This is a genomic window from Blautia massiliensis (ex Liu et al. 2021), from assembly GCF_052064225.1.
In the GTDB taxonomy this organism is placed as follows: Bacteria; Bacillota; Clostridia; order Lachnospirales; family Lachnospiraceae; genus Blautia_A; species Blautia_A fusiformis.
Genome location: NZ_JBQHWA010000026.1, coordinates 1 through 46,182, shown reverse-complemented (window position 1 = coordinate 46,182; position 46,182 = coordinate 1). Strand labels below are relative to the sequence as shown.

The 46,182-nt window shown below is 46.4% G+C and carries 40 protein-coding genes and 5 pseudogenes; 33 read left to right on the top strand and 12 right to left on the bottom strand.

All coding sequences use genetic code 11. The features are described from left to right. Window positions 1-126: 126 nt before the first annotated feature. The 6 genes and pseudogenes from ACTNDQ_RS11310 to ACTNDQ_RS11285 form a co-directional block, all read left to right on the top strand. A pseudogene (locus ACTNDQ_RS11310) lies at window positions 127-312 on the top strand (protein CapI); the annotation flags it as partial. Between the two features lie 55 nt (window positions 313-367). Further along, window positions 368-523 (top strand): annotated as a pseudogene (locus ACTNDQ_RS11305) (HK97 gp10 family phage protein); the annotation flags it as partial. Between the two features lie 10 nt (window positions 524-533). Next, window positions 534-851: a hypothetical protein gene (locus tag ACTNDQ_RS11300; protein ID WP_441064634.1), complete on the top strand. Its 318-nt coding sequence runs from the start codon at window positions 534-536 to the stop codon at window positions 849-851. A gap of 34 nt (window positions 852-885) precedes the next feature. Then, entirely contained in the window at window positions 886-1,500 is a 615-nt protein-coding gene (locus ACTNDQ_RS11295) for a major tail protein (RefSeq protein ID WP_118524258.1), read from the top strand. A 67-nt stretch (window positions 1,501-1,567) separates the two neighbouring features. Then, on the top strand, window positions 1,568-1,948 hold the full coding sequence (locus ACTNDQ_RS11290) for a hypothetical protein (RefSeq protein WP_441064633.1): 381 nt from the start codon (window positions 1,568-1,570) through the stop codon (window positions 1,946-1,948). Beyond that, a complete protein-coding gene (locus ACTNDQ_RS11285) occupies window positions 1,945-2,109 on the top strand; it encodes a hypothetical protein (protein ID WP_173702803.1) in 165 nt (54 codons plus the stop codon). Before ACTNDQ_RS11290 ends, ACTNDQ_RS11285 begins: the two co-directional genes overlap by 4 nt. A gap of 74 nt (window positions 2,110-2,183) precedes the next feature. Here the strand turns inward: ACTNDQ_RS11285 and ACTNDQ_RS11280 are convergent, their stop codons facing one another. The 4 genes from ACTNDQ_RS11280 to ACTNDQ_RS11265 are packed head-to-tail and all read right to left on the bottom strand — an operon-like array spanning window position 2,184 to window position 3,587. Further along, entirely contained in the window at window positions 2,184-2,519 is a 336-nt protein-coding gene (locus tag ACTNDQ_RS11280) for a hypothetical protein (protein WP_441064632.1), read from the bottom strand. 27 nt (window positions 2,520-2,546) lie between these two features. Beyond that, entirely contained in the window at window positions 2,547-2,807 is a 261-nt protein-coding gene (locus ACTNDQ_RS11275) for a hypothetical protein (RefSeq protein WP_441064631.1), read from the bottom strand. Beyond that, window positions 2,788-3,369 carry a DUF3990 domain-containing protein gene (locus tag ACTNDQ_RS11270; protein WP_107000210.1) on the bottom strand — a complete coding sequence of 194 codons (582 nt, stop codon included), beginning with the start codon at window positions 3,367-3,369 and terminating at the stop codon, window positions 2,788-2,790. Before ACTNDQ_RS11270 ends, ACTNDQ_RS11275 begins: the two co-directional genes overlap by 20 nt. Then, the gene (locus ACTNDQ_RS11265) at window positions 3,366-3,587 is read right to left on the bottom strand and encodes a DUF3791 domain-containing protein (protein ID WP_107000209.1); all 222 of its coding nucleotides are present in this window, start codon (window positions 3,585-3,587) and stop codon (window positions 3,366-3,368) included. Before ACTNDQ_RS11265 ends, ACTNDQ_RS11270 begins: the two co-directional genes overlap by 4 nt. 115 nt (window positions 3,588-3,702) lie before the next feature. Here ACTNDQ_RS11265 and ACTNDQ_RS11260 point away from each other — a divergent pair. Next, a pseudogene (locus ACTNDQ_RS11260) lies at window positions 3,703-4,884 on the top strand (phage tail tape measure protein); the annotation flags it as partial. An 18-nt stretch (window positions 4,885-4,902) separates the two neighbouring features. On the opposite strand, the pseudogene ACTNDQ_RS11255 reads toward ACTNDQ_RS11260, so the two are convergent. Continuing rightward, a pseudogene (locus ACTNDQ_RS11255) lies at window positions 4,903-5,181 on the bottom strand (nucleotidyltransferase); the annotation flags it as partial. Between the two features lie 264 nt (window positions 5,182-5,445). On the opposite strand from ACTNDQ_RS11255, the gene gloA2 reads away from it, so the two are divergent. Both gloA2 and ACTNDQ_RS11245 read left to right on the top strand, forming a co-directional pair. Next, a complete protein-coding gene (gene gloA2, locus ACTNDQ_RS11250; protein ID WP_441064630.1) occupies window positions 5,446-5,829 on the top strand; it encodes an SMU1112c/YaeR family gloxylase I-like metalloprotein in 384 nt (127 codons plus the stop codon). 94 nt (window positions 5,830-5,923) lie between these two features. Further along, window positions 5,924-6,604, top strand: a complete 681-nt coding sequence (locus ACTNDQ_RS11245; RefSeq protein ID WP_441064629.1) for a hypothetical protein — start codon at window positions 5,924-5,926, stop codon at window positions 6,602-6,604. A gap of 373 nt (window positions 6,605-6,977) precedes the next feature. Here the strand turns inward: ACTNDQ_RS11245 and ACTNDQ_RS11240 are convergent. The 3 genes and pseudogenes from ACTNDQ_RS11240 to ACTNDQ_RS11230 all read right to left on the bottom strand — a co-directional run bounded on the left by ACTNDQ_RS11240 (window position 6,978) and on the right by ACTNDQ_RS11230 (window position 9,699). Further along, a pseudogene (locus ACTNDQ_RS11240) lies at window positions 6,978-8,370 on the bottom strand (transposase). 266 nt (window positions 8,371-8,636) lie between these two features. Further along, on the bottom strand, window positions 8,637-9,341 hold the full coding sequence (locus ACTNDQ_RS11235) for an Rpn family recombination-promoting nuclease/putative transposase (RefSeq protein ID WP_279199406.1): 705 nt from the start codon (window positions 9,339-9,341) through the stop codon (window positions 8,637-8,639). After that, window positions 9,331-9,699, bottom strand: a complete 369-nt coding sequence (locus tag ACTNDQ_RS11230) for a hypothetical protein (protein WP_441064628.1) — start codon at window positions 9,697-9,699, stop codon at window positions 9,331-9,333. Before ACTNDQ_RS11230 ends, ACTNDQ_RS11235 begins: the two co-directional genes overlap by 11 nt. 332 nt (window positions 9,700-10,031) lie before the next feature. On the opposite strand from ACTNDQ_RS11230, the gene ACTNDQ_RS11225 reads away from it, so the two are divergent. From ACTNDQ_RS11225 to ACTNDQ_RS11205, 5 genes are all read left to right on the top strand, one after another. Beyond that, window positions 10,032-10,724 (top strand): N-acetylmannosamine-6-phosphate 2-epimerase, encoded by a 693-nt coding sequence (locus ACTNDQ_RS11225; RefSeq protein ID WP_441064627.1) that lies wholly within the window; start codon window positions 10,032-10,034, stop codon window positions 10,722-10,724. A 29-nt stretch (window positions 10,725-10,753) separates the two neighbouring features. After that, entirely contained in the window at window positions 10,754-11,650 is an 897-nt protein-coding gene (locus ACTNDQ_RS11220; protein ID WP_441064626.1) for an ROK family protein, read from the top strand. A gap of 109 nt (window positions 11,651-11,759) precedes the next feature. Continuing rightward, window positions 11,760-12,875, top strand: coding sequence for a UDP-galactopyranose mutase (glf, locus tag ACTNDQ_RS11215; RefSeq protein WP_059086081.1), 1,116 nt, complete (start codon window positions 11,760-11,762; stop codon window positions 12,873-12,875). 122 nt (window positions 12,876-12,997) lie between these two features. Next, window positions 12,998-13,810 (top strand): hypothetical protein, encoded by an 813-nt coding sequence (locus tag ACTNDQ_RS11210; protein WP_441064625.1) that lies wholly within the window; start codon window positions 12,998-13,000, stop codon window positions 13,808-13,810. A gap of 39 nt (window positions 13,811-13,849) precedes the next feature. Then, window positions 13,850-16,816 carry a C1 family peptidase gene (locus tag ACTNDQ_RS11205; protein WP_441064624.1) on the top strand — a complete coding sequence of 989 codons (2,967 nt, stop codon included), beginning with the start codon at window positions 13,850-13,852 and terminating at the stop codon, window positions 16,814-16,816. Between the two features lie 116 nt (window positions 16,817-16,932). Here ACTNDQ_RS11205 and ACTNDQ_RS11200 read toward each other — a convergent pair whose 3' ends face one another. After that, window positions 16,933-17,379, bottom strand: a complete 447-nt coding sequence (locus ACTNDQ_RS11200) for an RbsD/FucU family protein (protein WP_015527311.1) — start codon at window positions 17,377-17,379, stop codon at window positions 16,933-16,935. A 347-nt stretch (window positions 17,380-17,726) separates the two neighbouring features. Here ACTNDQ_RS11200 and ACTNDQ_RS11195 point away from each other — a divergent pair, with 347 nt between their 5' ends. The 15 genes from ACTNDQ_RS11195 to ACTNDQ_RS11125 all read left to right on the top strand — a co-directional run bounded on the left by ACTNDQ_RS11195 (window position 17,727) and on the right by ACTNDQ_RS11125 (window position 36,930). After that, window positions 17,727-18,578, top strand: a complete 852-nt coding sequence (locus ACTNDQ_RS11195) for a class II fructose-bisphosphate aldolase (RefSeq protein WP_441064623.1) — start codon at window positions 17,727-17,729, stop codon at window positions 18,576-18,578. A 34-nt stretch (window positions 18,579-18,612) separates the two neighbouring features. Beyond that, complete coding sequence (locus ACTNDQ_RS11190) at window positions 18,613-19,638, top strand: LacI family DNA-binding transcriptional regulator (RefSeq protein ID WP_441064622.1); 1,026 nt, start codon at window positions 18,613-18,615, stop codon at window positions 19,636-19,638. Beyond that, window positions 19,638-21,155 (top strand): xylulokinase, encoded by a 1,518-nt coding sequence (gene xylB / locus ACTNDQ_RS11185; RefSeq protein ID WP_278795720.1) that lies wholly within the window; start codon window positions 19,638-19,640, stop codon window positions 21,153-21,155. Before ACTNDQ_RS11190 ends, xylB begins: the two co-directional genes overlap by 1 nt. 2 nt (window positions 21,156-21,157) lie before the next feature. Then, window positions 21,158-22,210, top strand: coding sequence for a galactitol-1-phosphate 5-dehydrogenase (locus ACTNDQ_RS11180; RefSeq protein WP_237971851.1), 1,053 nt, complete (start codon window positions 21,158-21,160; stop codon window positions 22,208-22,210). Window position 22,211: 1 nt separating this feature from the next. After that, complete coding sequence (gene pfkB / locus ACTNDQ_RS11175; RefSeq protein ID WP_288245274.1) at window positions 22,212-23,141, top strand: 1-phosphofructokinase; 930 nt, start codon at window positions 22,212-22,214, stop codon at window positions 23,139-23,141. 46 nt (window positions 23,142-23,187) lie between these two features. Then, window positions 23,188-24,189: an aldo/keto reductase gene (locus ACTNDQ_RS11170; RefSeq protein ID WP_015527305.1), complete on the top strand. Its 1,002-nt coding sequence runs from the start codon at window positions 23,188-23,190 to the stop codon at window positions 24,187-24,189. 248 nt (window positions 24,190-24,437) lie between these two features. After that, window positions 24,438-26,054: a response regulator gene (locus ACTNDQ_RS11165; RefSeq protein ID WP_278795618.1), complete on the top strand. Its 1,617-nt coding sequence runs from the start codon at window positions 24,438-24,440 to the stop codon at window positions 26,052-26,054. Beyond that, a complete protein-coding gene (locus tag ACTNDQ_RS11160; RefSeq protein ID WP_278795619.1) occupies window positions 26,051-27,838 on the top strand; it encodes a cache domain-containing sensor histidine kinase in 1,788 nt (595 codons plus the stop codon). The genes ACTNDQ_RS11165 and ACTNDQ_RS11160 overlap by 4 nt, the downstream gene beginning before the upstream one ends. Beyond that, window positions 27,835-28,842 carry a substrate-binding domain-containing protein gene (locus tag ACTNDQ_RS11155; protein WP_278795620.1) on the top strand — a complete coding sequence of 336 codons (1,008 nt, stop codon included), beginning with the start codon at window positions 27,835-27,837 and terminating at the stop codon, window positions 28,840-28,842. The genes ACTNDQ_RS11160 and ACTNDQ_RS11155 overlap by 4 nt, the downstream gene beginning before the upstream one ends. Window positions 28,843-28,999: 157 nt before the next feature. Further along, entirely contained in the window at window positions 29,000-29,974 is a 975-nt protein-coding gene (locus ACTNDQ_RS11150) for an ABC transporter permease (RefSeq protein WP_278795621.1), read from the top strand. A gap of 21 nt (window positions 29,975-29,995) precedes the next feature. Continuing rightward, complete coding sequence (locus tag ACTNDQ_RS11145; RefSeq protein ID WP_059086071.1) at window positions 29,996-31,507, top strand: sugar ABC transporter ATP-binding protein; 1,512 nt, start codon at window positions 29,996-29,998, stop codon at window positions 31,505-31,507. Between the two features lie 11 nt (window positions 31,508-31,518). Continuing rightward, a complete protein-coding gene (locus ACTNDQ_RS11140; protein WP_278795622.1) occupies window positions 31,519-32,496 on the top strand; it encodes an ABC transporter permease in 978 nt (325 codons plus the stop codon). A gap of 146 nt (window positions 32,497-32,642) precedes the next feature. Continuing rightward, entirely contained in the window at window positions 32,643-33,812 is a 1,170-nt protein-coding gene (locus ACTNDQ_RS11135; protein WP_441064621.1) for a substrate-binding domain-containing protein, read from the top strand. Between the two features lie 271 nt (window positions 33,813-34,083). After that, window positions 34,084-35,487 carry a rhamnulokinase gene (rhaB, locus tag ACTNDQ_RS11130; protein WP_015527297.1) on the top strand — a complete coding sequence of 468 codons (1,404 nt, stop codon included), beginning with the start codon at window positions 34,084-34,086 and terminating at the stop codon, window positions 35,485-35,487. 24 nt (window positions 35,488-35,511) lie between these two features. Beyond that, entirely contained in the window at window positions 35,512-36,930 is a 1,419-nt protein-coding gene (locus ACTNDQ_RS11125) for an arabinose isomerase (protein WP_279199559.1), read from the top strand. A gap of 141 nt (window positions 36,931-37,071) precedes the next feature. On the opposite strand, the gene ACTNDQ_RS11120 is transcribed toward ACTNDQ_RS11125, so the two are convergent. From ACTNDQ_RS11120 to ACTNDQ_RS11110, 3 genes are read right to left on the bottom strand one after another with little or no spacing between them, the layout of a single operon-like run. After that, window positions 37,072-37,455 carry a DUF3783 domain-containing protein gene (locus ACTNDQ_RS11120; RefSeq protein ID WP_278795624.1) on the bottom strand — a complete coding sequence of 128 codons (384 nt, stop codon included), beginning with the start codon at window positions 37,453-37,455 and terminating at the stop codon, window positions 37,072-37,074. A 47-nt stretch (window positions 37,456-37,502) separates the two neighbouring features. Then, window positions 37,503-39,326, bottom strand: a complete 1,824-nt coding sequence (locus ACTNDQ_RS11115; RefSeq protein WP_320810995.1) for a sensor histidine kinase — start codon at window positions 39,324-39,326, stop codon at window positions 37,503-37,505. Continuing rightward, entirely contained in the window at window positions 39,323-40,888 is a 1,566-nt protein-coding gene (locus tag ACTNDQ_RS11110) for a response regulator transcription factor (protein ID WP_441064620.1), read from the bottom strand. Before ACTNDQ_RS11110 ends, ACTNDQ_RS11115 begins: the two co-directional genes overlap by 4 nt. 265 nt (window positions 40,889-41,153) lie before the next feature. On the opposite strand from ACTNDQ_RS11110, the gene ACTNDQ_RS11105 reads away from it, so the two are divergent. The 4 genes from ACTNDQ_RS11105 (at window position 41,154) to ACTNDQ_RS11090 (ending at window position 45,893) form a co-directional block, all read left to right on the top strand. Next, the gene (locus ACTNDQ_RS11105) at window positions 41,154-42,659 is read left to right on the top strand and encodes a sugar ABC transporter ATP-binding protein (RefSeq protein ID WP_279200739.1); all 1,506 of its coding nucleotides are present in this window, start codon (window positions 41,154-41,156) and stop codon (window positions 42,657-42,659) included. Next, window positions 42,659-43,651: an ABC transporter permease gene (locus ACTNDQ_RS11100; RefSeq protein ID WP_279200741.1), complete on the top strand. Its 993-nt coding sequence runs from the start codon at window positions 42,659-42,661 to the stop codon at window positions 43,649-43,651. Before ACTNDQ_RS11105 ends, ACTNDQ_RS11100 begins: the two co-directional genes overlap by 1 nt. Window positions 43,652-43,654: 3 nt before the next feature. After that, window positions 43,655-44,662 carry an ABC transporter permease gene (locus ACTNDQ_RS11095; protein WP_441064619.1) on the top strand — a complete coding sequence of 336 codons (1,008 nt, stop codon included), beginning with the start codon at window positions 43,655-43,657 and terminating at the stop codon, window positions 44,660-44,662. 166 nt (window positions 44,663-44,828) lie between these two features. Further along, the gene (locus ACTNDQ_RS11090) at window positions 44,829-45,893 is read left to right on the top strand and encodes a substrate-binding domain-containing protein (RefSeq protein ID WP_441064618.1); all 1,065 of its coding nucleotides are present in this window, start codon (window positions 44,829-44,831) and stop codon (window positions 45,891-45,893) included. The last annotated feature ends 289 nt before the right edge of the window (window positions 45,894-46,182 follow it).

Genomic DNA, 46,182 nt, shown 5'->3' with positions numbered 1-46,182 from the left:
AGCAGTATTGGTGTCATGGACGCACCCTGAAAAAAGGCGGTATCCCGCCAGATTTCAGATGCTCTGGTAACTAAGTTGCCGAGTAGTTCACTCACAGGTGCAGCCGGCTTCATCGGTTCTAACCTTGTGAAACGAATCTATCAGGAGGCTCCTTCTGCTACGGTAATCGGCATCGACAATATGAATGCCTACTACGATGTTGCACTGAAAGAGTTCCGTCTGAATGAGCTGACCAAGTATCCCACATTCACTTTTGTAAAAGGTAACATCGCTGATAAGGCACTGATCACGGAGCTGTTCGAGAAGTACAAGCCGTTTGTGGTCGTCAACCTTGCTGCACAGGCTGGTGTGCGTTACTCCATCACCAGTGCATTCCAAGAACCGCTATCAGCTGGCACATCTGCTGGAAAAGGGTCATGCCAAGCGCGGCGGCGGTCGTGTGGCAGGAAGACCCCATATTGCTCCGGCAGAACAGGCCGGTATCGAGCAGCTCCAGTCCCTTATCGAAAAGGCACTGAAGTGAGGAGAAACCAATGACCCACGAAGAAGTAAAAGCTCTGGTGGAGGAAATGGGGCTTCCTTATGCGTATGACCATTTCGCAGAAGGGGAGAGTCCTGATCCACCGTTTATCTGCTTACTGTATCCGAAAGCCGAGAATTTCGGCGCAGATAACCTTGTGTACCACCATTTCAACCGGCTGGACATCGAGGTGTACACCGATTACAAAGACCCGGATATGGAAGCAACTATTGAAGAAGTCCTGACCGCACACGAACTCTACTATGAGAAAAGCGAGGTCTGGATCGAAACCGAAAAAATGTATGAAGTCCTGTATGAGCTGACCGTGTGATGCTCATGCGGGATATTTTTATGGGAGGAACACTATGTCGAAGAAAAGCAATAAGGTCAAATTTGGCCTGAAAAACTGCCATTATGCAAAGGCGACCTTTGACGAAGATGGCAGTGTCACCTATGCGAAGCCGGTCCGCATCCCCGGTGCAGTCAGTCTTTCTATGGATGCCAATGGCGAGATTGAACCGTTCTATGCGGACAATATCGCCTACTATGTCGTGAATAACAACTCCGGCTACGAGGGTGATCTGGAAATCGCACTGATCCCGGAGAGCTTCCTCACGGACATCATGCACGAGGAGCTGGATGGCAACGGCGTGCTTGCTGAGAACGCTAATGTGGAACTGGAGCATTTCGCCTTCCTGTTCGAGTTCGATGGCGACCAGCGCCACATCCGTCATGTGCTGTACAACTGTGTGGCAAGCCGTCCGTCCATCGAGGGTGAGACCAATGAGGACAGTAAGGAAGTCAAGACGGACACCCTGAACCTGCAGGCAACCCCTCTGGCAAACGGTTATGTTAAGGCAAAGACCGGCACCAACACCACCGATGATGTCTATAACAAGTGGTACGATGCGGTCTACGAGCCGCAGGCAGAAGCTGTGGACACCGAAGACACCAGTCACACCGAGGAGCCGCAGGGCTAAGTGACCGACATACACCGCAGGGCTTCGGCTCTGCCAATTTTACATGAAATTTTGGAGGATTACGATTATGGCAGTTACAAAGAAAATCGAGATCGATGGCAAGGAAGTCACCTTTAAGGCAAGTGCCGCTGTACCCCGCCTGTACCGCATCAAGTTCGGTCGTGACATTTACAAAGACCTGCGCCAGCTGGAAAAGAGCGTGGGTGAAAATGATGAGGATAATTCCAAACTCGACCTGTTCAGTCTGGAGATGTTCGAGGACCTGGCATGGCTGATGGCCCGTCATGCTGATCCGGCAAAGGTGCCGGACAGCCCGGAGGAGTTCCTGGACCAGTTCAACACCTTCTCCATCTACCAGATCTTGCCCCAGCTGATCGAACTGTGGGGCCTGAATGTGCAGACGGAAGTGGAATCCAGAAAAAACCTCGAAAAAGTGAGCGGGAAATGACCACCCCGCTCTTTCTGCTGCGTTGTGTACAGCTCGGTATCAGTATCGCCGACCTCGACCTGCTGACCATCGGGTTGGTCAATGATATGTTCACGGAGCGGCAGAACGACGACTATCCGTACAAAGAGCTGGCATCTCAACACGACATGGATGTCTTCTAGCGATAGATTCTGAAAGAAAAACAGACGACCGTGCTTATATTACGAATGAAATAAGCACAATCGTCTGGCAATTTTTAGTCAGGTATTTCAATCAAATCATGAACAGTTCCATGACCAGCTTTTAGTTCCTGAACGGATTTCTTGATGCGAGCGATGTCTTCTTTAGAAAAGTTGAAATCTGATGCAGGATTAACGACATCTTCGAAAACCTCTCGAAGATAGTCTGGACCTTCCATCCAGAGTCCGGTGGAATAGTCAAATAGCATTTTGTATGCGGGAGAGGTTACAAAGCGAAAAAATACGTCGTTGAAGGAAACACCGGTATCATCACAGTAGTCTGTGAGCATAGTGCGCATAACGAGTACGGCGCACATTTCGCGTTGTGAATCATCGATGACAACCTCGTTCATAAAACCACCTCCTAGTGTACTTATCTTTTAAGCAGTCCTTTTGGAAGTGCAGTAGTCATAAAGACTCAGCAGATAATCAGAGCCTTCTTTCCAAATCTCTGTGTCAAAATCAAAGAGGGCTTCATATGCACGAGAACTTGTGAAACGAAGAAGAGCTTCCTCGTAAGATATCTTTTCTCGTGTAGCAAGAGTTTCTACAGCTTCGCGCATCGCAATTACTGCGCAGCATTCCTTTTGAGAATCTGTAGATTTATAGTTTATAGCATTATCACAATTTGATGTCGCCATAGCGGTCACTCCTTACAAATTCAAGATGTTCGACGGCATCCTGAGTTCTGAAACAAAATTGATCCTTGAGACGGTTTGGTAAAAGTTTTTCAATCGTTTCTTTGTCTGCTTTTGGAGTTCCAGGCTCACCAGCACCTTCACCGCTGATATAAATCTGAAGGGTACGGGCTGTCTGATCGTCGGCAATCTTTCCACCGATGATATCAATTACGCTGTATTTTTTCAGAAGCTGAGGAAAGAGGTCTTTCTTTCGATTGGCCGCTACAAAATGCAGCCATTCGATACTGGGTTCTTGAAAAAAGTAAGCGAGAATGTTTGGGTCATAGTGAAATTTGTAGACGGATATTTGTCCATCAGCTGGATCAAAGTTTTTTGGAACAGCACCGATGTGTTTTGCCTTGCGAACAGAAAGCTGGACATAGTTATATGCTTGTTCATAAGATGAGGTTAAGTAGAAACCACGACCAAAATCGAGACCACCCATACAGCGGTTTAAGTCGATGTCAGGAATACTGACATAACTTCCGTGGTAGAGCAACATTCCATCTTCAAGTCCTATCATACGGTAACACCTCGATTCTTGAGCAGGGTTTCAACATCATGCAAAGCACATTCGTAGCTATTCAAATGAAGAATGTCATAGCAGTCAGCGATAAATCCGAGAATGTCGTATTTCTTAAACAATTCTGCGCAGTCGCTGGGAGACATTTTCCATTTGGATTGAGCCATCCGAAAGACCCAGCACTGCATATCGGCAATGTCAATATTATATCCACTCATAGAGCATACCTCCTTTGAGTATAATTCCTCAATTTAAGTATAGCTCTTTTTCTGTCGCTTAGCAACGACAGAATTGTAAATTTCAGATTATTTTCTGCCTGTCTGCCCTGTGCAGATGGGCTTTTTTCATGCCTGCGAGGAGGTGGTTACGCAAATGGCATCCAGAATCCAGGGCATCACCGTTGAGATCGGCGGCGATACCACAAAGCTCTCCAAAGCACTGGAAAGTGTAAACAAGTCAATCAAGGGGACGCAGTCCGGACTGAAGGATGTCAACAAACTCCTGAAACTGGATCCATCCAATACAGAACTGGTCGTCCAGAAGCAGAAGATGCTGAAGGATGCCATTGAAGATACCAAGGAAAAACTGGCAACTCTGAAGACTGCCGCACAGCAGGCCAATGAGCAGCTTGCCAACGGTGAGATCACCCAGCAGCAGTACGATGCCCTCCAGCGTGAGATCGTGGAGACCGAACAGAATCTGCGATCCTTACAGGACCAGGCGGCAACGACAAATGCGACTCTTGCTAAGATTGATGAAGCCGGAGAAAAGCTCCAGAACATTGGATCTTCTGTGGAGAATGTCGGTAAGAAGTTCCTGCCGGTGACCGCAGCAGTGACCGGTCTTGGTGCTGCCGCAGTGAAGACCGCAGCCGATTTCGATTCCGAGATGAGTAAGGTCTCTGCCATTTCCGGCGCAACAGGGGATGACTTTGACCAGCTTCGTGCAAAAGCCCGTGAGATGGGTGCGAAGACCAAATTCTCTGCATCTGAGGCAGCTTCGGCGATGGAATACATGGCCATGGCTGGATGGAAAACAGGGGATATGCTGAACGGCATCGAAGGTATCATGAACCTCGCGGCGGCTTCGGGTGAAGACCTCGCTACGACTTCGGATATCGTAACCGATGCTCTTACTGCTTTCGGCTTATCTGCTGCGGATTCCGGGCATTTTGCAGATATTCTTGCAGCCGTTTCCTCCAATGCGAACACCAATGTCTCCATGATGGGCGAGACGTTCAAGTACTGCGCACCTATCGCCGGTGCACTGGGGTTCTCGGCAGAGGATACCGCAGAAGCCATCGGTTTGATGGCAAACAGTGGTATCAAGGCTTCACAGGCTGGTACTTCCCTTCGTACCATCATGAACAACCTTTCCGGTGAATTGACCTTTGTGGGCAAGAACATCGGTGAGGTCACGATTGCGACCAGCAACGCAGATGGCAGCATGAGAAGCCTGAACGCCATCCTTGCGGACTGCCGTGTGGCATTCTCCGGGCTGTCGGAATCTGAGAAGGCCGCCAACGCAGAGGCACGGCTTTGTCCGGCCTGCCGGAAGTTCTCCCGGAATATCGTTGATATCCTGAAATGCGTAGTCCACAGTTACATTGTGAGCGGAGCAGATAGAAGCAATTCGGTCACCAATGACCTCTTTGAACTCCTTCTCGATATCCTTACGGATAATAAATACCACATGGTTGAAACCAGCTTCAATCGCATCATGGATTGAGTAGTCCATGATGCGATGTCCGGCATCATTCACTGGCTCCAACTGTTTAATTCCTGTTCCAAATCGGCTGCCATGATAAGTAATGTTGTTTTCATAATCTCTCCTTAATGTGCTCGCGCTGCTTTTATCGGCATACCTTAATGCACTGATAGCAAGTTGCTGGCAAGCGGGATGAGTGCGGACGAGATCCTCGAAAAACTGAAATAAACAAGAACTCCAAGACAAAAAATGAATGCCGTGTGGACAAACTGAACTCCAGGAGTTCACACGGTATTTTTTGAAGGTTGTCGTATAGTTTATAACGAAAATAAAAGAAGGACAAAATTTAAAGAAATGGAGCGTGAAAAAATGAACTTATCAAAAATACACCACATCGCAATCATCGTATCTGACTACGAAGCTGCAAAGAATTTTTATGTAAACAAACTGGGCTTCTCTGTCATCAGAGAAAACTACCGCCTGGAGTGCAAGGACTGGAAGCTGGATCTTCGTGTCAATGAATCCACAGAGCTGGAGATTTTCGCTGAGGAAAATCCTCCGAAGCGTGTAAACCGTCCAGAGGCCTGTGGCCTGCGTCACCTTGCGTTCTGCGTTGATAGCGTGGAGCAGACAGTGAATGAGTTGGCAGAGGTCGGGATTGAATGTGAGCCAATCCGCGTGGATGATTACACTGGCAAGAAGATGACTTTCTTCCACGATCCGGATGGACTGCCGCTGGAGTTGCATGAGTAAAATGAAGAAAACCAGAAAGCCCGGTGGTGGCCGGTAGAAGCTGAAGCCGGAGTACGATGCCGGGAAAAATCTGAAAGAGCAGATGGAAAGTGCTGTGGCGCTTTATGAGGAGGATTGCTCTCTCCAATCCATCGCCGATGCTCTAGCCCTTAATCCTATCAAGGTACGGAAGCTGCTCATCACGGCTGGTGTGTATGAATCTGAAGTGGCGGAAAAAGTAAAAAACACTTTTGAAGAATATCGAGAAACACAGGACTACAAAACATCTATACTCTCAACTGCAAATACTCTTCAACTCTCCAAAGCCTCCGTCACTTTGTACCTGCCTTATAAAAAAGGTGTGTACTTTCCAAGTACAGCAGAAAAAGAGAAGATCAGTGTCGGAGCAGAGCGGCAGCGGAGATACAAAGCGATGAAGCGGTGGAGGATTGATCCGATAGAAGAGAACTTCTGGGGAGTGGTTCTGGCCTATGCTGGAGTAAAATTCAAAACTTATTCTGGCTTACCCTTTACCTATGAAATACGAAAAGGCAGGAACGGCGAATACACAAAAGAACTCTGGATCGACCGCCGGGAGAACAGTAAAAGCCTGGCATGGAGTTTAGTACTGCTGGCACTGAAGAATGTTAAAGAGGATGTGGTTGATTGTTCTAAAGCTCTGGGCGATATCCGGGGAGTGACCTACATATACGGAATGTTCTATCGGTTCGGACTGATCGATGTGCCGGACAAGGTAAAGGAGAAGATGGGCCGTCCAAAAGACCGCAAAAAATAGGTTGCTATGTACAGAAGTGTGCGGTAATATGTGCCGTAACTGAGGATGTGAATCTCAGTTGGGAAGGATGATAGCATTATAGAAAAATTGAAAGAATAGGTAATTGCGAAACAGGTTCGTGATATGAGCCCAAATAGTGCTGAAACTTAGGGTTTTAGAATATCTGGGATTGAAAAGCACGGAAAAACAGGGTGGATAATGATATAAGTTGGAATAGAACAGGAAATGGGCGCACTTATAGAGGGAAATGAAAAATCCTGTTTAAAGAATAGTAAGTTCTATGCAATTAAGGGTTTAAGACTACGGATGTACTGATGCTGTTTGATCTTATCAGCGAGAATCACTCCGATAAGCTGTGTGATGCCAGCCAGGATCAGATCGGCATGAAGTGTTTTCTCATTTTGCGTTTTGCGGGCGGCAATCTCAAAGCTGTCTTTGAAGTGGTTAATGGAGCGTTCTACAGTGGTTCTGATCTTATATGTATCGTTCCATTCCTCAGTCCCGCGCACAGTGCCGGGATAAGTACGTAAGTCTTTTTCAGGGTAAAGGTATACCATTCTTCCACATGGTGAAGATGTGCAGGAAGAGTCACAGTGACAGACACGGTGATATTTTCCTGTGGAAGGATTCTTTTCCCATTTGACTTTTGGACAGATGAATTTATAGCGTACAATACCGTTCTTCCGTTTGCTGGTCCCTTCATGTTTCATAGGAAGGGAACGATCATTCGGACAACAGGGAATCCCATTTTCATTTACTGAATAGTCATTGTTTTCCAATCCGGAACGGGAATTTAATGGGATGTAGGCCTTTTGAAAGTGAAGGCCATTGCCGTCAGTATCTCTGCCAAAGGTGTCTCCTGAAAGAAGCTCTTTATAAAGTTTCGCGGAGTCAAAGGCGGCATCTCCTAAAAAAGTATTTGGGTTGATGAGGGGATGTGCAGCAAACAGATCCTGTAAAGTAGGGATGAGTAGCCTGGCATCATGGACCGATTTATCTTCATCTGGGGAATCGGACTTCTTTTCAAGAATAATCTCAGGATGCTTTTCAAAAAAATCCTTGTTATAGAAGTCAATATGCCGGACAATGCCCAAACCATTTGTGACAATGCCAAATTTGTAGGCATAACAAAAATGCCCATCAATGAAAAGCTGTTTGATATCGGGATTTGCGGCGGCATGGGAAGGCATGGAACCGTAAGCAGCTTTGTAAGGGTCATAGTTCTTATCAAAATGCATGGCTTTTGCGTATGATTTTAGCTGTCTGATGATGTGGTTGGCATATTTAGGATTGTTTTCTGTAACCCAGGCCTCTATGCCAGAGGAATCAAAGATGGCCATAGCAGCTCTGGAGGAATCGATTGCCTGACAGATTGGTTCCGTAAGATCAACAAGGTGGTTAAAAACAGCCTGTAGATCTTCGAGAAAATCCTGCTTGAAACGGGTGATTTTAGAGGCATCCGGAACCTTGTTGAAACCACAGAATTCACGGAGATGCCAGGAATACTGAAGGAAAACAAGGAGCAGGGAATCAGTAGGGATTGAAAAAATACGCTGAATGATAAGTGCCCATAAAAAAGCATTCAAAGGGTATTTACGGGTTCTTCCCGTTGATGCATAGAAGTGCTTCCGGAAGGAAGTGGGAACAATTTCATCAAGGTCAATGTGCTGTTGTAAGAGAGACAGAAACTGAGGTTTGTCGGATTCATAAATTTCCTGACAATCTGAAAAAATATCTGCCAAAGAAAGCTGATTGTATGGTATCATATAGGTACAACTCCTTTCAGGTGGATATGGTTGATTTTTGTTTGGTCACTTAAATTTTACCACAAACCTGTGAGGAGTTGTTCTGTTTTATCAAAGAAAAAAGCCCGATTTTATGCGGGCTGTGGCGTTTCGCAAACGCCTAAAAAATTGAAAGAAATGATGGAGGAGTATTTGAAGAAAACGGAACCAGAGTATTATCCGCCAGTATTGTAAAATAGCAAAATGCTCAGATCCCCCACAAAGGATCTGAGCATTTCCAATACAAGCTATTTCTTCTGTAATTTCAGCACGTCTTCAAGAGAAAGGCCTGAAAATCTGGAGATGTCTTCAGGGGAGAATCTTGAATCCTGAAGCATACGCTGTGCTGTCAGCATAGCTTGTTCCTGAAGGCCTTCTGTGCGGCCTTCTGTGCGGCCTTCTGTACGGCCTTCCGCAAGTCCGGCAGTACGGCCTTCGGCACGCGCATCATCGCACATTTCCTGAACAGCCTGACACATATTAACCCTCCCTTCTGTTTCTGTGAAACGTAAGTTGATACCAGTTATGGAGTCAATGACCCGGGCGGCTTTGAACTCGAGTGAGCGGAAGCCGGGGGTCTGTGATGTAAGCTCCTGAAGCTTCCGTTTATCTTTGGAATATTTGATGAAGAGCATGACTTCTTTGAGATTGCTCTGGAGTTTGTCAAGTTCTTCATCCTTTATCTCGGCAGGTGAGAAGAGATTGATCCGGTAATCCGGGACCATAGACAGGATCTCGGGGTCCTGGACAGAGTGCATTTCGTGGAGGCTCCTGGGAGCGTTCCAGGTATCGGAACCGAAGTATAAGACTACGGTTATGACAGGGATGAGCCGGTCATTTTTGTAGAAACCGGTGAGATATTCTCCGGATGTGGAAGGCCATTGCTTTGCTTCTCTGTGTGATCTGGCGGAATTTTCCACCTGCCCTGCGTATTCTAATGCATCATAGACCATGTTCTTGACCGGCGAAAAAGCGGACGTTCGCATTCCGCTTTGCTACATGCTCATGAACGCAATTGCTTTGCACTTGCGTTGCAAAGTGCTGTTTCGACTGGTTCTCAATCCCAAGGAGAAGATAAATTCTTGAGTCACCATGCATAACATTAAGAGATTTGAATTCGTCCCAGAATTTCCGGACAGGAACTTCTGAAGTGCCGGATCCGTAGGGGACAGCGAGAGCTGTGGTATCCAGTGGATGAAGAGTGTCAGGGTCTATGATGTTTTTTCCTTTGTACAGCATATGGTTGAACACATCCGCAAAAACGCGGTTGTCAGCCATGTAATCTTTGGTGATGGTATCCTTTGTACCCATAGGTTTCACCACCTTCGATCTGTTTATGTGATCAGAATAGTTTTATCATCTGATCCAGTTACAGGGTATCATACATCGGGGTGTTTGAGAAGTGGAGCTCTGATATTTTATAAAAAGATCATAAATGACAGATATGCTGATCGCATAAATTCGCGCGGTATGTCTCGGGTTTTCTGTGACCTTCGCTCACAAAAAACACCTAGCGGGACATTACCAGTGAACAGTAATAATTGCTGGTCTGGTGCTGTGGATTTATGTGGTTGCAAACTTTACGGAAAAACGGTTTCATGGTATCATTGTTTCATCAACAGAAACGTGGGGGAAGGACAAAAATGGATCAGAAGATAGCAAATCTGGAGGGGAAGCTGATCGTATCCTGTCAGGCGCTGCCGGAGGAGCCGCTGCATTCTTCATTTATTATGGGAAGAATGGCTTTGGCAGCAAAAATCGGCGGAGCATGCGGGATACGGGCAAATACCAAAGAGGATATCCGGGAGATACAGTCGCAGGTGGATCTTCCGGTCATCGGGATCGTGAAGAGGGATTATGCGGACAGTGAGGTTTACATTACGCCAACTATGAAAGAGATCGAGGAACTGATGGAGGTAAAGCCGGAGATCATAGCGATGGATGCAACGATCTCAAAAAGACCCGGAAATAAAACCCTGGAGGAATTTTTCCATGAGGTAAAGGAAAGATACCCGGATCAGCTGTGGATGGCGGACTGTTCTACAGTAGAAGAGGCACTTTATGCAGATGAGCTGGGATTTGATTTTATAGGAACGACGATGGTTGGTTATACGGAGCAGAGCAAGGGCTCTAAGATCGAAGCGGATGATTTTGCAATTTTAAGAGAAATCGTGGCGAAAGCAAAACATAAGGTGATCGCAGAGGGGAATATCAATACACCGGAAAAAGCGAAGCATGTGATCGAGCTGGGAGCTTACAGCGTTGTGGTGGGCTCGATCATCACAAGGCCACAGCTGATCACGAGATCATTTGTTGAAGAAATGGAACGAAAATGACGGATGAGAGTGTAAATGAGGATCACAGGATGAAAACGTATATCAGTCTTGATATTGGCGGTACAGCCATCAAGTATGGCCTGATCAGTGACAGCGCTGAGATCATTTTTAAGGGATCGACAAAAACGGAAGCAGAAAAGGGTGGACCGGAAATTCTTAAAAAGGTTATTGGAATAGTGGAAGATCTGCTCACACGGACACAGAATAAAGTTTCCGGCATCTGTATTTCGACAGCCGGTATGGTGGATACAAAAGAGGGCTCTATTTTTTATGCGTCGCCGTTGATACCTAACTATGCAGGAATCCAGTACAAAAAAATTCTGGAAGAAAGGTTTCACATTCCGTGTGAGGTAGAAAATGATGTAAACTGTGCGGGGCTTGCGGAATACAGCTCCGGTGCGGCAAAGGGAAGCCGCATTGCCCTGATCCTTACGGTGGGAACAGGGATCGGCGGCTGCATTGTGATCGACGGAAAGGTTTTTCGCGGGTTTGGGAACAGTGCATGTGAGGTTGGCTATATGCATATGGGAGACAGTGATTTCCAGACCCTGGGAGCGGCCAGTACGCTGACCAAAAAGGTCGCACAGTGGAAGGGTGAGCCGCAGGAAAAATGGGATGGCCGCCATGTCTTTGAGGAAGCCGGAAGGGGAGATAGGCTCTGTATTCGGGCAATTGATGAGATGACGGATGTTCTGGGCAGGGGGATCGCAAATATTTGCTATGTGATCGATCCGGAGGTCGTTGTGCTTGGCGGCGGGATCATGGCGCAGGAGGATTTTCTGAAGGGAAAAATAGAAAATGCCCTGAAAAAATATCTTGTTCCCGGTATGGCGGAGCATACAAGGATCGCATTTGCCCGACATCGGAATGATGCGGGCATGCTTGGAGCTTTTTATCATTTTTGCAGCTTGCGGAGAGCTGTTTGATAACATTCTTACATAAGATTTACCGGGATTTTACAGTGGCTTCTTGCCAGCTGCCCTTTTCCGGTGTTAAAATAACAGCATCAATGAAAGAACAGGGAGAATGAAATCAATGTACGATTATCTTATCGTAGGTGCCGGTCTTTACGGTGCGGTTTTTGCACAGGAGGCGAAGCGTGCCGGGAAGTCAGTGCTTGTGATCGACAAGCGTCCGCATATTGCGGGAAATGTATATACAGAGAAGGTGGAAGGAATCAACGTGCATAAATACGGTGCACATATTTTCCATACCAATAATAAGAAGGTCTGGGATTATATTACCCGGTTTGCCACCTTCAATCGTTTTACCAACAGTCCGGTTGCCAATTATCACGGGGAGCTGTACAGTCTTCCGTTTAATATGTATACCTTTAACCGGATGTGGGGCGTGGTGACTCCGGAGGAGGCTGCGGCAAAGATCGAGGAGCAGCGGCAGGCAGCAGGGATCACGGAACCCTCGAATCTGGAGGAACAGGCTATCAGCCTTGTAGGTACGGATATTTATGAGAAGCTGATCAAGGGATATACGGAGAAGCAGTGGGGACGTCCATGTACGGAGCTTCCAGCTTTTATCATCAAGAGGCTTCCGGTGCGTCTGACCTTTGACAATAACTATTTCAATGCGTTGTACCAGGGAATCCCGGTGGGTGGTTATACGAAGATGGTTGCCAATCTGCTGGACGGTATCGAGGTACGGCTGAATGAGGATTATCTGGAGAAAAAAGAGCAGTACGATGCAATGGCGGAGAAGGTGATCTACACAGGTGCCATCGACGCGTATTTTGACTATAAGCTGGGAACTCTGGAGTATCGTTCTGTGCGTTTTGAGAATGAAACACTGGATAAACCTAATTTCCAGGGAAATGCAGCAGTGAATTATACGGATGTGGAGACTCCATGGACCCGTATCATCGAGCATAAATGGTTTGAGTTCGGAAAGGATGAGGAGGGGAATGATCTTCCGAAAACGGTGATCAGCCGGGAATACAGTTCCGAGTGGAAGCCTGGAGATGAGCCGTATTATCCGGTCAATGATGAGAAGAACGGAGCGCTTTACGGACAGTATAAGGAGCTTGCAGAGAAGGAACCGAAGGTGATCTTCGGCGGCCGTCTTGGCGAATATAAATATTATGACATGGATGCGGTGATCGCTTCTGCGCTGGATATGTGTGAGCGGGAGCTTGCATAAAAAAGATACTGGATATAACAAATGATAAGATCCTCTTATATTTCGGAGCCAAGGCAAAAGAGAAATATAAGGGGATTTTATGCATAGAATGGCAGTGAGATTTTTGGAGGGAGGAAAGAGCAATGAAAAGGTGCAAAGGTGTGCTTCTGGCAGGAATGCTGGCGCTGAGTATGAGTGTTCCGGTGTATGCGGACAAGTCGGTTGTGGTGAAGGTGGAAGCTCCGGCGGATACCACAGATTATTATATGACGGTGGATTCCGGTGGAGTTGGTGTGGATATCTATCCGTCCACCGACGGAAAAGGTGAAAAGCTCAATGATAAGACGATAAGGGATGGTACTGTCCTGCATATCGAAGGGGAGACAGAGAAGAATGGTGAGACCTGGGGATATACAAAGTATAATGGCAGATACGGTTATGTGCCGCTGGAGGAGCTGCGGCCCTCAAAGGATGCGGAGCTGGCGAAGGCCGGAATCGCAGAGAGCACGGAGAAAGAGACTTCTGCAGTGAATCAGGGAGACGCATCCGATACGCAGAATTCCGCAGCCGGCGAAGGACAGGGAACGTCTGCAGGGACGGCCAGCACAGGCAGCTCTCAGGCTCAGAATGGCGAAGGACAGGGAACGTCTGCAGGGATGGCCAGCACAGATGAATCTCAGGCTCAGAGAGGCGAGGTTCAGGGGCCACCTGCAGCGTCGGCCAGCACAGGTAGCTCTCAGGCTCAGAGAGGCGAGGTCCAGGGACCGCCTGCAGCGGATGGAACAACAGAAGGTGGAGACTATGCGGAAGAAGCTGTCACCAAGCCGGTCAATGGCACAGCTGCGACATCCTTTAAAGAAGAAAATTCCTGGTATAAAAGTCCGTTTATCTGGATCGGGATCGCAACAGTACTTGCAGTAATCGGAATTCTGGGTTATCATTTGAAGAAACGTTAACAGATAAACCAGATCAATATAAGAAAAGTGGAGAATTTTGTGAAGAGATTACAGCTTGTCAGGAAGAAATTACTGCCGCTTCTTCTGTGTGTGGCAGTTGCGGGCAGCCAGGTTCCGGTCATGGCAGCCGATGTGGAAGGCTTCAGTGATTCTGCGGAAGGCTTCAATGAAGAATGGTCAGAAGATACACAGACGCAGTCGGCGGAAGCAGAGGATACGACGGAGACCGCAGAAGGGAATACCACAGAGAACACCGCAGAGAATACCGCAGAGAATACCACAGGGAATACCACAGGGAATACCACAGAGAACACCGGTATCCCGGATGAACAGACAGAGGATATTGCCTTGCAGAGTTCAGGGGAGGATACAGAAACTCCCGAAACATCAGAAGGATTGTCTTCTGATTCCCAGGAGAAGGATTCCCAGGAGGATACCTTTGGCGACGGTGAGGAGAGCTTCGGGGATGCCTCAGACAGTGGTGAGTCCGGCATCGAATATATCAAGGGCCGTCCGCTTACGGAGGAAGAGGAGCAGGAACAGCTGGCACCCTTTGATAATCTGACCTCTTATTCCACCGCCGTGGAGATCGGAAATGATGTGGATGAGGTACCGATGGGAAGAGCTGCGGCCTATCCGTCCTATTATAATGCAGCGGATCAGGGATATGTTACTTCCGTAAAGAATCAGGAGCCCTACGGTATGTGCTGGGCATTTGGAATGGCCTCTCTTCTGGAAACTTCGTTTCTGACCCAGGGCCTTGGAACTTATGATCTGTCGGAAGAGCATCTGGCGTATTTTTTTGCAAACAGAAAGAATGACCCGCTTGGAAATACCTACGGGGATGTCAATAAGCATATGGGGACAGATGATAAAGGAAACGCAGATTATCATGAGGGCGGAAATGATCTTCTGGCTTCCATGTTTCTGAGCACCTGGTCCGGAATGACAACAGAAGGGGATGTGCCTCTGGCTACAGATTCCACGCATACACAGAAAACCGGTGTGACTCCGGCGGCATCCAAGGCGTACAATGCAGCTGCTTATCTGAAAAATTCCTATTTTTCCGATTATTCCGTAAATGCCATGAAGAAGCTTCTGGTTGCAAATAATTCAGTTACTGTGATGTATAATGCACAGAATGCCTATTACAATGCAAGTACAGCGGCCTATTCCTATCCTACCAGCACCAAGAACGTGAATCATGTAGTTACAGTGGTGGGGTGGGATGACAATTATTCTGCGAAGAATTTCCGGGCATCTTCCAAGGTAAAGGGAGACGGAGCCTGGATCGTTAAGAACAGCTGGGGTACAGGCTGGGGAAAATCCGGATATTTTTATATGTCCTATGAGGATAAGTCTGTCAGTGAGCTGGTTGCGGCTACGGCTGTCAATACACCGAAATATAGCAACAATTATTTTTATGACGGAACGTCGGGCCTTGGTTCTATCCGCATGTATGCAGGGGAACAGCTGTCTACGGTTTTTCGTGCCAGTGCAGGAAACGGAAAAGCGGAATCGCTTGGCGAGGTGACTCTCAGCTCCATGTCTGCCAATAATTCCTATACTGTGCAGGTATACACAAATTTGAAGGATGCCAGTGACCCTACCAGTGGAACACCGGCATATTCCACACCGGTTTCCTGCAGTCAGCCGATGGCTGGGGTTATGACCTTTCAGATCCCGGAGGTTCTGCTCAGCCAGAACAGTCTGTATTCTATTGTGGTGACAAATGCAGGAAGCACATATATAAAATACTGTGTGGAGGCAGAGGTCAGTTATGGCTGGTGCAGCTTTTCTCCGTCTATCGTATCCGGTCAGAGCTTTCTGCGATATAATGCGGAGGATACCTGGATGGATGCAGTTGAATTTAATCCATCGGTAACTCCGAGGATCAAGGCGCATACCAGGACTCTGAGCAGCGCTGCCAGGATGCAGCTTTCTTCCTCTGAGATAGATCTGTATTCCGGAGATCAGAAAACACTGAATGCCTCGGCTACCAGATCCGAGATGGCTGCTTCCGGCATTGTCTGGGAAAGCTCAGATACCAGTGTGGCTGCTGTAAATGGAAGCGGCGTTGTTACTGCAAAAAATCCGGGAACAGCAACCATAACCTGCTACGGAAAAAATGCCAGGGGGATCCGGGCTACATGTAAGGTTACGGTGAAGCTTCGTCAGACGACAGGTGTAAAATTGGTTTCCGGCGCATTTAACAGGATTCGGATCTCCTGGAAAGCAGTTCCCGGCTGCAATCGTTATGCTATCTATCGCTGGGATGAAAGCGGAAATTCAAAAAAAATGGCAACCGTGGCAGCAGATGTAGTGACCTGGCAGGATACTGCAGTGAAAACAGGAAGCACTTATACGTATCGGATCCGGGCTTCTTATGTACGCTCCGGAAAAAAGACTGTTTATGGAGCCGCATCTTCGCCGTTCTCAGCAAAAGCGGAGCTGGGGAAGGTCCGTGCAGTGGCTGAAGCTGTCAGCGGACCATGTAACAGGGTATCCTGGAAGAAGGTTTCCGGAGCCAGTGGCTATCATATCTACCGGAAGCTCCAGGGGAAAAGCTGGGTTCGGATCGGAACCGTTAACAACAAAGGATTGTCCTGGCAGGATACGGAGATTGAAGGAATCACCTCCTACGCTTATGCTGTAAGGCCCTATAAGAATGTAGACGGGAAAAAAGTTTTAGGAGGATATCAGGCAAGCAGCTATATCCTGTCCTATCCGGAACTTCAGAAGATATCCAGTGTCAGGAAGACCTCCAGGGGTCTGAAGATCTGCTGGAAAGCGCAGAAGAAAGCAGATTGCTATCAGATCTACCGTAAGACCGGAAAGGGTTCATGGAAAAAGATCAGTACAGTTTCCGGAGGCAGCAGCTCCTCCTTTGAGGATAAGACCGCAAAAAAGGGAACAACGTATTACTATGCGGTGCGTGCAGGGATAAAAACCTCCGGTGGAAAAGTACTCTGCGGAGGATATGCCGCAAAAGCAGCAAAGAGATAAACGTGTCAAAATATAAAATGCCCGGATCTGGAATGTTTCAATCCAGATCCGGGCATTTTATATTTTGGTTGAATATGTGTATTATATATGATTATATCAGGCAGTTCAAAAAAAGATCAGTCGTTGTTGATCACAACGCCTTTCTGGAGCATGATGTTGGCATAAAGTGCTTTCTCACTTGTGGAGATGATGCAGTATGCAGTTTTTGCTTCGTCATAGAATGCGAAACGCTCGATGTTTCCGACGGCTTTTTCGCCACGCTCGTCATGCTTGGAAACGATTTCTTTATATGTATCCCAGATCGGTGTCTCCACATTATCGCCAGGCATTACTTCCATCAGGTTTACCGGATGCTCTACATAAGTATCCAGCGGGAAGAGCTTCAGGATGGCATCCAGGATCTCCGGAACGCCATGTCCGTCACAACGGATGGTGATGGCATTTTTTCCCATGGATTCTACAGGGAAGTTTCCGTCAGCGATAACAAGACGGTCACTGTGTCCCATCTCACATAAAACCTTCAGTAATTCTGGTGATAAGATTTCTGGAATTCCTTTTAACATAGTTTATATCCTCCTAAGATCATTGTGTACTTACAGCATTTCGGAAATTACAGCATCAGGCTCAGGTGATCAGAACAGGATACATGGATTTCCGAAACTGTTATGACGCCGGTAGTATCAGACAGACCTGCCCGGCCACAGGCTTTAGAACTCTTATTAATTAATCTAACGGTATTTGGTCTTCTTTTCAAGGGAATATTTTCCTGTAAATGATGAAAATTTTATGGTTGACAGAAAACGTATGGAGCGCTATGATGAACTCAAACAGAAACGTTTCGGTTTCTGAACCAAATGAGAAAATAATACAAAACAAACACAATGATTATGATTCCAAGGAGGAGAAGATTATGCCACTGGTTACATCGAAGGAAATGCTGTTAAAGGCACAGAAGGGCGGATATGCAGTAGGAGCATTCAACGCAGAGAATATGGAGATGGTGAAGGCAATCATCCAGGCAGCTGAGGAGCTGAAAGCACCGGTTATGATCCAGACAACACCTTCTACTGTTAAATATGGTACGGTTGAGACTTACGCTGCGATCGTAGCAGCAGAGGCAGCCAAGGCTTCCGTTCCGGTATGCCTTCATCTTGACCATGGCAGCAGCTTTGAGCTTGCGATGCAGGCAATGCATGCAGGCTATACCTCTGTGATGATCGATGGTTCCAAGCTGGATTTTGAGGATAATATCAGAGAGACCAGGAGAGTTGCGGATGTGGCAGCAGCCCTGGATATCCCATGTGAGGCTGAGCTCGGTAAGGTCGGTGGTAAAGAGGATGATCTTGAGGCTGAGGCAGACACTAACACCGACCCGCAGGAGGCGAAGGAATTCGTGGAGCGTACAGGTGTTACTTCTCTGGCAGTTGCCATCGGAACCGCACATGGTTTCTATGTGGGAACACCGGTTCTTGACAAGGAACGCTTAAGCGAGATCCGCGAAGTCGTAGATATCCCCCTTGTTCTTCACGGGGCATCCGGACTCAGTGATGAGGATGTCAGCGACTGTGTAAAACGTGGTATCTGCAAGGTTAACTTTGCAACAGAGCTTCGTGCTGCATATTCCAGGGCAGTGAAGGAGACCTTTACAGAGAATGAGAACACCATCGACCCGAAGGCCTACGGAAAGAAAGCGATCCAGGCAGTGAAGGAGCTGGTTGAGGCGCGTATGAAGGTTTGCGGCTGTGATGGAAAGGCAGAATGATCTTCTGTAAAAAAACAGAAACGGAGTGATCAGTATGGCAGCAACCATGAAAGATATTGCCAGGCGGACCGGACTTGGGCTCGCAACGATTTCTTCTTATTTTAACGGCGGAAACGTAAGAGAAAAAAACAGAATAAAGATCGAGGAGGCCATTCAGGAGCTGCATTATGAGGTCAATGAGGTGGCCAGAGGGCTTAAGACTAATGCTACCAAGACCATCGGCGTGGTGATCCCGGAGCTTAACAATACCTTTTGCGCGGAGATCATCACAGGAATGGAGGATGTCTTAAGGAGTCACGGATATGCGACTATTGTCTGTGACTGCCGTACCGATAAGAGACTGGAGCGGGATGCAGTGGAGTTTTTAAGCCGGAAGCGTGTGGACGGGATCATCAGCATGCCGGTGGATGCGGAAGGCAATCATCTGAAAAAATTCCAGAAAACCGGAAAGCCCATCGTACTCATTGACCGCAGGATCCGGGAGCTTTCCTGTGACAGTGTTCTTGTAGACAACGAGAAGGCGGCCGAGGACGCAATGAGAGTTTTTTTTCAGGCAGGACACCGTAAGATCGGGATCATTGGCGGACCGGAGGAAATTTCCACAGCTCAGGAACGTCTCCAGGGGTACCGCAATGCATACGAAAAAGAAAATATACCGGTACGGGAATCTCTGATCTATCACGGCGATTATACCATTCAGGGCGGTGTGCAGGGAATTGAGAAGCTTGTTGCGGACAATCCGGATATGACGGCTGTGTTTGTTACCAACTATGAGATGACCATGGGGGCGGTGATCGGGATGAATGAGCTGGGTTTTAAGATCCCGGAACAGCTGTCTATGATTGGTTTTGACAATCTGCAGTTTGCCAGAGCATGCAATCCCAAGCTTACCATTGTGGCACAGCCTACACCGGGGATTGCCGGAGAAGTGGCGGGAATCATGCTGAAACGGCTGGAAGGGGCTGCAAGTGAAGAAACAGAACCGATCACGGAGAAGCTTGGCGCAGAAATCATCATGGGAAAATCCGTCCGTGTGCTGGACGAGAAGGAGAATCTATAATGAAACCATATTTATTAGGTATTGATATCGGCACCAGTGCCTGTAAGGTTGCGGTTTTTGAAAAATCGGGAACGGTTGTGGCTGCGGCCAACGGCGATTATCCGGTTTACTATCCGAAGGAGGGCTGGGCAGAACAGGATCCGGAAGAATGGTGGAGTGCTGTCTGTCAGGCGGTAAAGAAGGCCATCCAAAAAGCGGGGATAGCACCTGAGGAGATCGCAGGCATCGGTATTGACGGCCAGAGCTGGTCAGCCATTGCCATGGATAAGGACGGAAATGTACTGACAAACACTCCGATCTGGATGGATACCAGAGCACAGTCTATCTGTGACAGACTGAATGAAGAGATCGGGGCAGAGCAGATTTTTGAAGTATCCGGTAATTCCCTTCAGCCGTCCTACACAACTGCAAAGATCCTCTGGTATAAAGAAAATCTCCCGGAGGTGTACCAAAGGATCCACAAGATCCTGCAATCTAACAGCTACATCGCATATAAGCTGACGGGTGTGATGAGCCAGGATGTTTCCCAGGGCTATGGCCTGCATTGCTTTGACATGAGAAAGGCAGCCTGGGATGAGGATATGTGCAGAAAGCTTGGGATTCCCATGGAATTTCTTCCTGAGATCTGTGCCTGTGATCATGTTGTGGGAACAGTTACAGAGAAGGCGGCGGAGGAATCCGGCCTTGCTGTGGGAACACCGGTTGTTGCCGGTGGTCTGGATGCGGCATGCGGAACACTGGGGGCCGGAGTGATCCATCCGGGTGAGACACAGGAGCAGGGAGGACAGGCCGGCGGAATGAGCATCTGCATGGATGAGTACAAGGCAGATCCCAGACTGATCCTTGGCTATCACGTAGTTCCGGGACAGTGGCTCCTTCAGGGAGGAACCACCGGAGGTGGTGGTGTCATGCGCTGGTTTGAACGTGAGTTTGCAGATTATGAGCGCTCTGTAGCAGGGGAAAAAGGCTCTTCTCTGAATCAGCTCAATGAGATCGCGGAAAGAGTCGCACCAGGCAGTGACGGAGTGGTATTTCTTCCATATATGTCCGGTGAGCGTTCCCCGATCTGGAATCCTAATGCGAAGGGCGTATTCTACGGACTGGATTTTGCCAAGACCAAGGGACATATGGTACGTGCCTGTATGGAAGGCGTAGCACTTTCTCTGAAACACAACCTTGAGGTGGCAAAGGAAGCAGGAGCAGATGTGGAAGTTCTCCGCGCAATGGGAGGCTCTGCAAATTCTCTTCTCTGGACACAGATCAAATCCGATATCACAGGAAAACCCATCGTAGTGCCGTCCTCTGATACGGCAACAACACTTGGTGCAGCGATTCTGGCAGGTGTTGGTGTTGGAATGTATCAGGATTATGATGAGGCCATCCGTCTTACGGTAAAGGAAACAAGAAGACATGAACCGAACCCGGAAAACCGGGACGTTTATGAGAAAACCTATAAAACCTATTTAAATCTCTATAAATCTCTTGAACCTATGATGAGAAATGAGGAGGAAAAGTGATCATGAAAGCAGCAGTAGTAGTAGCAAATGAGGATGTTCAATATCAGGAAGTGGAAGAACCTCAGGTAACACCGGGCCATGTGAAGATCAAGGTAAGATATTCCGGGATCTGCGGATCTGATATCCCGCGTGTATTAAATCACGGCGTACATTTTTATCCCATCGTGCTTGGACATGAATTTTCCGGCGATGTGGTGGAAGTGGGAGAAGGCGTTACCAAGGTGAAGGTCGGCGACCGTGTATCCGGTGCACCGCTTCTTCCCTGTATGAAATGTGACGACTGCCAGAAGGGTAATTTCTCTCTCTGCAAGCATTACAGCTTCATCGGTTCCAGAGAGCAGGGAGCAAACGCAGATTATGTAGTGGTTCCTGAGCAGAATGCAGTACCATTCGCAGACAATGTTCCATATGAGCAGGGAGCCATGTTTGAGCCTGCAACCGTAGCTATCCACGGTGTATTCCAGAACGATTACCACGGCGGTGAGTATGTGGCAATCCTTGGCGGCGGTACAGTTGGTATGTTCACCATGCAGTGGACAAAGATCTTCGGCTCCAAGAAGGTAGTGGTCTTTGATATCAGCGATGAGAGACTTGCTCTTGCAAAGCGTCTCGGCGCAGATGAGATCATCAACACAAAGGAAGAGGGATATATGGAAAAAGCCATGGCCATTACAGGTGGAAAGGGCTACGGCTTCGTATTTGAGACAGCAGGACAGGTTCCTACCATGCATATGGCATTTGAGCTTGCAGCAAACAAGGCACATGTATGCTTCATTGGTACTCCTCATGAAAACCTTACCTTTACACCGAAGGAGTGGGAGAACATGAACCGTAAGGAGTTCAAGCTTACCGGTTCCTGGATGTCCTACAGTGCCCCGTATCCGGGACGTGAGTGGGAGCTGACGGCGCATTATTTTGCAACCGGCCAGCTGAAGTTTGACCCGGGCTTCATCTATAAGAAAATCCCGATGAGCCAGGCACAGGACGCTTTCCAGCTGTTCAAGACACCGGGCCTTGTAAAAGGAAAGATCCTTCTTTCCAATGAGGAAGACTGATATGATCCTGACAGTAACCTTAAACGCTGCCATTGACAAGCGTTATGTAGTGGATGATTTTAAAGTGGGCGAAGTGAACCGTGTGCGTGAATGTACCTACGTTCCCGGCGGAAAGGGACTGAATGTTTCCAAGCCGGCGTCCATTTACGGTGCTGAAGTGGTTGCCACCGGCTTTGTAGGCGGCCACGCAGGCAATTATATAGAAGCTGCCCTGAAACCTTTTGGCATTAAGAGCGCTTTTTACCATGTGGATGCGGAGAGCCGCTCCTGTATCAACATCTGGGATGAGGTGAATCATGTACAGACCGAATTCCTGGAGCCGGGATTTACACTGACAGAGGCAGATTTTGAGGGCTTTGAGAAAAAATTCCGCCAGCTTGTAAAAGACGCTTCTGTTGTGGCGATGTCCGGCAGCGTGCCGAAGGGACTTGACGGAAGTGCCTACCAGCGCCTTGTGAAGATTGTGAAAGACGCCGGAAAACCGGTGATCCTGGATACCAGCGGCAAGCTTCTGGAAGAGGGAATCAAGGCAGCACCGACACTGATCAAGCCTAACATTGATGAGATCCGTATGCTGACAGGCAAGCATTGTGACGATATCAACGATGTCATTGAAGCAGCGAAAGCCATCCATGCCGGTGGTGTGGAGATCGTGGCGGTCTCGCTTGGAGCAGATGGTTCCCTGGCAGTCGGAGAGGAAGGGATTTTCCGTGCGGTGGTTCCGAAGATCGATGCGGTGAATACCGTAGGCTGCGGAGATTCCATGATCGCAGGCTTTGCCCTTGGATTAAGTGAGGGACTTTCCCTGGAAGAGACTCTGCAAAGAGCCAGTGCGATCTCAGCGGCGGCAGCCATGCGCGAGGAAACGGGCTTCTTTGTGATGGAGGATATGGAGGCTCTTCTTCCGAAGATCGAGATCAGGCGTTTATAAGATAAGCTTATAATAAGAAAATTTTTATAAAAAAGGAGATGTAAAGATGGCAGAAGTTATCAATCCGGCAATTGTGCCGAAAGTGACACTTCCTTCCGGCGAGCAGGTTCCGTGTGTCGGAATGGGAACATTCGGTTCCGACCGTGTATCCGCAGAGGATGTATCTGCAGCTGTTGCAGGCGCGATCCGCAGTGGCTACCGTATGTTTGACTGTGCCGCATGCTACGGAAACGAGCATGAGATCGGCCAGGTATTTAAGGACGCTTTTGACGAAGGTGTTGTAGAGCGTAAGGATCTTTTTATCATGACAAAGGTATGGAATGACATGCACAGAAGAGTAGAGGAAGCCTGTGACAAGAGCATTAAGGATCTTCAGTGCGATTATGTGGATATGTATTTCATCCACTGGCCGTTCCCGAACTATCATGCACCGGGATGTGATGTGGATTCCAGAAATCCGGATTCCAAACCCTTCAGTGTGGAGGAGTTTATGGATACATACCGCCAGTGTGAGGCGTTGGTAGAAAAAGGAAAGATCCGTTACATCGGTATTTCCAATATGACCATTCCGAAGCTTGAGGCAGTTCTTCCGCTTATGAAGATCAAACCTGCAACCTGTGAGCTTGAGCTTCATGTATGCTTCCAGCAGCAGGAGCTTTATGATTATCTGGTAGAGCATAACATCCAGCCGGTAGGCTATATGCCAATCGGTTCTCCACGCAGACCGGAGAGAGATATCTGCCCGGAGGATGTTGCGGATCTGGAGGTTCCGGAGATGCAGGCGATCGCAAAGGCACATGGTGTTCATCCGGCTCTGATCGCTCTGAAGTGGGCACATCAGAGAGGCGAGATCTCTATTCCGTTCTCTGTGCACAACTATGCAAGCAACCTGAAATGTGTCACAGAGGATCCCCTTACAGAGAAAGAAATGGCAACCATCGCAACTCTGGAAAAAGGCAACCGTCTTGTAAAAGGACAGGTATTTCTGTGGCATGGTGCCAGGGACTGGCATGACCTCTGGGACGAGGATGGCGTTATCGTAAAATAATAAAAATATGCAGGAAAATCCCGTGTTCCATATGTTGGATGCGGGATTTCTTTGTATTTAATTTGGACTAAGAAACTCCGTTGTAAATTTTAACCAAACATGTTAACATATAAAAAGAATTAACAGTTATTGTTCACAGAAAGGACAGTAATCTTACCAATGAAAATGACAGAGACGGGGGGAAGGATCTGTCAGGGGGATGTGCAATAAAAACAACAGAAACTGATCAGAGGGGGACGACAGAAATTATGTATCGTATTTTACTGGTAGATGATGAGATACTTGTTCGAGATGCGATCCGGGAGAATATTGACTGGAAAGCAATGGACTGTGAGCTGGTAGGAGACTGTGATAACGGGAAAGCAGCAGCGGAATTTGTACAGAACCATCCGGTGGATATCGTGCTTACAGATATCCTTATGCCATATATGGATGGTATGGAACTGAGCCGTTTTCTCCATGATAATTATCCGGACATCGTGATCGTGATCTTCAGCGGATTCGGAGAATTCGAGTATGCCAAGAAGGCGATCCAGTATGGTGTCAGTGAATATATGCTGAAGCCTGTGACAGCCATGGAACTCAGAAATGTTATCGGAAAAATGAAGGAGAAGGTGGACCAGCAAAGAAAAGAAAAAGAGAAGCTGGAACGTCTGACACAGACTTCCGAGAATTATCAGAAAAACGCCATTGTGATCCGTTCCAGAGCGCTGCAGGGCTTTGTGGATAATATCAAGACACGGCAGGAAAGTCTGGAAGAGCTTGCAGCACTGGGAATCGATCTTGAGGCAGCATGCTATCGTGTGGCTGTTTTTGATCTGGATCTGTATTCGGACGGCAGTCAGCTTACTGCGGAGAAACGCCAGGAGAGTGCACTGATGTCTTTTGTCCTTTTTAATATCAGTGATGAGATCATCAGCAAAGAAAAAGCAGGAGTGGCATATCAGGCCGGAAATAACAAGGTTGGTGCTCTTTTCATGGGAAACCGTACCAGAGAGTTTGAACAGAAGATCATGGAGATCTGCAGGACGATCCAGGATAAGCTGAAGGAACTGATGTCGCTGGATATTTCTATCGGTGTGGGAAGCTGGGCCAGAACTCAGCAGGAGCTTCGTGCATCCCATGAACTTGCAGAGAAAGCTATTGAATATCGTTATCTTCTTGGAGGAAGCCTTCTTATTGATATGGAAGAACAGCCGGAGGAAAAAAATCTTTCCATTAAAGCTTATGTAGAGAAGCTGCCAGCTGCTCTGAAAGCGGGTAAAAAGGAAAACGCAGAGCATATTCTGGAACAGATCTCTTCTGAGATCAAGGAAGCGCGGGTGGATAAGAGTCGTGCCTGCGTGTATCTTCAGCAGATTATCCGTGCAGCAGATGAGACCTGTGAGGATATGGTTCCGGACAACAGGCTTTTTTCCAAAAGAGAAGCACTTCTGCAGCAGGTTACGGAGCAGAATTCTTTTGACAGTGCTGTTGAACTGGTCAGGAATCATATCGGAGAGATTTTCCAGACACTTTCCGATGCAAACAGCTCCAGCGGACAGCGTCAGGCCAGACTTGCCCTGGATTATATCCAGAAGAATTATATGGATCCGGATTTAAGCCTGAACAGTATCTGTTCCTATCTGAATATCAGTACAAGCTATTTCAGTACGATCTTTAAGGATCTTACGGGAGAGACTTTTACAGAGGTTCTAATCCGTACCCGTATGGAGAAGGCGAAGGAACTTCTGGAGAATACAACTATGAAGAATTATGAAATTGCCGAGAAAGTCGGATTTGCAGATCCCCATTATTTTGGGATCTCCTTCAAAAAAATGACCGGCTGCACACCAACAGAATATGCAAGGGAGAAACGTAAATGAGAGATATCCGGTTTGCGGCAAAGATCATAGGAAAATTTAAGAGTATCCAGAGTGCGATCTTTGCGGTAGTGACGGTGCTGCTTTTAAGTGCGGTGCTGGTCATAACAGGTGTTTCCATGAGATATACCCGCAATTCTATTTTTGAAAATTCTGCTGTCTACACCCAGAATATCGTGCAGCAGATGAATCAGAATATTGATTCCTATATTGATTACATGGAAAATATAGCCTATATGATTTCCAGTAACGAGGATGTACAGCAATATCTTTTTGGTGAAAATGTGGACAATGGAACAAGAGAGCGTCTGATCAATCAGTTCAAGACTATTCTGGATGGACGAAGTGATATCCGAAATCTTGGGATCATTGGAAGTAATGGACGGAAGCTGATCAACGACGGCAAACAGTCTGTGAATCCGGATCTGAAGCTTTCCACCCAGGAGTGGTATCTGGAAGCTTTACAGAAGCCGGAAGGCCCGCTTCTTACATCTTCTCATGTACAGCACATCATCAGCGGAGAGCGTCCGTGGGTGATCACTTTAAGCAGGGGAATCCGTAATTTTTCCAACAGCGGTGAGAAAGAGGGAGTCTTTTTTATTGATCTGAATTACAGTGCCATCAGTGAACTTTGTGATCAGAATACGATCGGGAAAAAGGGATACGCATTCATTCTGGATGAAAGCGGAAATATTGTATACCATCCCCAACAGCAGCAGCTTTACAATGAATTGCAGACTGAGAATATCGACCTGATCGTGAAATCAAAAGAAGATACGGTGCGTACCGAAAAGGGAAACAGAGGAAAGCTGTATTCCATTTCCAGATCAAATAAAACCGGATGGACCGTTGTGGGCTGTATGAGCGTCAGCGAGCTTCTGCGCAAAAGCAATCAGGCACAGAGTATTTATGTGCTTATTTCCGCACTTCTGATGATCGTGGCACTGCTTTTTTCCAGATTTCTGGCAAAGAGTCTTACATATCCTCTTCAGCGTCTCAGAGATTCCATGTCCAGAGTACAGGAAGGGCATTTTGACGGAGCAGATGTGGAGATCGATTCAGAGAATGAGATCGGAAGCCTGACGAAATCTTTCAATGTGATGACACATAGGATACAGGATCTTATGGAGCAGAACGTGAAGGAACAGGAAGCAAAGAGAAAAAGTGAGCTTAAGGCCCTTCAGTCCCAGATCAATCCTCATTTTCTCTACAATACCCTGGATTCGATCATCTGGATGGCAGAGGGTAGAAAGTACGAAGAGGTTGTTCTGATGACAGCATCCCTGGCGCGTCTTCTTCGTCAGAGCATCAGTAATGAAGATGAAGTGGTTCCTCTTGCAAGGGAAGTGGAGTATGCCAAGGGTTATCTTACGATCCAGAAGATGCGTTACAAGGACAAGCTGGAATTCGAGATCGATGTAGAACCTTCTATATTAAATATCCCTCTGATCAAGCTGGTTCTCCAGCCGATCATTGAAAATGCCATCTATCATGGACTGAAATATAAAGAGAGTAAGGGACTTTTGCAGGTAAAAGGCTTTATGAAGGGCGGAAATGCAGTTCTTCAGGTAATCGACAACGGTGTAGGTATGGATGAGGAAACATTGTCACATATTTATGATAAGCATAAGGTGAATTATCATTCCAATGGTGTGGGTGTTTACAATGTACAGAAACGTCTGAAACTTTATTATGGAGAAAATTACGGGATCACCTATGAAAGTGAAAAAGGTGTCGGAACCACTGCCACGATCACCATTCCGGGAATACAGGAGGAATCAATATGAAAAAACATAGAAAACTCCTGACTTTAGGAGTGGTCATCTGCCTTGTGGCGGGGCTTGTAGCCGGAATAGTCTATTATAAACAGGTAGAAGAAGAGAGAAAACTATCGCTGATCTATATTCCGAAGGTTGTGGATGGTACCAATGATTTCTGGACATCACTGATTCAGGGGGCGGAGATGGCTGCAAAGGAATATAATGCAGATATCCGCGTATGGGCACCTGAGGAAGAGAATGATGTGGATGGGCAGAACAAGCTGATCGAAAGGGCAACAGAAGAAAAACCGGACGCGATCCTGATCTCGCCGTCCAGCTTCACTGAATCCGACCAGCTTTTGAAGAAGGCAAAGGAACAGGGAATACATATCGCATTTATTGATTCCTACACACAGGAAGAGGTCCAGGATCTTACCGTTGCGACCGATAATCTGGAAGCGGGACAGATCCTTGGCAGGTTTGCGAAGGATCTTGCGGGAACGGATGATCAGATTGCGATCGTTTCACATGTAAAGGGTGTATCTACGGCAGTTGAAAGAGAAAAAGGTTTCCGGACAGGACTTGGCAGTCTGAAGGATAATATCGTAGATGTGGTATACTGTGATTCTCAGTATGACAAGTCCTATGAGCTTACAAAAGAGCTGATGAAAAAATATCCGGATCTCAAGATGATCGCGGGAATGAATGAATATTCCTCTGTAGGTGCTGCAAGAGCAGTAAAGGCAGCAAAAGCAGAGAATCGGATCAGGGTGGTGGGAGTAGACAGCTCACAGGAGGCCGTCCAGCTGATGGAACACGGAATCTTCCAGGGAATCGTTGTACAGAAGGCATTTAAAATGGGGTATGTGGGTGTTCGGGAAACTGTTAAGATGCTGCGTGGAGAAGACTATAAGAAGAATATTAATTCCGGGTGCCAGCTTGTGACTCCTGACAATATGTATACCAGTGAGATCGAAAAACTGCTTTTCCCGTTTAATACGTTAAAAACATATGGTGATCTTACACCGTAAATAGTCATAAATACACAAAGAAAAGGGTTAAATATTTACCATACAGTAAATATTTAACCTTTTTTTGAAAGATATTCTATTACAATTATTGATTTTTGACGGTATTATAATAACCAAGAAAACACAAGATACGTGCAAAACGTGAGGAGGGTAAAAATTGGAAAACTTAAAACAAAATCCAATCGTTAAGAAGCTCGGATTGAACAGAATACTTCTTGTCTGTGTTCTGATTCTTATGTTCCTGGTTTTTAAAGTAGTTCTTGGAAACAGGTTTCCGACTGTTGATAGTATCAAGTCTACTTTGAACTATGTGTATTTCCTGGGCTTTTTGTCACTTGGCGTTACATTCGTAATCGCTACAGGAGGAATTGATTTCTCCATCGGACCTGTAATGTTCTGCTGTGCACTGGTATCCGGTTACTGCATGACATCTTACAAGGTTCCATGTGTAGTTGCCATGATCCTTTGCATTCTGATCGGTCTCTGCTTTGGTATTTTCAATGGCTGGATGGTTTCTTACATGTCAGTGCCACCATTCATTATTTCCATGGCATCCATGAACATTGCAAAAGGTATTGCTTCTGTATTCACAAAAACACAGTCCGTAAGCTGGCCGGCAGCTGGCGATGCAAACGGCTGGTTCCGTAATATCGTTTCCGTAAACGGCTTCCCTGTAGGAATTATTATTTTCCTGGTAATGGCAGTTATCTGCGGTATCGTTCTTTACAACACAAAACCAGGACGTTACATCCTCTGCCTTGGATCTAACAAAGAGGCTGTCCGTCTTTCCGGTGTCAACACAAAGAAATGGGAAATGCTTGCTTATATGATCTGCGGATTCCTGGTAGGTATTGCAGCACTCTTCTTTGTAGCTACATACACAACTGTTCAGCCTGGTTATGGCGATCAGTACAACAATGAGGCTATTGCAGGCTGCGTTATGGGTGGTACATCCATGGTTGGTGGACTTGCTTCCATCGGCGGTACTGTAATCGGCGTATTTATCATCTCTCTTCTTCAGCAGGGCATCATGGCATTTGGCCTTGGTAAAGGACAGCAGATGATCATCACAGGTATCATCGTTATCGTTGCAGTTTATATCGACGTTTCTGCAAGACGCAGAAAGAACTGATCTTAGAGGGAGGATGCGACAATGGGTGAAGTTATTTTAACTATGAAGGACATTGATAAGTCCTTTCCTGGAGTTCATGCTCTGGATCACGTTAATTTCGAAGTAAAACGCGGCGAAGTACATGCACTTATGGGAGAAAACGGTGCCGGTAAATCAACACTGATGAAGGTTCTTACCGGTATTTATCAGAAGGATTCAGGTTCCATCGTTTACAAAGGACAGGAAACAGAATTCCACAATACACGTGAGGCACAGGATGCCGGCGTTGTAATCGTACATCAGGAGCTGAACATGGTAGGTGATCTTACCGTTGCTCAGAACATCTTCATTGGACGTGAGCCGAAAAAAGGTTTCCGCATTGATGACAAAAAGATGATCGAGGATTCAAAGAAGCTTTTCCAGGATCTGAACATTGAGATCAATCCGAAGGAAAAGATGAAAAACCTGACAGTCGGAAAACAGCAGATGTGTGAGATCGCAAAAGCAATCTCTCATAAAGCTGAGGTTATCATCTTCGATGAGCCTTCCGCAGCACTTACCGAGAAAGAGATCGCGGATCTGTTTGAGATCATCCGTGACCTTCGTAAGAAAAATCTTGGTATCGTGTATATCTCACATCGTATGGATGAGATCAAAACGATCACAGACCGTGTAACAGTCATGCGAGATGGTGGTTACGTAGGAACCCTCATCACAAAAGACAGTACAAAAGAAGATATCATCAACATGATGGTTGGTCGTGTTATTTATGAGGATCCGAAGCAGGAGAGTGCGGTTCCGGCAGATGCACCGGTAGTTCTTAAGGTTGAGCATCTGAACGCAGGCAAGATGGTCCAGGATGTAAGTTTTGAGCTGAGAAAAGGCGAGATCCTTGGTTTCTCAGGACTGATGGGTGCAGGACGTACCGAAACAGCCAGAGCACTGTTCGGAGCAGATCCGAAGCAGAGTGGTAAGATCTCCGTTATGGGTAAAGACGGTCAGCTTCATGAGGTGACTATCAACAGCCCGCAGGATGCTGTTAAATGTGGTATCGGTTATCTGTCAGAGGACAGAAGAAGATACGGTGTTGTCGTACAGAAATCTGTAACAGAGAATACAACACTTGCTACAATGGAGAACTTTACAAACGGTCTCTTCATTAATAAGGCAAAAGAAAAAGAAGTTACTGAGAAATATGTAAAAGAGCTTGCAACAAAGACACCTACAACAGATCAGCTGGTAGTAAACCTTTCCGGTGGTAACCAGCAGAAGGTTGTTATTGCAAAATGGCTGACACGAGACAGCGATATCCTTATTTTCGATGAGCCGACAAGAGGTATCGATGTTGGTGCCAAGAACGAAATCTACAAATTAATGAACAGACTGGCAGCAGAAGGCAAATCCATTATCATGATTTCTTCTGAGATGACGGAAGTTCTCCGAATGAGTGACCGTATCATCATCATGTGTGAGGGTAAAGTTACCGGATGTATTGATATCTCCGAGGCAACCCAGGAAAACATCATGGACAAGGCCACACGGAATATCGATTAAGGAGGAAAGTCATGACTAAGAAGAAAAAAAGTATTTTAAGTGATCAGAGATTTATTGTTTTGCTCGTTATCATTGTCCTGTGTGCAATATTCTCAGGCTTGAGTAAAGAATTCAGACAGTACACCACGATCCTGAGTATGCTGGATTTCTCATATTACGATCTTCTTATGGCGATCGGAGTTACATTCCCGCTTATCACTGGTGGTGTTGACCTGTCAATCGGAACTGGTATGGTAGCATACGCACTGATCGCCGGAACACTGATCAGAAACAACAATTGCCCGGTAGCTCTGGCAATGCTGATCTGTATTGTTCTTGGTATCGCAGTCGGTGCACTGAACGGTGTACTGATCGGTGTTATGAACCTGCCGCCATTTTTGGCAACACTTTGTACCTGTATGATTACCCGTGGTGCCGGATCTCTCTGCAGTGCGACACCTTGGCCGGGACTTACACAGGATGGTGGATGGTTCCACACAATCTTTAAAGTAACTGTTGGTACAGGAAGAAGTGCTTCCCGTTATCCGCTTGGATTCCTGTGGATGGTCATTCTGGTTCTTCTTATGGAGTACATCCTGAACCACACCAAATTCGGTCGTTATACAATTGCAATCGGTTCCAACAAAGAGGCAGCAGCCCTTTCCGGAATCAATACAAAGTTCTATCACGTAATGGTATACGTTGTCTGCGGTCTGTTTACAGGTCTTGCAGCAATCGCATACGCAGCAGTAACACCTACTGTACAGCCTGGTACTGGTGCCGGACTTGAAATGGATGCTATCGGTGGTGTATTCGTTGGTGGTGTATCAGCTACCGGTGGATATGGTTCCGTGATCGGTACATTCGTTGGTATCTTCGTCATCATGCTTCTGAAAACAGGTCTTCCATATATCGGCCTGCAGGCAAACTGGCAGCAGATCATCACCGGTATCGTTCTGATCGTAGCCGTTCTGATCGATATCCTGAAAGAGAAAAAAGCAGCACACTGATAAGCAGTGAGATATAATGTGAAAAAGGGTGCTGTTCACAGAGAAATGTGACAGTACCCATTTTCAAAGATGTGAAACGCCAAGGGGGTAGCAATGGCGTATGAACATAAAAAAACTATATAATATATTTAAGGAGGAAATATTATATGAAAGCAAAAAAGGTTATGGCATTAATGCTCTGTGCAGCAATGGTAACAAGCATGAGCGCAACAGCAGCTTTTGCAGCTGAGGAGAAAGAAGATGCATCAACAGAGGAATCCGCAGATTCCACAGCAGCTGAGGATCCTACCGCACAGTTCGACGGACTGAAAGCAAACGAAGCTTATGAGTTCCCGATGATGGTTAAATCTTTCCAGTCCACATACTGGGATGCAGCTCAGGAAGGTATGAAGAAAGCATCTGAGGAGCTGGGCGTTACTTATAAAGCACAGGGACCGAACAGTGAGTCCGATATCGCTGACCAGGTTAACATGATCAACACAGCTATCGCTTCCAATCCTGTTGGATTAGGACTTGCAGCTTGTGATACATCTTCCGTTACAGATGCACTTAAGACATGTGCAGAAAAAGGAATCCCGGTTGTAACATTCGATACAGGTATCGCTGATGCTCCAGAGGGATCTGTAGTATGCGAGGTTTGTACAGATAACAATCAGGCTGGTGCAGTAGCAGCTGAGAATATGTACAACAGCATTAAAGACGTTGTTAAAGATGCTGAGGGACAGGTTGTAATCGGTGAGGTTAACCAGGATGCAACAGCTCAGAACATCCAGCAGCGTGGTACAGGATTCATCAACAAGATGATCGAGCTTCTTCAGGCTGATGGAAAGACAGTTGCAGTAAGCGGCAACGAGTTCTATGTAAACGCAGCAGAGGGTGCTGACGCAGACGCTAAAGACGCTGACGTTGTTATCCAGGTAGCTGTTCCGGCACAGACAACTGTAGAGCTCTGCTCCACAGAGGCACAGGCAATCCTTTCCCAGGAGAACTGTATCGCAATCTTCGGTTCCAACCAGGTTTCCGCAGAGGGTGTTCTTGCAGCAAACTCCAACCTTAACGTTCTTGGTTCTGACGCAGCAAACGGCGATGTGATCGGTGTTGGTTTCGATGCTGGTTCTATCATCAAAGCAGCTGTTAAAGATGGCACACTCGTTGGTGCTGTTACACAGTCTCCTCTTATGATGGGATACTATGCAATCTACGCTCTGACAGCAGCAGCAAACGGCCAGGAGCTTGAGGATGTTCCTACAGAGGGTTACTGGTATGATGCAACAAATATGGAAGACGAGAATATCGCTCCTAACCTTTATGACTAATCAAATCATATAATTGATAAGATCGTGAAGTTATAATGAACGCGGATTGCGTTCACGGACGTATGAAATAAGAGATCCGCTGGCTGATTCAGTCAGCGGATTTTTTAAACAAATAATGTAGTAGTTCATAAATAATCGCTGTATTATTGGCAAATAAAGACACTTTTTTTGACAAAAGAGGTTCTTATCACCGGAAGGATCCTGATGTATGATAAATACAACATCAGATATGAAAGTGATCAGAAGCTTACATATTGAGGAGGATTTAAAAATGGCAACATATTATTTAGCAGTAGATATCGGAGCATCCAGTGGACGTCACATTCTGGGACATATGGAAAACGGAAAAATGATCCTGGAAGAAATCTATCGTTTTGAGAACGGCATGGTTAAGAAGGATGGAGAGCTCTGCTGGGAGTTTGACCGCCTTTTCAACGAGATCGTAAATGGTCTTAAGAAATGTAAAGAGATCGGCAAGATCCCGGTAAGCATGGGTGTTGATACCTGGGGTGTTGACTTCGTGCTTCTAGACAAGGACGACAAGGTTCTTGGCAATACGGTAGGCTACCGTGATCATCGTACAGAGGGAATGGACGAGGAAGTTTATAAGACAATTTCCCTGAAGGATCTGTATGCAAGAACCGGTATCCAGAAAGCAATCTACAATACAGTATATCAGCTGATGGCAGTGAAGAAGAAACATCCTGAGTATCTGGAGCAGGCTGAGACACTTCTTCATGTACCGGACTACTTCCATTTTCTTCTTACAGGCGAAAAAACTTGCGAGTACACAGAGGCAACCACAGGACAGCTTGTATGTCCGACAACCAAGGACTGGGATTATGAGCTGATCGATATGCTGGGATATCCAAGAAAGATATTCCAGAAGCTGATCATGCCTAGCACAAGCATCGGACATTTAACAGACGCAGTGAAGGAAGCAGTTGGCTTTGATCTTGAGGTTGTAGCACCGGCTACACATGATACAGGGTCTGCAGTTCTGGCTGTGCCTGCAAATGATGACGATTTCATTTATATCAGTTCCGGAACATGGTCTCTGATGGGAATCGAGAGAAAAGAAGCAGACTGCTCTGAGAAGAGCTGTGAGATGAACTTCACAAACGAGGGTGGATATGCAGGACGTTTCCGTTATCTGAAGAACATCATGGGTCTCTGGATGATCCAGTCTGTACGTCATGAGTTTGATGATGCGTACAGCTTTGCACAGATCTGCGAGATGGCTGAGGAGGCAAAAGACTTCCCGTCAAGAGTAAACGCAAACGATGAGTGCTTCCTTTCTCCTGAGAACATGACAAAAGAGGTTCAGGACTACTGCCGCAGAACAGGACAGCAGGTTCCGGAAACTCTTGGCGAGATTGCAACCGTTATCTATACAAGCCTTGCAGATTGCTACGCTAAGATCGCAAAAGAAATCGAGGAGATGACAGGAAGAACCTACAGCCGTATCCATATCGTAGGCGGTGGTTCCAATGCAGGATACTTAAATGAGCTGACTGCAAAAGCTACAAAGAAAGAAATTCATGCAGGCCCTGGTGAGGCTACTGCAATCGGTAATATCACAGCACAGATGCTGAAGGCCGAGGAGTTTAAAACGATCGAGGAGGCTCGTACAACCATCCATGAGTCCTTCGGTATAAAAGTATACAAAGCATAAATAAAAATAACTGGAGGTTTTATTATGTTAGTTAACACAAAGGCAAAAGTTGGTGTATTTTCAATTGCTTTAGGCGCATATCTTCCGCAGTTCCCGTCACTGGTGCCGGAATTTGAGGCACAGTACGACGCATTCAAGAAAACGATCCCGGATACAGTAGAGATCGTTGACGGCGGAATGGTGACAACAAAAGAGCAGGCAATGGTGGCAGGAGATAAGTTCCGTGCAGCAGATGTTGACCTTGTATTTCTTCAGATGCTGACATACGCAACATCCTACAACATGCTTCCGGCGATCCGTGATCTGGATGTTCCGGTTGTTCTTGTAAACGTTCAGAAGATCAAAGCGCTGGATTATGAGCACACTGACATTGCCTCCTGGCTGGGTGAAGGCTATGCATGCGGTGCTGTAGGCGAGGCAGTTGCTGACCTTGAGAGAGCAGGCAAGAGACATGCGGTTATCACAGGCGTTGTAGAAGGCGGAGATCCTGCAGTTCAGGCTGAGATCGAAGACTGGTGCAAGGCTGCTCAGGTAAGAAGAAGATTCCGTGAGACTAACATTGCGCAGATCGGAAGACCATATCCGGGTATGATGGATCTGTATATTGATGAGACAAACCTCTATAACAGAATGTTCCTCTACACAAAACAGTTCGACTGGGAGAAGATGTGGGCGATTGCTGATGATATTACAGATGAGGAGGCAATCCGTGCAAAAGCACAGGATATCCTTGATACATTCGATATTGAGGGCGGCGGCACCATTGAGAAAGTATGGGATATGGCCAAATACGTTGTTGCTTTTGAGAAATGGGTAAAAGAAGAGCATCTTGGAATGATCGCTTCTCATTACGACGGATTTGCACAGGGTAAAGCAGGTGTCCTTGACAGTATGCTGATCCCGGCATTCTCCATGCTGATCAAACAGGGTACTGCATGTGCGGTAGAGGGTGACATGAAGGTTGCCATGGCAATGAGTATCTTAAAGACAATTTCCGGTACAGGTCAGCTTTCTGAGATGTACTCCATCGATTTCAATGATGACATCTGCATCATCGGACATTCCGGAAGCGGTGACGCGGACATCTCTGACAAGAAGCCAACCATGAAGATCGTAAAAGTATTCCATGGCAAAACAGGCGGCGGATATCTGACACAGTTCTATCCGTACACAGGTCCGGTGACCTACCTTGCGATCACTCAGGATAAAGACGGAAACTTCAAATTCGTTGTAGCTGAGGGCGTAAACGAGGAGGGACCGATCCTTTCCTTCGGTGATACAAACATGAGAACACGCTTCACATGCGGAGCAAGAGAGTTTGTTAACCGCTGGAGCGAGGCTGGCCCGACACATCATATGGCAGCTGCTACAGGAAGACACATCGATACGATCCTGAAGGTTGCAAAAATCTTTAACGTACCGGTAGATATCGTGACAAGATAAATTCTTTCTTATGTATTCAACCTAAAACATATTCAAAAAAGGAGACTGCGCGGAGCGGTCTCCTTTTTCAGTGGGAAAAATAAGATAAAAAAGATCTGCCGGAAATGCAGCAGGCAGATTCGGCAGATTTTGGTTTTGCAGTTATTTTTTATGCATAAGTGTGTGCTCCCTGGAAAGCTCATCGTGCAGCTGGATGGAAGACCAGTGCTGAGTTACCGGTGTGAGCATGGCCTTCAGTGCAACAGGCGGGATCTGGTTTTCACGGAAAAAAGCAAGAAAATCATCCATCTGTGCACTGGAAAAATCCTTCAGCACGATCATCTCATCACTGAAATTTCTTCCCAGATTAAACTGGGATGAGGGATGAAATCCCGGAATCTCAAAAAGATATCCCAGCGGATGAAGAAATTCCGGCGCAGTGACGATCCGTGTCTTAACCTTCTGACGGTTCAGATAGCGGCGGATCTGGCGAAGCCGTTCCGGGTCGTTAAAATTATATAAAAGAGCTTCTGGCTGTGTATTCATATAGTGTCATACCTCATTTCTGAATAAAGATTTTTTTGGAACGTAAGTTACTTTTCACGATGTGCAGGGAACCGGATCTCAACATCCGTCCCCTCTCCAGGCTTGCTGGAATAAGTGAGTCCGTAATCATTTCCATAGAGAATTTGGAGTCTCCGGTGGGTATTATAAACTGCGATATTGGTGCCGCCGGACTGGCTTTTTCCCTTTCCGGAAAGGATAGTTGACAGGATTTCCGGCGAAATCCCAACACCGTCATCGGAAATCAGAAGAACAGTATCCTCATTTTCCATCCATCCGGTAATAACAATAGTTCCGGATTTTGATTCTTTTTCCAGGATCCCGTGAAGAATGGAATTTTCCACAACAGGCTGAAGAGTCAGCTTCGGGATCTGGTATTCTGAAAGCTCATCCGGGATATCCGTGATCAGCTCAATGCTGTCGTGGTAGCGCATATTCTGAAGCTGCACGTAGATGGTTACATGCTCCAGCTCCCTTGCAATGGTAGAGATTCCTTTTTTGCGGCTCAGAGTCAGCTTATAAAAACGGGAAAGACTTTGCACTGCGTGACTGATCTCATCGGTCTGTCCCTGCAGTGCCATCCAGTTGATCATATCCATGGTATTATAAAGAAAATGCGGATTGATCTGTGCCTGGAGGGAATTGAATTCTGCGATCCGCAGATCTTCTGCAGCCTTAGCCTGCTTCTCCATCAGTTCCTCCATTTTTCGAGTCATATAGTTGTAGGTATCGATAAGATTACCGATCTCATCATGTGCCTGTGGACTTTCCATAGGAGTAGGCGGGCCGTGGCGGACGGTCTGCATCTGCCGGATCACAGAAGAAAGTCTTCCGGTAATGGAATGAGCCAGTACATTGGCAAAAATAAGTGCCAGAACCAGAAAAACTGCATAGATCAGTACGATCTGGATCATCAGTCGGTTGCTCGCATGGATCAGCGGCGGGGAAGGAAGGACCGTCACCATAAACCAGTCCGTATTGGAAATACTGTAAAAACCGGCATAAACCTTTGTGTCCAGAATGTTCCGCTCAATGAAGTTATTGGAAGACATAAAGGAAGCCTTGATGGTGTCGTAATCCAGTTGGTAGATTCCGGATAATGACAGATCTGAGGTAGCAACAATGGCATCACGTTCGTTTACAATATATGAAACACTTCCTTCCAGAGATAGATTGTCGGAAAGAATGGAAGTAAGCTTGTCATCGGAATAATACACTGCCAGATAAGCCTTATAGGCAGTGGAGTGATAATAAAGGCTTAAAGGGCAGATATATGCCATATCACCATAATTCTTTTTTTCCCTGGGACCAAGATAGAAGGAAGGACAGAACATTTCCTGGGTGTTCCGGTTTCCCTGAAAGATACCGTACCAGTAGGTACCTTTCGCCTGACTTAAGGGAGCAAGGATATTCTCAGTGTTGGGATAAGTATCCAGTGTCTTCAGATCATCAGGAAAATCCACATAGATCTGTACATCGGTAACAATGGAATCTGTGGTCAGACGCTGAACGGCATTTTTAAAATCAGTGGCATGGTTAGATGTTGCAAGCTGTTCTGCTGAATCGCTGACCGGCATATAAAAAAGTTCCTGAAAAAAATTCTGTCCTGTAATATTCCGGGTAGTAGCGAGGATCGTATCCATAGTCCGTTCGATCAGAGGTGCAGTTTTTGCGGAGGCGTCCTGTTCCTGCCGGATGGTATTGGAAACCACCATGCTATAAAGTCGTCCATAAAAAAGAAAGGCGGTAAGACAGGCAGGAACTACCACAATGCTGATCAGGGCAATGGTGAATTTTGTCTGCAGGTTTAAATTCAGGTAGCCGTTTTTGAAACGGCGCCAGAGGGCCCTCATGACATTTTCTCCCGGTATTCAGACGGGGAAAAGCCGGAGTATTTTTTGAAGCTTTTTCCAAAGTAATTGCCATCCGTATAGCCTACCTTGGAGGAAATCTCGGAAATCTTGTATCTGGGATCGGAAAGCAGCTGCTTGGCCTTTTCCATTCGGTATTCTGTCAGATATTGATTGAGAGTCTGTCCGGTCTCACTTTTGAAAAAAGTGCATACATAAGATGCGGAAAGGTATACATGGCCGCTGATATCTTTTACGGAAAGTGTATCGTTCATATAGTTCCGGCTGATATAATCCTTGATCATAAAGATCGTGGAATTTTCCGGCTGGGAATTTTTCGCATCTTCAAAATACTGGGCGGTTTTTTCTTTCAGAGCTTTGTGAAGCTCTTCGTAGGTGAAGGCGTTGTTTAACGTATCTACGATCAGATCCTGCTTTTCATGAGGTTCGGTTTCCAGCTGATTTTTTTTACGGGAAGCCGAAAGTGTATTAAATAGCTGGTAATAAAGATCACGGATCTGGTTAGGCATAAATGTGTGATTGCAGCTATAATACCGGAAAAGCTCATCAAGAAACTGAAAACAGTGTTCTTCTTCTCCGGCCAGGAGATATTTGGAAAAAGTATTTTCCGGTGAATGCAGGGAATCCGGAACCGGTCCCTTCGGTGAAAGAAGGCGGATGGCATTTTCCGTCAGAAATGTTTTTTCCGGAAAGAAAAAACAGTTCTGCAGAAGGATCACGGCAGAAGCGTAGGACTGATAAACCCTGAAAATATCCGTTACGGTATTTCCGGCTGCGATCAGATGCTTTCCGCAGGTGTCATATTGTCTGGAAATATAGCTTCCCACTGCGGAAAGGGTAGTCGGGGAAAGGGCATTCCTTCCATATATATGGTGGACCAGATACTGAACTCTTTTTTCCACAAAAAGACATTTCAGATGGTAATGCTCCAGAAAACAGGAAATGTCGTTCTGGAGATCTTCCAGGAAAATACCGGAAGCCTCCACAGATTCATTAAGCTTTACGATCACAGAGGTAAAATTCATGCCGTTCTCAAGAAGCTCCGGCTGCCCCAGCTCCAGACAGAGATCTGCAATTTTGTTGTTATCGGAAGGTGGAAGAGTCAGCTGCTGTGCCAGCCGGGTAGCGATTTCCTGAGAATGGATCGCTTCGCCACGATGGGAGCGGAGCTTTTGTTTGTAAAGAGTCTGCGCTTCCAGAACTGCCGCCTGTACTTCCTCGGGATGCAGAGGCTTTTCGATGTAATTGATGGCTTTTAGTTTGATGGCAGCTTTCAGATACTCTTTGTCAGAATATCCGCTCATAAAGATAGGGATACTGTCCGGCAGGAATTTCTCCAGACGCTCCAGCATGGCAATGCCTGTCATCCGCGGCATCCGTACATCGCAGAGAATAATCTCAGGTTTATACAGTCTGGCCATTTCCAGTCCGTTCACACCATCATCTGCCTGAAGGATCTCGGTGATCCCCAGAGAATCCCAGTCGATAGATGAGATCAGTCCGGTACGCGTAAGTTCTTCGTCATCGACGATCAGTAATTTCATATACAATTCTCCAATCGAGCATAGCTTTATAGCTTCGTAAATCGGACGTTTACAGCTCTGTTTATATTCCCAGAAAACTGTAACGTCAGCGTTATCATTATAGCATAAAGTATATAGAAATACGAGAATGGGACAATGGTTTATGAGTAATATTTTACAGGGAAAAGAAGAATATTTTACCCTTATCCAAAAATATTCCCATTATCAACCTGTGGGCCGGATGATAGAATATAATCAGATTAAAGGAAAGGGAGGAGAAAGAGCCGTGTCAGAATATGTTCTTGAATTAAAAGGTATTACGAAGATATTCCCCGGTGTCAAAGCTCTGAATAATGTACAGTTCCAGCTCAAGCCTGGTGAGGTTCACGCACTGATGGGTGAGAACGGTGCTGGTAAATCTACGTTTATCAAGGTTATTACCGGAGTACATAAAGCAGAAGAAGGTGAGATGTTCCTGAATGGACAGAAGGTTGACTTCAAGGGTCCGAAGGATGCCCAGGAGGCAGGTATTGCAGCCGTATATCAGCATCCGACATCATATCCGCACCTTACAGTTGCAGAAAATATTTTTATGGGTCACGAGATCATCAAACATCATATGATCCAGTGGAAAGAGATGAATCAGGAGGCGAACAAGTACTTAGGTGAGCTGGATGCAGATTTTGATGCAACCGCTGAGATGGGAACTCTTTCTGTTGCACAGCAGCAGATGGTTGAGATCGCCAAAGCGCTTTCCACAAATGCAAAGATCATCATTCTGGATGAGCCTACAGCAGCACTTACCAGAAACGAGTCTGAGAAGCTTTACACACTGGTTGATAAGCTGAAAGAGAATGGCGTTTCCATTATCTTTATTTCCCACCGTTTCGAGGATATGTACCGTCTGGCTTCCAGAGTTACCGTATTCCGTGATTCTCAGTATATCGGAACCTATGATGTAAACGGGATCACAAACGCAGATCTGATCAAGGCAATGGTTGGACGTGAGATCAATGATCTGTTCCCGAAGCCGGAGGTTAAGCTGGGAGATGAGATGCTTCGTATTGAACATCTTTCCAGAACAGGATTTTTCAAGGATGTTTCCTTCAATGTACGTGCAGGCGAGATCGTAGGTCTTACCGGTCTGGTCGGTGCAGGACGTACAGAGGTTATGGAAGCTGTCAGCGGAATCACCCATCCGGACGAAGGAAAGGTTTTCCTTGAGGGAAAAGAGGTTTATATCAAGACTCCTTCCGAAGCAATGGAAAAAGGTATCATCCTTCTTCCTGAAGACAGACAGAAGCAGGGCCTTGTCATGAGCTGGGGCCTTGGAAGAAACGTAACCCTTCCGATCATCAGCAAATATGCAAAATCCGGATTCAATGACGAGAAAGCAGAAAGAGAGCTTTCCAGGAAGCTTCTTGAAGAAGTAGATACCAAGGCTGTTGATATTTTCCAGCCTGCAAGCTCACTGTCCGGTGGTAACCAGCAGAAGGTTGTTGTTGCCAAGGCACTTGCTCAGGAAATGAAGGTCGTTATCATGGATGAGCCGACAAAGGGTGTCGATGTTGGTGCAAAAGCTGAGATCTATGCGATCATGGGAGATCTTGCGAAGAAGGGCTATGCCATCATCCTGATCTCTTCCGAGATGCCTGAGATCCTTGGAATGTCTGACCGTATCATCGTTATGTGCAACGGCCGTAAGACAGGTGAACTGAACAGGGGAGAGGCAACACAGGAAGGAATCCTTGAGCTGTCCATGGAAAAGAGCACTGGAAAGGGGACTAAATAATGGAAAAGAAATCTGTTATCAAGAAGATTACAGGCTCCCGAGAGGCTCTGCTGGCAATTATCGTGATCGTGCTGTTTGCCGTTGTCACAGTGATCAGCCCGTCATTCCTTACGCCGAAGTCACTCATGGAGATGCTGAAAAATAATGCAGTAACAATGGTAATGTCACTTGGTATGCTGTGTGTCATGCTGGTAGGCGGAATCGATATTTCCATCATGTCAACTCTGGCACTTTCCGGTATGTCCATCGGTATGCTCCTGAAATACGGACATATCACAAGTACATTACTTGCTTTCATCATTGCAATGGCGATCGGTATTGCCTGCGGACTGGTTGTAGGTCTTGTGATCTCAAGAGCAAACGTTCCGCCTATCATTGCAACCATGGGCTTTATGTACATCTACAGAGCAATGGGTTATCTTGTTTCCCACGGTGGTGAGTGGGCAAGTGCCGCAGCTCTTGGTGAGTTTAAGAATTTTGCAACAACCAGCTTCCTTGGGATCAACAAGGTTATCTGGGTGATCATCGTATGCTATGTGGTATTCTTCTTCTTTATGAAATGGACAAGAACAGGACGAAGGATCTACGCAGTAGGAAGTAATGCAAGCGCAGCACAGGTTTCCGGTATCAATGCAAAGAATATCAACCTTCTTGTATATGTGATCATGGGATTCCTCGCAGGTCTTGGCGGAGCACTTCAGGTATCTGTTTATGCTTCTGCAATGCCTGATATGCAGTACGGCGGTGAGATGGATGTTATCGCAGCCTGCGTTATCGGTGGTGTAAGCATGAGCGGTGGACGTGGAACCGTAGTAGGTGCATTCCTCGGTTCCATTATCCTTGCAACGATCGCAAAAGCTCTTCCGCTTGTAGGTATCAGTTCACTGTGGCAGAACATGATCAAGGGTGTTATCATCCTGGTAGTAGTTGTGATCAACGTTGTTCTGCAGAGAATCGCAGATAAAAACGCATTAAAGGGAAGGGAGATGTAAATCATGGCTGGAAAATCTGGAAGAAGTATTAACAATGTGCCGGAAAATCCGATGAAACACATCATATTCAGTTGGGAAGGCATCCTGGTCATTCTCTTTATCCTGGTAAATATTTTCTGCGCATCATTTTCTGAGTTTTATAATATGAAGAGTGTTCTTCGTCAGATGCCGGTTTACCTTGCAGAGGTATTCATGATGTTTCCAATGGCGTACATCCTGGTATTAGGCGAGATCGATATTTCCGTAGGTGCGATCGTGTGTCTCTCCGCTACCTTAAGCTGTATGGTCTGCAACACAAACGCTCCGTTCATTGTAGTAGTACTTACAGCACTGGTTGTTGGTGCCCTCTGTGGTGCGGTTAACGGATTTATCCTTACCCGTTTCAAGGAGCTGCCTCCAATGATCGTAACACTGGCAACACAGATCATCTTCCGTGGTATCGCTGAGGTAACACTTGGAGCCGGCGGAAGTATTGCGATCACAAACACAGATGGCTTCCGTGCTATCGGTGGAAAGGTTGGAAATATTCCATATATTCTTTTCCTGGTGCTGATCCTTGGTGTACTTTTTGCGATCTTTCTTGGAAAGAGCACATTCGGACGTCGTACCTATGCAATCGGAACAAACCGTGTGGCAGCTTATTATGCAGGCGTTCATGTAGAGAAGATCCGTTTCATCATCTACACAATTATGGGACTTATGTCCGGACTTTGTGCACTGTTCCTGGTATCATCTTCTTACGGTGCAAACACAACAACCGGTAACGGATTTGAGATGGATGCCATCGCAATGGCAGTATTCGGAGGTATCTCCTCCACAGGCGGTAAAGGTAATCTGGCCGGCGGTATCATTTCTGCATTCATCATCGTATGCTTACGAGTTGGCCTTGGACAGAAGAACGTAAATGCTCAGGTGATCCTTCTCATCATCGGTGTACTTCTGGTAGCAGCAGTAGCTCTTCCGAATATCATCGGCGATGTGAAAAAAGCAGTCGCAATGAAGAAAAACTAAATATCACTTTTTGAACGCAGGTCGCGAAACGACTGCGTTCATGAGCAAGTAGCGAAGCGGATTGCGAATATCCGCTTTACACCCCATATGATTGTTAGCTGTTTCCATCGGTGTAGCGGAGGCAGCAGCATATAAAAAAATTATATTCTTATAGGGAGGAACAACAATGAAAAAAAAGGTAATTAGCGCAATCCTTTGTGGAGCAATGGTTCTTGGTACAGTTTGCCCGGTTCTCGCAGCAGATGACAAATCCGAAGATACTAAGACAGAAGCAGCTGGAAATTCCGCAGAAGGCAAAAAGATCGCTCTGGTTGGTAAAGCAGCCGGTAACGCATTCTTCGAGATCGCAGCGAAATCTTTCCAGGAGACAGTAGAGGCTGAAGGCGGCGAGGTTCAGGTCGTTTATCCTGAGACAGCTACGGCTGATGCACAGATCAAGGTTCTTGATAACCTGATCTCTCAGGACTTCGATGCAATCTGTATCTCCGCTAACGATGTTAATGCTCTTCAGGCTAAACTTGAGGAAGCTATGGATGAGGGAATCAAAGTATCTTCCTTCGATTCCGCACCGAACAAAGACAGCCGTGAGATTTTCGTAAACCAGGCTGGTACAAAAGAAGTTGCTCAGGCACTTATGGATGCAGTTCTTGATATTTCCGGTGGTGAAGGACAGTTCGCTATCCTTTCCGCTACATCTCAGTCCGCTAACCAGAACGCATGGATCGACGCAATGAAGACCATCATGGAAGGCGACGACAAATACAGCAAACTTGAGCTTGTAGACGTTGTATACGGTGATGATGAGCCGCAGAAATCCACAGACCAGACAGCAGCTCTTCTTCAGAACTACAAAGATCTGAAAGTTATCTGTGCACCGACAACTGTTGGTATCGCAGCAGCTGCTAAATACCTTCAGGATAACGGATCTGAGTGCAAACTGACAGGTCTTGGACTTCCGTCTGAGATGCAGGAGTACACAGGTGATGATGCAGATCATTCCTGCCCATACTTCTATCTGTGGGATATGCAGGGCCTTGGAAAACTCAGCGCTTACACAACAATCGCTCTGATCAACGGTGACATCACAGGTGCTAAAGAGGACAAGTTCACAGCTGGCGACCTTGGTGACTATACAATCACAGACGCTGATGACGGCGGTACAGAAGTTGTACTTGGCGCACCTCTGAAATTCGATACAAGCAACATCGAAGAGATGGCTAAACTGTACTAATCAGAAATCTGATTAACGGGTTGACGTTTTTATATGATAAAGTCCTTTTAAAAAGAGGTTGCTGTACTGTTCTGACGGTATGGCAGCCTCTTTTACTGATACTTGTCAGAGGAATCCAAAGGTGACAGAAAAAGAGACAGGAATAGCAGAAAAGACCTGCTTCAGATGGGTTTACAGATAAAATTGGTTATGGTAAAATCTCATCTTTGACAGTTGATTAGTTAAAAAAGTGCCACAATCCCTGTAAATACAAGGGGTGTGGCACTTTTTCTTGCATACACGAAATATA

Excerpts from the sequence above, each read along its gene's own strand:
- ACTNDQ_RS11165 (WP_278795618.1), top strand. The coding sequence starts at position 24,438 with ATGTATCGTATTTTACTGGTAGATGATGAGATACTTGTTCGAGATGCG.
- ACTNDQ_RS11225 (WP_441064627.1), top strand. The coding sequence starts at position 10,032 with ATGGATCAGAAGATAGCAAATCTGGAGGGGAAGCTGATCGTATCCTGT.
- ACTNDQ_RS11200 (WP_015527311.1), bottom strand. The coding sequence starts at position 17,379 with ATGTTAAAAGGAATTCCAGAAATCTTATCACCAGAATTACTGAAGGTT.
- ACTNDQ_RS11115 (WP_320810995.1), bottom strand. The coding sequence starts at position 39,326 with ATGAGGGCCCTCTGGCGCCGTTTCAAAAACGGCTACCTGAATTTAAAC.
- ACTNDQ_RS11300 (WP_441064634.1), top strand. The coding sequence starts at position 534 with ATGACCCACGAAGAAGTAAAAGCTCTGGTGGAGGAAATGGGGCTTCCT.
- rhaB (WP_015527297.1), top strand. The coding sequence starts at position 34,084 with ATGGCAACATATTATTTAGCAGTAGATATCGGAGCATCCAGTGGACGT.
- ACTNDQ_RS11210 (WP_441064625.1), top strand. The coding sequence starts at position 12,998 with ATGAAAAGGTGCAAAGGTGTGCTTCTGGCAGGAATGCTGGCGCTGAGT.
- ACTNDQ_RS11295 (WP_118524258.1), top strand. The coding sequence starts at position 886 with ATGTCGAAGAAAAGCAATAAGGTCAAATTTGGCCTGAAAAACTGCCAT.
- ACTNDQ_RS11285 (WP_173702803.1), top strand. The coding sequence starts at position 1,945 with ATGACCACCCCGCTCTTTCTGCTGCGTTGTGTACAGCTCGGTATCAGT.
- ACTNDQ_RS11160 (WP_278795619.1), top strand. The coding sequence starts at position 26,051 with ATGAGAGATATCCGGTTTGCGGCAAAGATCATAGGAAAATTTAAGAGT.
- ACTNDQ_RS11235 (WP_279199406.1), bottom strand. The coding sequence starts at position 9,341 with ATGGTCTATGATGCATTAGAATACGCAGGGCAGGTGGAAAATTCCGCC.
- pfkB (WP_288245274.1), top strand. The coding sequence starts at position 22,212 with ATGATCCTGACAGTAACCTTAAACGCTGCCATTGACAAGCGTTATGTA.
- xylB (WP_278795720.1), top strand. The coding sequence starts at position 19,638 with ATGAAACCATATTTATTAGGTATTGATATCGGCACCAGTGCCTGTAAG.
- ACTNDQ_RS11195 (WP_441064623.1), top strand. The coding sequence starts at position 17,727 with ATGCCACTGGTTACATCGAAGGAAATGCTGTTAAAGGCACAGAAGGGC.
- ACTNDQ_RS11090 (WP_441064618.1), top strand. The coding sequence starts at position 44,829 with ATGAAAAAAAAGGTAATTAGCGCAATCCTTTGTGGAGCAATGGTTCTT.
- ACTNDQ_RS11120 (WP_278795624.1), bottom strand. The coding sequence starts at position 37,455 with ATGAATACACAGCCAGAAGCTCTTTTATATAATTTTAACGACCCGGAA.
- glf (WP_059086081.1), top strand. The coding sequence starts at position 11,760 with ATGTACGATTATCTTATCGTAGGTGCCGGTCTTTACGGTGCGGTTTTT.
- ACTNDQ_RS11125 (WP_279199559.1), top strand. The coding sequence starts at position 35,512 with ATGTTAGTTAACACAAAGGCAAAAGTTGGTGTATTTTCAATTGCTTTA.
- ACTNDQ_RS11230 (WP_441064628.1), bottom strand. The coding sequence starts at position 9,699 with ATGGGTACAAAGGATACCATCACCAAAGATTACATGGCTGACAACCGC.
- ACTNDQ_RS11110 (WP_441064620.1), bottom strand. The coding sequence starts at position 40,888 with ATGAAATTACTGATCGTCGATGACGAAGAACTTACGCGTACCGGACTG.
- ACTNDQ_RS11190 (WP_441064622.1), top strand. The coding sequence starts at position 18,613 with ATGGCAGCAACCATGAAAGATATTGCCAGGCGGACCGGACTTGGGCTC.
- ACTNDQ_RS11145 (WP_059086071.1), top strand. The coding sequence starts at position 29,996 with ATGGGTGAAGTTATTTTAACTATGAAGGACATTGATAAGTCCTTTCCT.
- ACTNDQ_RS11220 (WP_441064626.1), top strand. The coding sequence starts at position 10,754 with ATGAAAACGTATATCAGTCTTGATATTGGCGGTACAGCCATCAAGTAT.
- ACTNDQ_RS11270 (WP_107000210.1), bottom strand. The coding sequence starts at position 3,369 with ATGATAGGACTTGAAGATGGAATGTTGCTCTACCACGGAAGTTATGTC.
- ACTNDQ_RS11100 (WP_279200741.1), top strand. The coding sequence starts at position 42,659 with ATGGAAAAGAAATCTGTTATCAAGAAGATTACAGGCTCCCGAGAGGCT.
- ACTNDQ_RS11170 (WP_015527305.1), top strand. The coding sequence starts at position 23,188 with ATGGCAGAAGTTATCAATCCGGCAATTGTGCCGAAAGTGACACTTCCT.
- ACTNDQ_RS11095 (WP_441064619.1), top strand. The coding sequence starts at position 43,655 with ATGGCTGGAAAATCTGGAAGAAGTATTAACAATGTGCCGGAAAATCCG.
- ACTNDQ_RS11275 (WP_441064631.1), bottom strand. The coding sequence starts at position 2,807 with ATGGCGACATCAAATTGTGATAATGCTATAAACTATAAATCTACAGAT.
- ACTNDQ_RS11265 (WP_107000209.1), bottom strand. The coding sequence starts at position 3,587 with ATGAGTGGATATAATATTGACATTGCCGATATGCAGTGCTGGGTCTTT.
- ACTNDQ_RS11180 (WP_237971851.1), top strand. The coding sequence starts at position 21,158 with ATGAAAGCAGCAGTAGTAGTAGCAAATGAGGATGTTCAATATCAGGAA.
- ACTNDQ_RS11280 (WP_441064632.1), bottom strand. The coding sequence starts at position 2,519 with ATGAACGAGGTTGTCATCGATGATTCACAACGCGAAATGTGCGCCGTA.
- gloA2 (WP_441064630.1), top strand. The coding sequence starts at position 5,446 with ATGAACTTATCAAAAATACACCACATCGCAATCATCGTATCTGACTAC.
- ACTNDQ_RS11290 (WP_441064633.1), top strand. The coding sequence starts at position 1,568 with ATGGCAGTTACAAAGAAAATCGAGATCGATGGCAAGGAAGTCACCTTT.
- ACTNDQ_RS11140 (WP_278795622.1), top strand. The coding sequence starts at position 31,519 with ATGACTAAGAAGAAAAAAAGTATTTTAAGTGATCAGAGATTTATTGTT.
- ACTNDQ_RS11135 (WP_441064621.1), top strand. The coding sequence starts at position 32,643 with ATGAAAGCAAAAAAGGTTATGGCATTAATGCTCTGTGCAGCAATGGTA.
- ACTNDQ_RS11155 (WP_278795620.1), top strand. The coding sequence starts at position 27,835 with ATGAAAAAACATAGAAAACTCCTGACTTTAGGAGTGGTCATCTGCCTT.